General features: G+C 64.3%; 44 protein-coding genes and 3 tRNA genes (2 of these 47 running past the window's edge). 29 read left to right on the top strand and 18 right to left on the bottom strand.

All coding sequences use genetic code 11. The features are described 5' to 3' along the window. The 12 genes from F3J19_RS04720 to F3J19_RS04665 all read left to right on the top strand — a co-directional run. Positions 1-1,007 carry the 3' end of a hypothetical protein gene (locus F3J19_RS04720; RefSeq protein WP_167038043.1) on the top strand. The gene continues 2,023 nt to the left of window position 1, outside the view, so only the last 1,007 of its 3,030 coding nucleotides appear in the window; the start codon falls outside the window, past its left edge; its stop codon occupies positions 1,005-1,007. Beyond that, positions 1,007-1,471, top strand: coding sequence for a hypothetical protein (locus tag F3J19_RS04715; protein ID WP_167038305.1), 465 nt, complete (start codon positions 1,007-1,009; stop codon positions 1,469-1,471). The genes F3J19_RS04720 and F3J19_RS04715 overlap by 1 nt, the downstream gene beginning before the upstream one ends. Then, the gene (locus F3J19_RS04710) at positions 1,468-1,908 is read left to right on the top strand and encodes a hypothetical protein (RefSeq protein ID WP_167038303.1); all 441 of its coding nucleotides are present in this window, start codon (positions 1,468-1,470) and stop codon (positions 1,906-1,908) included. The genes F3J19_RS04715 and F3J19_RS04710 overlap by 4 nt, the downstream gene beginning before the upstream one ends. 3 nt (positions 1,909-1,911) lie before the next feature. Further along, positions 1,912-2,502, top strand: a complete 591-nt coding sequence (locus F3J19_RS04705) for a hypothetical protein (protein WP_167038301.1) — start codon at positions 1,912-1,914, stop codon at positions 2,500-2,502. Positions 2,503-2,510: 8 nt separating this feature from the next. After that, a complete protein-coding gene (locus tag F3J19_RS04700) occupies positions 2,511-4,799 on the top strand; it encodes a transglycosylase SLT domain-containing protein (RefSeq protein ID WP_167038299.1) in 2,289 nt (762 codons plus the stop codon). Beyond that, complete coding sequence (locus F3J19_RS04695; protein WP_167038297.1) at positions 4,800-11,060, top strand: hypothetical protein; 6,261 nt, start codon at positions 4,800-4,802, stop codon at positions 11,058-11,060. Between the two features lies 1 nt (position 11,061). After that, positions 11,062-13,437: a right-handed parallel beta-helix repeat-containing protein gene (locus F3J19_RS04690; RefSeq protein WP_167038295.1), complete on the top strand. Its 2,376-nt coding sequence runs from the start codon at positions 11,062-11,064 to the stop codon at positions 13,435-13,437. Positions 13,438-13,447: 10 nt separating this feature from the next. After that, positions 13,448-13,711 (top strand): hypothetical protein, encoded by a 264-nt coding sequence (locus F3J19_RS04685; protein WP_167038293.1) that lies wholly within the window; start codon positions 13,448-13,450, stop codon positions 13,709-13,711. A gap of 43 nt (positions 13,712-13,754) precedes the next feature. Further along, positions 13,755-13,949, top strand: a complete 195-nt coding sequence (locus F3J19_RS04680) for a hypothetical protein (RefSeq protein ID WP_167038291.1) — start codon at positions 13,755-13,757, stop codon at positions 13,947-13,949. Positions 13,950-14,151: 202 nt separating this feature from the next. Further along, entirely contained in the window at positions 14,152-14,658 is a 507-nt protein-coding gene (locus F3J19_RS04675; protein WP_167038289.1) for a lysozyme, read from the top strand. Next, a complete protein-coding gene (locus tag F3J19_RS04670) occupies positions 14,655-15,242 on the top strand; it encodes a lysis system i-spanin subunit Rz (protein WP_167038287.1) in 588 nt (195 codons plus the stop codon). Before F3J19_RS04675 ends, F3J19_RS04670 begins: the two co-directional genes overlap by 4 nt. Before the next feature lie 283 nt (positions 15,243-15,525). After that, positions 15,526-15,624, top strand: a tRNA-OTHER gene (locus tag F3J19_RS04665). Between the two features lie 173 nt (positions 15,625-15,797). On the opposite strand, the gene F3J19_RS04660 is transcribed toward F3J19_RS04665, so the two are convergent. The 3 genes from F3J19_RS04660 to F3J19_RS04650 form a co-directional block, all read right to left on the bottom strand. Then, on the bottom strand, positions 15,798-16,085 hold the full coding sequence (locus tag F3J19_RS04660; RefSeq protein ID WP_167038285.1) for a hypothetical protein: 288 nt from the start codon (positions 16,083-16,085) through the stop codon (positions 15,798-15,800). A gap of 134 nt (positions 16,086-16,219) precedes the next feature. Further along, the gene (locus tag F3J19_RS04655; RefSeq protein WP_167038283.1) at positions 16,220-16,669 is read right to left on the bottom strand and encodes a MarR family transcriptional regulator; all 450 of its coding nucleotides are present in this window, start codon (positions 16,667-16,669) and stop codon (positions 16,220-16,222) included. Between the two features lie 63 nt (positions 16,670-16,732). Beyond that, complete coding sequence (locus F3J19_RS04650) at positions 16,733-17,878, bottom strand: glycerate kinase (RefSeq protein WP_167038281.1); 1,146 nt, start codon at positions 17,876-17,878, stop codon at positions 16,733-16,735. A gap of 521 nt (positions 17,879-18,399) precedes the next feature. Here F3J19_RS04650 and tig point away from each other — a divergent pair. From tig to F3J19_RS04610, 8 genes are all read left to right on the top strand, one after another. Beyond that, positions 18,400-19,746 carry a trigger factor gene (gene tig / locus F3J19_RS04645; protein WP_167038279.1) on the top strand — a complete coding sequence of 449 codons (1,347 nt, stop codon included), beginning with the start codon at positions 18,400-18,402 and terminating at the stop codon, positions 19,744-19,746. A 191-nt stretch (positions 19,747-19,937) separates the two neighbouring features. Next, positions 19,938-20,591 (top strand): ATP-dependent Clp endopeptidase proteolytic subunit ClpP, encoded by a 654-nt coding sequence (clpP, locus tag F3J19_RS04640; protein ID WP_167038277.1) that lies wholly within the window; start codon positions 19,938-19,940, stop codon positions 20,589-20,591. Between the two features lie 197 nt (positions 20,592-20,788). Continuing rightward, entirely contained in the window at positions 20,789-22,060 is a 1,272-nt protein-coding gene (clpX, locus tag F3J19_RS04635; protein ID WP_085481416.1) for an ATP-dependent Clp protease ATP-binding subunit ClpX, read from the top strand. 200 nt (positions 22,061-22,260) lie between these two features. Continuing rightward, on the top strand, positions 22,261-24,681 hold the full coding sequence (gene lon / locus F3J19_RS04630; RefSeq protein WP_167038274.1) for an endopeptidase La: 2,421 nt from the start codon (positions 22,261-22,263) through the stop codon (positions 24,679-24,681). A 372-nt stretch (positions 24,682-25,053) separates the two neighbouring features. Next, entirely contained in the window at positions 25,054-25,326 is a 273-nt protein-coding gene (locus F3J19_RS04625; protein ID WP_167038272.1) for an HU family DNA-binding protein, read from the top strand. A gap of 114 nt (positions 25,327-25,440) precedes the next feature. Then, a tRNA-Val gene (locus F3J19_RS04620) sits at positions 25,441-25,516 on the top strand. A gap of 57 nt (positions 25,517-25,573) precedes the next feature. Further along, a tRNA-Asp gene (locus F3J19_RS04615) sits at positions 25,574-25,650 on the top strand. 86 nt (positions 25,651-25,736) lie between these two features. Further along, entirely contained in the window at positions 25,737-27,671 is a 1,935-nt protein-coding gene (locus F3J19_RS04610) for a SurA N-terminal domain-containing protein (protein WP_167038270.1), read from the top strand. A gap of 181 nt (positions 27,672-27,852) precedes the next feature. On the opposite strand, the gene F3J19_RS04605 is transcribed toward F3J19_RS04610, so the two are convergent. Both F3J19_RS04605 and F3J19_RS04600 read right to left on the bottom strand, forming a co-directional pair. Next, complete coding sequence (locus F3J19_RS04605) at positions 27,853-28,194, bottom strand: hypothetical protein (protein ID WP_167038268.1); 342 nt, start codon at positions 28,192-28,194, stop codon at positions 27,853-27,855. 117 nt (positions 28,195-28,311) lie between these two features. After that, entirely contained in the window at positions 28,312-29,016 is a 705-nt protein-coding gene (locus F3J19_RS04600) for an arylesterase (protein ID WP_167038266.1), read from the bottom strand. On the opposite strand from F3J19_RS04600, the gene F3J19_RS04595 reads away from it, so the two are divergent. Beyond that, positions 29,015-29,701 (top strand): ABC transporter ATP-binding protein, encoded by a 687-nt coding sequence (locus tag F3J19_RS04595; protein ID WP_167038264.1) that lies wholly within the window; start codon positions 29,015-29,017, stop codon positions 29,699-29,701. The two genes, F3J19_RS04600 and F3J19_RS04595, sit on opposite strands and share 2 nt — an antisense overlap. Positions 29,702-29,877: 176 nt before the next feature. On the opposite strand, the gene pgi is transcribed toward F3J19_RS04595, so the two are convergent. From pgi to F3J19_RS04580, 3 genes are all read right to left on the bottom strand, one after another. Continuing rightward, positions 29,878-31,500, bottom strand: a complete 1,623-nt coding sequence (gene pgi, locus F3J19_RS04590) for a glucose-6-phosphate isomerase (RefSeq protein WP_167038262.1) — start codon at positions 31,498-31,500, stop codon at positions 29,878-29,880. 521 nt (positions 31,501-32,021) lie between these two features. Further along, the gene (locus F3J19_RS04585; protein ID WP_167038260.1) at positions 32,022-33,839 is read right to left on the bottom strand and encodes an NAD(P)H-hydrate dehydratase; all 1,818 of its coding nucleotides are present in this window, start codon (positions 33,837-33,839) and stop codon (positions 32,022-32,024) included. 386 nt (positions 33,840-34,225) lie between these two features. Continuing rightward, positions 34,226-35,521 (bottom strand): FAD-dependent oxidoreductase, encoded by a 1,296-nt coding sequence (locus F3J19_RS04580; RefSeq protein WP_167038258.1) that lies wholly within the window; start codon positions 35,519-35,521, stop codon positions 34,226-34,228. Positions 35,522-35,810: 289 nt separating this feature from the next. Between F3J19_RS04580 and purL the strand changes: the two genes are divergently transcribed. Next, positions 35,811-39,893: a phosphoribosylformylglycinamidine synthase gene (gene purL, locus F3J19_RS04575; RefSeq protein ID WP_167038256.1), complete on the top strand. Its 4,083-nt coding sequence runs from the start codon at positions 35,811-35,813 to the stop codon at positions 39,891-39,893. A gap of 230 nt (positions 39,894-40,123) precedes the next feature. Here the strand turns inward: purL and F3J19_RS04570 are convergent, their stop codons facing one another. The 5 genes from F3J19_RS04570 to F3J19_RS04550 form a co-directional block, all read right to left on the bottom strand. Further along, positions 40,124-40,903 carry a peptidylprolyl isomerase gene (locus tag F3J19_RS04570; protein WP_167038254.1) on the bottom strand — a complete coding sequence of 260 codons (780 nt, stop codon included), beginning with the start codon at positions 40,901-40,903 and terminating at the stop codon, positions 40,124-40,126. 9 nt (positions 40,904-40,912) lie between these two features. Then, positions 40,913-41,224 carry a BolA family protein gene (locus F3J19_RS04565; RefSeq protein ID WP_167038252.1) on the bottom strand — a complete coding sequence of 104 codons (312 nt, stop codon included), beginning with the start codon at positions 41,222-41,224 and terminating at the stop codon, positions 40,913-40,915. A gap of 1 nt (position 41,225) precedes the next feature. After that, positions 41,226-41,756 (bottom strand): septation protein A, encoded by a 531-nt coding sequence (locus tag F3J19_RS04560; protein ID WP_167038250.1) that lies wholly within the window; start codon positions 41,754-41,756, stop codon positions 41,226-41,228. Between the two features lie 347 nt (positions 41,757-42,103). Then, on the bottom strand, positions 42,104-42,526 hold the full coding sequence (gene msrB / locus F3J19_RS04555; RefSeq protein WP_167038248.1) for a peptide-methionine (R)-S-oxide reductase MsrB: 423 nt from the start codon (positions 42,524-42,526) through the stop codon (positions 42,104-42,106). A 78-nt stretch (positions 42,527-42,604) separates the two neighbouring features. Continuing rightward, complete coding sequence (locus F3J19_RS04550) at positions 42,605-44,161, bottom strand: protein adenylyltransferase SelO (RefSeq protein ID WP_167038246.1); 1,557 nt, start codon at positions 44,159-44,161, stop codon at positions 42,605-42,607. Positions 44,162-44,464: 303 nt separating this feature from the next. Between F3J19_RS04550 and F3J19_RS04545 the strand changes: the two genes are divergently transcribed. From F3J19_RS04545 to F3J19_RS04535, 3 genes are all read left to right on the top strand, one after another. Then, complete coding sequence (locus tag F3J19_RS04545) at positions 44,465-46,159, top strand: 3-(methylthio)propionyl-CoA ligase (RefSeq protein ID WP_167038244.1); 1,695 nt, start codon at positions 44,465-44,467, stop codon at positions 46,157-46,159. A gap of 163 nt (positions 46,160-46,322) precedes the next feature. Further along, positions 46,323-48,428, top strand: a complete 2,106-nt coding sequence (locus F3J19_RS04540; protein WP_167038242.1) for a 3-hydroxyacyl-CoA dehydrogenase NAD-binding domain-containing protein — start codon at positions 46,323-46,325, stop codon at positions 48,426-48,428. Between the two features lie 218 nt (positions 48,429-48,646). Further along, on the top strand, positions 48,647-49,825 hold the full coding sequence (locus tag F3J19_RS04535) for an acetyl-CoA C-acyltransferase (protein ID WP_167038240.1): 1,179 nt from the start codon (positions 48,647-48,649) through the stop codon (positions 49,823-49,825). A gap of 292 nt (positions 49,826-50,117) precedes the next feature. On the opposite strand, the gene F3J19_RS04530 is transcribed toward F3J19_RS04535, so the two are convergent. Next, complete coding sequence (locus F3J19_RS04530; RefSeq protein ID WP_167038683.1) at positions 50,118-50,411, bottom strand: contact-dependent growth inhibition system immunity protein; 294 nt, start codon at positions 50,409-50,411, stop codon at positions 50,118-50,120. Positions 50,412-50,806: 395 nt separating this feature from the next. On the opposite strand from F3J19_RS04530, the gene F3J19_RS04525 reads away from it, so the two are divergent. The 4 genes from F3J19_RS04525 to F3J19_RS04510 all read left to right on the top strand — a co-directional run bounded on the left by F3J19_RS04525 (position 50,807) and on the right by F3J19_RS04510 (position 54,358). Further along, positions 50,807-51,292 (top strand): PaaI family thioesterase, encoded by a 486-nt coding sequence (locus F3J19_RS04525; RefSeq protein WP_167038238.1) that lies wholly within the window; start codon positions 50,807-50,809, stop codon positions 51,290-51,292. Positions 51,293-51,412: 120 nt separating this feature from the next. Beyond that, positions 51,413-52,411, top strand: coding sequence for an NADP-dependent oxidoreductase (locus tag F3J19_RS04520; protein WP_167038236.1), 999 nt, complete (start codon positions 51,413-51,415; stop codon positions 52,409-52,411). Positions 52,412-52,453: 42 nt separating this feature from the next. Next, on the top strand, positions 52,454-53,344 hold the full coding sequence (locus F3J19_RS04515) for an SDR family oxidoreductase (protein WP_167038234.1): 891 nt from the start codon (positions 52,454-52,456) through the stop codon (positions 53,342-53,344). A gap of 54 nt (positions 53,345-53,398) precedes the next feature. Further along, positions 53,399-54,358 (top strand): alpha/beta hydrolase, encoded by a 960-nt coding sequence (locus tag F3J19_RS04510; RefSeq protein WP_167038233.1) that lies wholly within the window; start codon positions 53,399-53,401, stop codon positions 54,356-54,358. A 12-nt stretch (positions 54,359-54,370) separates the two neighbouring features. On the opposite strand, the gene F3J19_RS04505 is transcribed toward F3J19_RS04510, so the two are convergent. The 4 genes from F3J19_RS04505 to F3J19_RS04490 all read right to left on the bottom strand — a co-directional run. Further along, positions 54,371-55,219 (bottom strand): NRDE family protein, encoded by an 849-nt coding sequence (locus tag F3J19_RS04505; protein ID WP_167038231.1) that lies wholly within the window; start codon positions 55,217-55,219, stop codon positions 54,371-54,373. Positions 55,220-55,450: 231 nt separating this feature from the next. Then, positions 55,451-56,524, bottom strand: a complete 1,074-nt coding sequence (locus tag F3J19_RS04500; protein ID WP_167038229.1) for a folate-binding protein YgfZ — start codon at positions 56,522-56,524, stop codon at positions 55,451-55,453. Positions 56,525-56,946: 422 nt separating this feature from the next. Continuing rightward, complete coding sequence (locus F3J19_RS04495) at positions 56,947-57,381, bottom strand: DUF2778 domain-containing protein (RefSeq protein ID WP_240158742.1); 435 nt, start codon at positions 57,379-57,381, stop codon at positions 56,947-56,949. Between the two features lie 4 nt (positions 57,382-57,385). Further along, on the bottom strand, positions 57,386-57,671 hold the 3' portion of the coding sequence (locus F3J19_RS04490) for a hypothetical protein (protein ID WP_167038225.1). The gene runs 20 nt beyond the window's last position; 286 of the gene's 306 nt are visible here — the last part of the coding sequence; its start codon lies beyond the right edge, outside the window — the gene reads right to left on this strand; its stop codon occupies positions 57,386-57,388.

The raw sequence follows: 57,671 nt of genomic DNA, 5'->3' as shown, positions 1-57,671 counted from the left end.
GGATCATGGGCGGCGACCCATCCGTCGGCGTGCCGGCCGACCTGAGCAAGGCATGGTTCGTGGATTGCGGGCGCCAATACCCGCTGACGTATCCCGCGGCCACGCTGTGGCCCACGGCTGTATCGGCGCCGCCGGGAATCTATGGCGTCAATCTGGTTAATGGCGGCCAGAACTACACGGCGCCGACCGTCGTCGATGCGAGCGGCAGCGGCGCCACATTTACCGCAACGGTCGCCGATGGCGTCATCACGACCATCACGCCGACCGCGCCGGGCGCCGTCGTCAACCGGCCGAATCTGGTGATCAGCGATGCGAGCGGCAGCGGCGCCGTCGCGACCGTGATCGTGCAGTCGCAAGTCGTCATGAATTCCGATGTACAGGTGTTCGGCGATCAGCATGTGGGCGCGATTCTTCGCGCCGCGAACGGCATGGGCACGGTTGTGGCGGTGCCGTCGACGACCCAGATCGTCGTCAACGTGACGACACCGCTCGGCTCGATGTGGCCGCTGTCGCCGGGCAACTGGTCGCTGACCATTCCCGTGAATGCGGTGGACGGTCTTGACCATCTCGAAGGGCAGACCGTCGCGATCCTGGCCGACGGCAACGTATTGCCGCAGCAGGTCGTCTCGAACGGGTCGATCTCGCTGCCGCGCGCCGCGACATCGGTCGTGGTCGGCCTGCCGTATCAGTCGCAGCTCAAGACGCTGTACCTCGATATTCAGGGCGGCGCCACGATCCAGAGCAAGCGCAAAAAGATCAGCGCGGTCACGGTGCGCATGCTCAACAGCCGCGGCATGAAGGTCGGGCAGACGTTCAGCAGCCTGCACGAATTCAAGGAGCGCAACACCCAGCCGATGGGGCAGCCCATTCAATTGATCACGGGCGACGAGCGGATTGTGCTCGATCCGCTGTACGACCTCACCGGTCAGGTATGCATCCAGCAGGACAACCCGCTTCCGGTAACGGTGCTGGGCGTCATGCCGGAAATCACGATCGGGGACAACTGATGGAATCGCGCGTCGTGCCGGCCACTCTCGAACACGCTGCCGCGATGGCGCCGCGCATGCGCGCGGCCGACTGTGCGGAGTGCTGGGCGCTCGCGCACGTCGAGCCGCTCGAAGCGCTGTGCATTTCGCTTGAGTGGTCGCTGTATGCGTGGACGTGGCTTGTCGACGATCAGCCGGCGTGCATGTTTGGCATCGGCACGACGTCGCTGATCGGCAATGTGGGCTCGCCGTGGCTGCTGTCGACTGATCTCGTCGCCGAGCATCGCATCACGTTCCTGCGTGGCTGCAAGCCGTATCTCGCCCACCTGCGCGGCAAGTTCCCGTATCTGCACAACGTCGTCGACGCGCGCTATGTGACCTGCGTGAAGTGGCTCAAGCGCTTGGGGTTCGTCGTGCATGACGCGGAGCCGATCGGGCCCGCTGGTGCGCTGTTTCATCGATTCGAAATCGGAGAGTGCAATTGACGGACGTAATGGATCGCGACATGGTCGCGTACGTGAACCGCCTCGAACAGGAGGTGAGCAAGCTGCCGCAGGCTCATTGTCCGGTGTGGCATCACTTCGCGCCGGGCCTGTACGCACGGCAGATGTTCATCCCGGCTGGCACCGTGCTGACCGGCGCAGTGCATAAGACAGAGCACCTGTGCATCGTGTCCGGCGACATCGACGTGACGACAGACGAAGGCGTGCGGCGCATCACCGCGTTGCAGTTGATCATCAGATCGAAGCCTGGAACGAAGCGCGCTGGCTATGCGCACGTCGATACGTTCTGGACGACCGTGCATGCCACGGACGAGACCGACCTTGACAGGCTCGCGCGCGATCTCACGGAAAGCGCGAATCAGCAGCTGCTCGGCGGTACCGAAAACGAGCAGTTCCGTAACAATTCGCTGAAGGGGTAACGAATGTCATTCGGCATTTCGGCAGCCACTCTCGCTGAAATCAGTCTCGCCGTGACTGCCGCAGGCGCCGCCGCGTCGGCGTACGGCGCGATCAAACAGGGGCAGGCCGCGAGTGCGGCCTCTGACTATCAGGCTCAGGTCGCCCGGAACAACCAGATCGTCTCCAACGCTTACGCCAAGCAGGCGCAGAGCGACGGCGAGAATCAGGTTGCAGCGAAGCAGGCGCAGACATCGCAGATGATCGGCGCCGAGCGCGCGGCGATGGCCGCGAACGGTGTCGATCTCGATAGCGGCAGCGCGCTGCGCATTCAGGGCGACACCGCGAAGCTTGGTGATGTAGATGCGATGACGATCCGCAACAACGCGGCCCGGCAAGCGTATGGCTATCAGCTGCAGGGCCTGAGCTACTCGCAGCAGGCGGGACTCGACGAGGCCTCGGCATCGAACGCCAAAACGGCCGGATACCTCGGCGCATTCTCGTCGATTGTTAGCGGTGCGTCGAGCGTCGCCGGCAAATGGGCAGGCTACAAAACGAACGGCATATTCGGCAGTAGCTACGACTCGTCGTTTGATAACCCCGCTGATTATGGTTGAGTGAGGCTATGCCACAAGTTCCCGTCCAAGCCACGCAGACGCAATTCGGCCAGGTCCATGCGGCGTACGACACCGTGCAGGCGTCGCCGGATGCTTTCGGTGCACAGATCGGTGTCGGCGCGCAGCGTGTCGGTGCTGCCGCTGATCAGGCGTCAAACACCCTGTCGCAAGCCGCTATTGCATTTCAGGGTCTGCAGAACGAGACCCTCGCGAAGACCGCCGATATCGGGCTTGCCTCGAAGCTGACCGACCTGCAATTCGATCCGCAGAGCGGTTACGGCACGAAGCTCGGCAAAGACGCTGTCGACGGCTATCAGGACTACCAGAGCTCGGTTCAGCAGGCCTATGCAGACGCGCGCGCGCAACTGCCGAACCCGGCCGCGCAACGCATGTTCGACGGCGCGGCAGTGAAGCGCGTCGAGTATGCGTTGTCGAGCGGAGCGCAGCACGCAGCCCAGCAGAACAAGATCTGGCAGGTCGGCACCGCCGACGCCCGCGCGAACCTCGAAATGAACGTCGCCGCGAACTACTACAACGACGATAACCGGTTCGGGCAGGCAATCTCGACGGTCAAGGACGAGGCGCTGCAGATGGGTGAACTGCAGGGCTGGTCGCCGGATCAGGTCGCCGCGAAGCAGGCTGACTACGTGAGCAAGGCGTGGCAGCAACGGATCATGCGTTACGCGCAGCAAGACCCGGTTGCCGCGCAAAACATGTACAGCGACAACCAGCAGCAGATCAGCGCTGCGGATCGCCCGAAACTGGAAAACTATCTAAAGACGAACGTTCAGCCGGTGCTCGCGCGCAACATCGTTTCGAACATCATGCAGGGCGGCGCGACGGTCGACGGCGCGACGCTGCCCGCACTGCACGATGCAGTCATGAAAGCCGAGTCGAGTGGCAATCCGTCGGCGGTCGGACCGTACGTCGCAGGACAGGGCACGGCCAAGGGCAGCATGCAGGTGATGGACGCGACGAACTGGGGTCCAGGTTTTGGCGTTCGTCCGGCAGCCGACAACAGCCCCGAGGAGCGCGCGCGGGTCGGCCATGACTACCTCAACGCGATGATCGCCCATTATGGTGGCGACCAGACGCTGGCGCTCGCAGCCTACAACTGGGGACCGGGCAACGTCGACAAGCTGGTGCAAAACGCCCAGTCGGCTGGTTTGCCGGCCAACGACGCCCAACTCGTGTCGAAGATGCCGGCGCAGACGCAGGCTTACGTCTCGAAGATCAACTCAGCTGTACCGCCGAAGGCCGGGACGCCTCCGACCAGCGACGATCCGCGCGCTCACCTGTCCGACTGGCAGTCGCAGGCGAGTACCCTTGCGACGAACCTGTATCCGAACGATCCGACCTTCCGCGACGCAGTCGTCGGCAACCTGTTCAATGAAACGGACAAGGTCGTGGCCGGCCAGCAGGGTCAGCAGATGGCGGCTCGCGACTCGCTGGTTGCGAGCGCGATCGGATCGAGCGGTGGCTCGAAGCCCACCACTCTGGCCGATCTGCTCTCGACGCCGGATGCGAAAAACGCGTGGGCGACGCTTCGACCTGAACAGCAGGTCGGAATCATGGATCTCGTCGACCATAACGCGAAGAACAGCGATCCGCCGGTCAACTATGCGGCGCTTGCGACGATATATCGCCTGAAAGGCGAGGCTGCGAATGACCCGACTGCTTTCGCGAACGAAGATCTGTCGAAGTATTTCGACACGTTGCCGCACAGCTTCACCGAACAACTGATCAACCTGCAGGCCTCCGCGACCGGCCGCGCGCAGCGCGACGAAACGAAGGCAATGAACCTTGAGCACGCCATGGCCATCGCGCGTGCGCCACTGATGGCAGCCGGTGTCCATATCCCGACGGCAAAGGATTCGCCGGACAAGGTGCAGGACTACAACACGTTCACGGGCCGCATGTCCCAGGCGCTCGACGATTTCTATTCCGCGAACAAGCGTGCGCCGAACGACAGCGAACTGCGCGACCTGACGAATGGGCTGCTACAGCAGGGCGTCGACACGAGCAAATCATCCGGCCATCTCTGGTGGTCCGGGCCCGCGCCGGCGCGCGCGTTCCAGGCTGACCCGGGGAATTTCCAGGTTCCGGCACCGTCGGCCGAGCGGGACAAGATCGTCGCGGCGTTCCAGCAGGCCCACCCCGGACAGACGCCTAGCGACACACTGATCAACCAGATCTATACGCAATCGCAACTTGTTGGCAAGAAGCCGCGCAACGCTCGCGCGGGCGCCGCGCCGGTCACGTCGACCGTTTCCAACCCGTTCCAGGCCAATCAATAAATGGCAGATTACGCCGACATCATTCAATCGATGGACGCCGCCGTGTCGCAGCCGGGGATGCCCGCAACCAACGCAACCCAGGATGCGCCAGCGGCCGGCCAGCAGAGCGACAACCCGTATACCGACATCATTCGGCAGATGGACATGGCGACGCAGCGCGCCGCGACCGACAACCTGCTGGCCGCGCAAACCTCGAAGCCTGACGCGGCCGCGCGCGCGATGCAGATCGCGCCGCAGGTCGGCGCGCCGGCACCGGCTGTCGAGGCCAGTTTACCGTCGTACGAGCAGCAGCTTCAGCTCCAGCAGAATCGCCAGATCATGCAGGCCAACCCTGTGCTGGCGCAGTGGGTTGCGGCGAACCCGCCGGCGGCGCGCGTCGCGCAGGACGACTTCGACAAGCTGGATATGGTGTCGAAGACGCTGGCGTCGATCAAAAGCGGCGTCGTGTCGGCGATCGGGCAGAACCAGCTCGGCCGTCTATACAACATGAAGCAGGCCGCTGGGGTGGCCGGCATGCCGACGCCCGATACCGACGAGCAGATCGCCCAGACCGAAAACACCCTCGCGCAGCAGCCGCACGCGCAAGGCCTGTACGGTACGGCGCAAAGCTTCAGCTCGTTCGCGGCAGGCCTCATCGACAACATCGTTTCGGGCGCGCCTGAGGCCGCCGGCGGCGCGGCAATCGGCGCGGGGGCGGCCGGCATTGGCGCGATCCCGGGCGCGATCGCCGGCGGCGTGATCGGCATGAAGGCGGACATGGCGCGTGTGAGCGCCGGCCTGACCTATCGCGCGCTGACGAACGTGCGCGGCGCCGGCGGCGCCGAACTGTCCGAGCCGTCGAAGCAGATCGGCGCGCTGCTCGCGGGTGCGCTGACCTATGGCGTGGCCGGGATCGGCGGCGGTGCAGCCGCGAAGGTCGGCAGTGACGCGATCGCGCCGTTTGTTTCTGAGGCCGTCAGCGAGGCGATGACGCGTCCGACGGTCGCGGCTGCACTACGCACGGCAGCGCTCGCGGCGGCGAAGGGTGGCGTTCAGGGCGCGGCATTGAATGCGGCGATGGACGGCGCCCAGATCATTGGCGAGGAGGCCGCGAAGCAGATCAGCCCGGGCGACTTCCAGACGGTGTTCAATGACCCGACGACGCGCCAGCAGGCAATCACGCGTCTCGCAGACGCTGCCGAGTCGGGCGCCCTGCTGTTCGGCGGTATGCACGGCGTCGGCGCCGGCATTCATTTCGCTGGCGACATGATGCGAGTGCGACAGGCCCAGAACGACGTCGCGATGTTCCAGCAACTGCAGGACGGAGCGGCCGCAAGCGTGACCCGAGGGCGTTCGCCGGAGGCATTCCAGAGCTTCATGCAGTCGCAGACCGACGGCACGCCGGTCGAGAATCTGTTCGTGCCGGCCGAGCGCATCGCGCAGCTGTACCAGTCGAAAGGTGTCGATCCGACGGGAGAATCAGACCCGCTATTCGGCTGGATGCCGGACATGCAGAAGCAGCTCGATGAAGCGCTGCCGCTCGGTGGCGACGTCGTGATCCCGACGGCAGGCTACCTGACGCACGTTGCCGGCACCGACGTGTCGCGCGAGCTGCTGCCCGACATCCGCGTGCGGCAGGACGGCATGTCGATGAACGACGCGAAGGCGTTCATGCAGTCGTCTCGCGAGGGCCTCGCGAACGACGCGCAGCAACTGGTCGGCGCCGAAGACCCGGTCCGGCAGATTTTCGACGACGTGCTGCGCCAGTCTCGCGACTCGGGTTTTACGGACGACGCTGCCCAACAGTATGCGTCCCTGTTCGCGGCTCGCTACGGCGCCCGCGCGGCGCGTCTCGGCGTCGACCCGATGGAGTTGTACAGGCAGTCCGGCGTCGAGATCAAGGCGGCCGACGGCCAGCCGACATCGGAGCTACGTCAGGACGCTAAAACGGGTCCGTTTGGCCCGATGTATGAGCAGTTCGCTGGTGACGCGAAAGGCGCGATCGACCATCTGAAGGAGCAGAAAACGGGCGAGGCGATCAGCGCGCTAAATCATCCGGAGATCGGCGACATCGACCTGCCTTGGGGTAAGGAGGGAACTGGTAACAGCGATGGCTATGGACTGGCCAAGTTGCTGAAGTGGCACCCGGAAGTGGTCGACGACTTACAGAACATTGTCTCGTCGATGAAAGTCGTAAAGCGCAGCGATAATCGCGCCAGGCTTGAATCGGCAGACCATGAGGGCGCCGTTCGACTTCAGTGGGATGGGATGGCCAAGAAGTGGCTTCTAACAGCCTACGAGAAGGAGAAAGGAGACGCCACTGGCCCGACGACGAACACGGCCGGCACGGAAGGTCAGGGTGACTCGCCTGACCGCGCCTCCGAGGACATTATAGACCAACGTCTGACCAAGTTCTATCAGGAGCAGGGCGACGCGGTGCCCGAGGACGCCCGCGGCTCAATCACGATGGGCAATGGCAAATCGCTGATCGAACTCTTTCGCGGCCGCGACCTCTCGACGCTGCTCCATGAAAGCGGACACCTCTGGCTCGAAGAGATGCGCGCGGACGCGGCGCGGCCCGATGCGCCGCAGTCGCTGAAGGATGACCTTGATACCATCACGAAGTGGATGGGCGTCGACGACGCGTCGAAGATCGAGGTCGAGCACCACGAGCAATTCGCGCGCGCGGCAGAAGCCTACTTCATGGAGGGCAAAGCGCCGAGCAGTGCGCTGGCCGGAGCATTCGCGAAGTTCAAGTCGTGGCTGACCACGATCTACAAATCGATCGCGAGTCTGAACACGCCGATCAACGACGATATCCGCGGTGTGCTTGACCGGCTCGTCGCGACCGATGAGGAAATCGACAGCGCGCGGCGTGCGCAGCACCTTCGCGCGGCGTTCACCGACCCAGCATCGGCCGGAATGACGGACCGCGAGTTCGCCGAGTATCAGAAGACGCTCGACGCTGCAGGCACTGCAGCCGACAGCGAGCTCCTGCCAAAGGTGATGGAACATGTGCGCAAGAAGCGCCAGTCTGACTACGATGCCTACCGAGCGAAAGTGAAGGCGCAAGTCACGCGCGAGGTCGACGCTCGGCCGGATATCGCCGCACTCGAAACGCTGCGCAACGGCCAGCTTGGGGAGGGTGCCGAGGGCGTCAAGATCGGCAAGCTGTCCGCGAAGGACGTCGACGCGGCATATGGCGCTGGCACCGCAGAAAAACTGCCGAAAGGCGTCTCTGTCAAGCGCGGCGGCTTTCATCCGGACAACCTCGCCGACGTGCTCGGATTCGGCTCGGGCGACGAACTTGTACGCGCACTGGCCGGCCTCGAGCAACAGGAGCGCGACATCCGCCAGACACCGGGCGAGCGCCGTACCGCGCGGCAATACATCATCGACCGTCGCACGGACTTTCGCATGTCCGAGGAGCGCCCTGACATCCTGACGGACGGTTCGATCCGCGACGAAGCGATCGACGCGATCCACAACCAGGAGATGCAGAAGGCTTTGCAGATCGAGCTGCGCACGCTCGGGCGCCGCATTCATCAGGAGGCATTCTCGGCAGACGACGCGCGGCAGTGGGCGAAAGAGCAGATCGCTGGCAAGACGGTTCGAGATGTGCAGCTGACGGGCAAGTACTCGCGCGCCGAGGCGATTGCAGCGCGCCGCGTCGAGCAGGCACTGGTCGACGGCGACCACGCTGGGGCGTATGTGGCGAAGCGCCAGCAGGTGCTCAACCATCATCTGTTTGTCGCGGCACGCAATGCGGCCGAGGAGATTCAGGCCGGCTCGAAGGAACTGAACCGGTACGCGGACCGCCGCACGATCAAGGGCATGTCGCAGGAATACCTCGACCAGATCCATGCGCTGCTTGATCGTTTCGACTTCGGCGACGCGTCGCAGAAGGAAGTCGCGCGCCGTCGCGGGCTGCGCGAGTGGGCCGACCGGCAGCGCGCCGACGGCGAGGAAATCTATGTTCCGACCGAGCTGCTCAACGAGGCGTACCGCAAGCACTTCAGCGAACTGACGGTCGATGAGTTCCGAGGCCTGCGCGACACGGTCGAGAACATCGCGCACATCGGCAAGCTGAAGCAGACGCTGCTCGATGGCGCCGATGAGCGCGACTTCGATTCGGTGGTCGGCGAGGCCGTCGCAGCCATCGACAGACTTCCCAGTCAGAGCATTCCGCTTGAGCGCAATCCCGGCGAAGGTGGTCGTGGCCTTGATCGCATTAATGCGAAGTGGCTGAACGCTAAAATCAGTCTGCGCTCGCTCGACGCGTCGATGCTCAAGGTGGAGCAGATGGTCGACTGGCTCGACGGTCATGATTCAAATGGCGTTTTCAATCGAGTTGTATTCCGACGCCTGGCAGATGCCGGCGTGCGCGAGAACGACCTTCGTTCGTATGTCGTCAGCCAGATGCGCGAGCTACATGACAAGTTGCCAGCGAGCGTGACGAAGGACTGGCTCAACCGCTACGAGCTGCCCGAGCTGAAGGACTCACGCACAGGCGAGTCGTCGCGCATGCTCAAGAAAGACATCATCGCAATGGCACTGAACGTCGGCAACGACAGCAACTTCGCGAAGCTGATGGAGGGCGAGGGCTGGAATCGCCAGTCGATCTGGGCAGTGCTCAATCGCCATATGACGAAGGCCGACTGGGACTTCGTGCAGGGCTCGTGGGATCTTATCGAAACGCTCTGGCCGGAAATCGAAGCAATGGAAAAGCGCCTGTCCGGCGTGGCACCCGACAAGGTGCGCGCGACCGAGGTGGCGACACCGTTCGGACGGTACCGCGGCGGCTACTACCCGGCGATATATGACCCGCTTCGAGCGTACGACGTTGAGCTAAACCGGCAGAAATCCAGCGACCGGATGTTCGAAAACAACTATATCCGAGCCACTACCGACAAGGGCCATACGATCGAGCGGATTCAGGACTATTCGAACCCCCTCTACCTGAACCTCGACGTGCTGCCGCGGCACCTGACCGGCGTGATTCATGACCTCGCGTACCGGGAGGCAGTGATGGATGCCGACCGGTTCCTGAGCGACGAGCGCGTGCGCGCGGCAATCGAAAGCAAGATGGGGCGCGAGATGTACAAGCAGTTCCGCCCGTGGTTGCAGGCTATCGCGAACGATAAGGTCTACGACCAGCGCGGTCTCGCGTGGTGGGATCGTGCCGCGCACTTCGCGCGCACGAACGCGACGATTGTTGGCCTGGGCTTCCGCTTCACCACGATGATGATTCACGGCGGTAGCGCGCTCTCAAACTCGGTTGGTGAGATCGGCCCGCGGTGGATGGCATCAGGCATTCGCGCATTCGACACGCCATCGAAGTGGGCGTCGACGCGCGACTTTGTGTTTGAGCGTTCCGGAGAAATGCGTAACCGCATGAACGAGGTTGATCGCGACGTGCGCGATGCACTGCGCGAAATGGAGACGCACGGCAATCAAAACCCGGCCCAGAAGGCTTACGACGGCGCCCGGCGGTTCGCGTACTACGGCATTTCGATGCTCGACATGGGTTCGGCGATGCCGACATGGGTCGGCGCATACAACAAGGCAATGCACGAAGGCATGTCGGAGCAGGACGCCGTCTATTCGGCTGACAAGGCGGTGCGCAATGCGCACGGCGGCGGCGGCACGAAAGACCTCGCGGCGATCCAGCGTGGCCCCGAATTCCAGAAGCTGTTCACCATGTTTTATAGCTTCTGGAATCACTTCTACAACCGTCAGCGCGACATTGCGCGGCGCGCCGGCGACGCGATCGATCTCGCGCGCCAAGGTGACTATCACGCGGCGGCGCGCGACTTTGCGATGGTGGCAGCGCGGTCGTGGTTTTACTTCGTCATCCCCCAACTGATCCACGCCGCATTCAAGCCGGCTGCGTCGACGCAGAACGATGACGGTCAATCATGGGCCTCGTGGGCCGCCGAGGAAATCGGTCTCGGTCTCGTGTCCGGCGTACCAGTGCTGCGCGATATCGCGAGCGCAGCTGCGAGCGGCCGCGACTACGAGGCGACGCCGGCAGCGCAGATGGTCAATAGCGTGCTCAAGTCGGGGAAGGACATCGCGGCAGCGACCGGGATGTCGGATCACGACGTGTCCGACAAATGGGTAAAGCACGCAGTGCAGAACGCCGGCTATGTATTCGGCCTGCCGACCGGGCAAGCGTCAGGCAGCGTCCAGTTTCTGTGGGACGTAATGCACGGCGATCAAGACCCGAAGGATGTTTCGGACTGGCTGCACGGGCTCGCCTACGGAAAAGTGAAGGAGTGACATGACCATTTCGAGTACCGCCAACAAGGCGATCTGCTACGGCAACGGCGTTGCGACCAGCTTCCCGTATGGGTTCCTGATTCCGAACCAGAGCCAGCTTTCCGTTTTGCTCACGGACCCGTCGGGCAACATCACAACGCTGTCGCCCTCGCAATATGCCGCATCAGGCATCGGAAACAAGTCCGGCGGCGCGATCACGTATCCGCTCAGCGGCGCGCCGCTTGCGTCGGGGTGGTCGATCACCGTCTTGCGCACGCTGCCTATCGTGCAGCAGACCGACATCGTCAATCAGGACGGCTTTTACCCTGACGTGATGGAGTCCGCGATGGACTACCAGACGATGACGCAGCAGCAGCTTGCCGAGGCTCAGAGCCGCGCTCTCTCGTTCCCTGTCGTTGACGACCAGACGGCTATTACGCCGCTCCTGCCGGCTGCCGCGGCTCGCGCGCTGAAGCCGCTGATATTTGACGGTTCCGGCGGCGTGACCACGGGCCAGCAGGCGTATATCGAACCGCAGACGCTGCTCGACCTGGCAAAAGCTGTTGCAGAGCTACTGGTGGCCGGCGTCTCGCCAGGGGCGGGAACCGGTACTTTTCTCGCCGATGGCGCTAGCGCCGTTGTGCGGACCTTTCAGGACAAGATGCGCGACGACCTGAGCGTCGACGACTTCACCACGTTTATCGCGGCTTGCAACGCATCGATTCAGAAAGGCCGATACGTTCGGTTGCCGGGCCGCAACTTCAATCTTCCAGCAGACACCGTTATTCCGCCCGGCGCGGATGTGCGCGGGGTGAGGGGGCAGACGACCATTACGATCTCGGGCGACAACACGAGCGATCTGCTCATCTGCGGCGGCGGCAATATTTCCCTGAGAAGCATTGGCCTGATCGGTGGTCGCTATGCGCTCAACCTCAACGGCAATAGCCGATGCGTTGTCGACCGATGCACCGTCACGGGCACGGCCCAGCACGGCATCTATTGCGATGGAGCGCAGAACAAGTTCTACGACAATGACCTGAGCGGCTGCGGCCTGACGGGCATTGCGCTGGTCGGCGCCGCCGCGCAATTCAATCGGGTGATCGATAACGATGGTGGCAGCAACGGCAGCTTTGTTGTCTGGGTATCGGGTGGCGCGAACCGGAACATCCTGCACGGCAACAAGACGTTCGGCGGGAACGCCGCAGAGCTGATAGGCGTCACCTATGACTCGCACGATAACCGCATCATCGCGAACCATGCGGAGGGCACGCTCGATAACGGCATTTCGGTGACCGGCTACCGGAATATCGTGAAAGGAAATTTTTGCATTGGGAACGCGAACCACGGCATTGGCATCTACGGCGAGCGCAACACCGTCACCGGCAACACCTGCACGAACAACGGTCAGGCGAATCTGACGGCCGGCAAGCTTCCGTACGCCGGCATTGCGATGACGCCGGCGTTCGGCGGCCTGGCGCGCAAGAACATTGTCTACAACAACGTGTGCGATGACAATCAGGCGGTCAAAACCCAGCAATACGGTATCAAGGTAACGACCAATTCGCATATCCAGTGGACCGCTGGCATGACCGTCGGCGCAGCCACCGCGTTTTGCTTCAATGGGCTGTTCATCTATCACACGACCGACGTAGAGACGGCCGGGACAATTCCACCCACCCACACCAGTGGGACCGCGAGCGATGGGAATATCAACTGGACTGTCGTGGCATCGAACCGATTTTCGCTCGCCGACACCCCAACCTATTGGTCGGCCGGTCTCGTGGTTGTGGCAAACACCTACGTTCGCTATCTCAACAACACATACGTCTCTGCCGCGGCGGGCACGACCGGCGGCGCGGGGCCGACCCACCTGAGTGGAACGGTCAGCGATGGCGGCGTGCAATGGACGTTCGTCGAGCAATACCCGAACAACCTTGACGGATGGGACAACGAGATCGGCGTCAATCAGGCGAACGGAAATGCGCTGGGCGAGTGGGTCGTTCTCACATCAAACGCACAGCGCATCAAGCAATCCGGGATTATCCGTAATAGCGTCGATGGTCGGCAGATTACGGCCGACATGCTGACGATCGCGCAGTACCCCGAGGGGGCGCTCACCGCCGCGACAGGCTCGATCGCTCAGCGCACCGATTCGTCTGTCGCGCCCGGCATTGCGCTGTTCTCGAAACAGAGCGGCTCCAGTAACACCGGATGGCTGCCGGTCGCGCTCCGACACCAGGGGCTATCCGCAAATCGCCCGGCCCTCGGTGCGCTCGGCCTTGGAGTGCGCGGATACCAGTATTTCGCCACCGATATTGGCACCCAGGGAACATGGATCACGTGGCAAGGCACGCAGTGGTTTGACCCAATCAGCGGCAATACCTACCCCGACGTTTAAAGGTGGACATATGGCAATTACAAAAACGCTTACCTATTGCGGCATTCAGATCCCGAACGCCTATATCCGGATCATGGCAGTCAGCGGGAAGCTGTCCGTAGGCATCTACGTGACGTTGCACGCGGACCGAGGACAGCAGGCCTACGACACGCGCGAGTACAACTTTACACCCAACCTGACCAGCCCGATCCTGACGCAAGCGTATGACTTTCTGAAGGTCCAACCGGAATTCGTCGGTGCGACGGACGTGCTCGAGTCTGGCCAAACTGCATAACAACAAAAAAACAAAAACTCGCTTCCAATCATCGGGGAACTATGTGGACGAAAAGCGAAACCTCACCGAAGCCGATGTGACGGCGATTGCCGAGCAGATCGAGCGTGGAATACTCAACCGGCTGCAACTCAATGTTGGGCGTGGGGTGTTAGGCCTCGCGTGGAAATGGCTGCTGACGGGCGTTCTGTTGCTTGCCGCGTATGGTGCCGGCGGCGGCTTCAAGAAGTGGGGGGCGTGATGCAGGTGCTACGAAAACTGCGAAGCGCGCACCGGCGCCGGTCCGTCCGAACCCTGTCGATCGGCGCCATCGTATCCGCGGTCGGCGGCGCGTGGGCGGCGGTCCCGGGTTCGTGCGTGGACAGGCTGCCGACATGGGTAGTTTTTCTGGTGCCTGCGTTGATCTTCGTTGCCGGCCTCGTCTGCGCCGGATCGGAGGACTAATGCCATTCCGACCACAGAGGCGAAGCCTTGCGGCGATTGTCGGCACAGCAGCGGCGGCCGGCCTGTTGACGGCGGTCCCGAAGTTCGAGGGCGTTTCCCTCGTCGCATATCGGGATCCAGTCGGCGTCATGACTGCATGCATCGGCGAAACGCGCGGCGTCCAGGCTGGCGAACGATTCACTCTGGCCGAATGCACCGCGAAGCTGGAACCGCGGCTGGCGGGGTTTGCCGAAGACGTCGATCACTGCACGCCGCTGGCCGATCGCACGCCAGCGCAGCGCGTCGCGATCATCGACTTTGCCTACAACGAAGGTTCGGGCACCTACTGCCGATCCTCGATCGCAGCGAATTTCCGTGCCGGCAACATCGCGGGCGCCTGCCGCTCGTTCAACGAGTCGCCGACCGGCAAACCGCAATACGTTACGGCGGCCGGCGAAGAACTGCCCGGCCTTGTCAAACGGCGCGCGAAGGAGCGCGCCTGGTGTGAAGGGAGAGAAGCGCCATGAACGGATATTTCCTCACCGGCATTGCGTCCGGGCTGCTCGGCATCGCGATCGGCGGGGGCAGTGCGTACACGTGGGAGAGCAGCGCGTTGCAGGCCGAGAAGGCCACGCATGCGCGCGACAACGAGCAGCACGCCAACGATCTCAACGCTATTTCCAAGGCTGCGCTGGACGCCGAGCAGCGTGCCATCCACGACCACACTGTGGCCGAGGGGAGGATCACCACACTCGGCGACCAACTGACGAAGGAGAAAGAAGCCCATGAAGCCGACAACGCTCGTAATCGCGCTGCTATTGCTGACGGCACTCGCCGGCTGCGCATCGCAGTCACCAACTTCCATCCAGCCGGTGGCGAACAAGCCGATACCACTGCCGGCTCCAGCGACGTGGGCGATGGAGCCGCCGGCACAGCAGAGCTTTCACGACCGTTTGGACTCGCTCTTTTCTCCATTGCCGACGACGCCGACGCCGATCGGCGGAAAGTGATTTACCTGCAAGGCTACGTCTGCGCCATTCGCCCCGAGACGGTCGGATGCACGACAACAGCCATTGGCGCCACCGATACAGGAGCAAACCATGAGCAATAGAACGCGCCGCGAGTTTGATTTCCCGAGTGGCCCCGCGATCGACATATTTCCGATCACGCCCAGCGATGCAATCCCACTCGCCGAGGTAATCACGCGGATAGTTTGCACTGGAGACGCCGGAAATATCTGCGTGCAGACGGCGGCCGGGAACCAGCAGACCGTTCCAATAGGGGCGGGCGCAGCTTACGATGTGGCGATCACACAGGTCTTTGCGACGGGCACCACAGCGACTGGGCTGGTCGGACTAGTATAGAGGCACCCAAACGGTTTTACGGGCGATGAGGCGAGGGGGTGGATTGAATGACAGCTTTTTGCCAGCATTGCCAATCCGGCCTAGCATTTACGGGAAGTTGAAGGGGTTCGAGTCCCCTCCCTCGCACCATTTATCTGTAGCGAAAAACCCCGTCAAGTCTTTGGACCGACGGGGTTTTTTGTTTTGCGTTCAGGCTTTTTGTGCCTGGCTTGTCACACGGCCTCTGCCCGCGGTTGCATGCATGCGGGCGCGGGCGCTGTGCCAGGTGGCCGCTGGCGCCGAGCGAGCGCTGCAGGCGCGATTCAGGCGTCCGGCGTTCCCGGCTGCTGCTGCGAGCCTGGCAACTCCGCCTGAGCGGCACCTTCGAGGAAACGGCGCGTCGATTCGAACGCCTGCAGCATCTGATCCGGCCACGGCGTTTGCAGCATGACTGCCTGATGGTTTTCGAATGCCGACGACAGCAGTTTCGCCAGTTCGGGCGAACGAAGATGACGCAGCACGACGCTGAGCGCGATCGCTGTCGCCTGGCTCGCGCCGGCGGTCTGGAGTTCTGACGCGGTGAGTGCCGCGAGCTGTTTGTTGATGTCCACTACAACTTCCCTGGATGAAAAAACGAATGAAGGCGCGCTGGCCAAGGCCGGATTCTGACATGCGTGGCCGGTTGTCGCGCGGTGGCGCGTTATGCCCGCGCTTGCACTTGCACTCGCCGCGCGTCGTGCAAGCGCTACTCGCGCGCTAGCATCGCATCGATGACCTTGTCGAGTGCGGTGCCGAACGCGGCTTTCTCGTCGTCGTCGAGACAGGCGAACATATCGCCGTTCCACCTGCGCGCGATCGGCATCACCTTGCGATACAGCGCGCGGCCCTCGGGCGTGAGCGACACCAGCACGACGCGGCCGTCGTCGGCGCTCGGCTGCCGTTGCACGAGCCCCTGGCGGATCAGCGCTTCGGCGGCGCGGCTCGCCTGGCTTTTGTCGAGATTGGCGTGCCGCGCCAGTTCCATGATCGAGAACGGCCCGAACGAGCCCACCGACGCAATCACGCGCGCCTCGGGCAGCGTCACGCCGAGCTTCGCCTGATAGCGCTCGCCGATGCCGCGCTCGGCCAGTTTGGTCAGCACATGCAGACGGTACGTGAGGAACTGCTCGAGCCCGGCTTTAACGGAGTCCTTCATGGTCGTCCCGTAGTGAGTGGAGCGGTCGTGGCGTCGTGATTGTTGCCGCAGCCGTTGCGCGGGTCAACGCACGCCGTATTTCAATCGGGTCAGCTGTTCAGCTTCGTTGGCGAGCAGGCGTGCAGCATCGCGAATCGCCACGTCGAGCGTGATCGGCCCCGGTGCCGGCGAAAAGCAGCCGCTGAAGTGTTCGGCAAGGCGCGGCAACGCGGCGGGATCGACGGCGCCCGAGAGCAGCGTGGCGGGCACACCCGCGGCACGTGCATGGGCGCAGGCGATGAAGGGCGCCTTGCCGTGCAGCGTTTGCACGTCCGAGCGGCCTTCGCCCGTAATTAGCCAGTCGGCGCCCGCGAGCGCGGCATCGAGCCCGAGTTGCCGCGCGACCGTTTCCGCGCCGGGCTCGAACTGCGCGCCGAGCATGTGCAGTGCGAAGCCCAGGCCGCCGGCCGCGCCCGCGCCCGGCTGATCGCGCGCGGTGCGCCCGAGCGCGGCTTCGAGCAGATCGGCAAAACGCGCGAGCGCGGCGTTGATCGGTGCGACCTGTTCCGGTTTGACGCCTTTCTGTGGGCCGAAGACGGCGGTTGCGCCGTGCTCGCCGGTCAGCGGATTGTCCACGTCCGACATGCCGACGAAGTTCGTGTCGGCGAGCCGCGCGTCGAGTTGCGAAACGTCGACGCGCGCCACATGGGCGAGCTGTTCGGGCGTACCTTCGAGCTCGTTGTCCTGCGCGTCGAACAGCTTCAGGCCGAGGCCGGTCAGGAGACCCGCGCCGCCGTCGTTCGTGCTGCTGCCGCCCAGCGCCACGAAAAAGCGCCGCACGCCGGCATCGAGCAGCGCGCGAATCGCTTCACCCATGCCGTAGGTGCTGCGCGCCTCGACGGGCACGCCCATTCCCACGGGGTCCGTAATGCCGACGATCTCGGCCGTTTCGACGATCGCGCTGCCGTCCGCGAGCAAGCCCGTAAGCGCTTCACGCAAGGGGCCCGCCGCGCCGCGCACACTCAGCGAGCGGCGTTCGCCGCCGCTCGCGAGCATGGCGTCGAGCGTGCCTTCGCCGCCGTCGGCCATCGGGCAGATGCGCACGCTGGCGTCGGCGCGCGCGCGCTGGATGCCGGATGCAATCGCCTGCGCGACCTGTTCTGCGCTGAGCGAGCCTTTGAATGAATCGGGAGCGATGACGATGACGGGCGAGGGCGACGAGTTCGGCATGGTGTCTCTGAAAAATTTGAGTCGTTGTGAGCAATGGCGCGGCGGGTGAAGCGAGTCGGCGATGGGCAGGCCCAACCGAGGTCGTTAGCTTAGCAGCATGGGCGCGTCGGCTGAATATGTCGAACGGCATAGGCGGAATCGGCCGGAAAGACACGGCAGTCGCATGCGCTCGAACGCAAGTTCGTCAAGCGCTCGCGCACGAGTACGAGGGGCTTGCTCGGCGACATCAGGAGGGCATTCGAAAAACGGCGCCATGCAGGCGAAAAACACCGCGAAATGGCCCACAAAGCGGCCTGAATGCGGGGAAAAATCGATGCAATCATCGAATCCCGGCTAAGCGCGCAAATAGTTTGCTAAAATATTCGGCTCTTTGGACTCAACCGTGCTGCCGGCGGCCTGCAGCCCGCGGCGCAGGCGCGAGATCGATGCAATCGCAGCGCAATCGGCGCGAAGCGACATCGAGCAGCGGCACGGAGAAGATATAACTGATTCGCTCGAATAATTTTAGGACGATTGAAGCCATGGCAAACGTTGTTGAAAACCTCGGCAAGCTCGAACGCCGCGTGACGATTTCCCTGCCGAAGGATGCCGTGCAGAAGGAAGTGGATTCGCGTATCCGTCAACTCGCGAAGAACGTGCGCATGCCGGGTTTCCGCCCGGGCAAGGTGCCGCTCAAAATGGTGACGCAACAGTATTCGGGTCAGGTGGAAGCCGAAGTGCTGAGCGACAAGGTCGGCAAGGAATTCTTCGACATCAGCCGCACGGAGAACCTGCGCGTCGCGGGCCAGCCGAGCTTCGCGCCGAAGGCCGAGGCCGTGGAAGGCAGCTACGCGTTCGACGCGACCTTCGAGGTGTATCCGGAAGTGAAGCTGGGCGACGTCGCCGAGGCTGAAATCGAGCGCACCACGACCACGATCAGCGAAGAAGAAATCGACCGCACGCTGGACATCCTGCGCAAGCAGCGCGTGCACTTCCACGCTCGCGGCGAAGCCGGCGAGCACGGCGACGGCGGCGCGGACACGGCGGCTAAAGACGGCGACCGCGTGACGGTCGACTTCGTCGGCAAGCTCGACGGCGAAGCATTCCAGGGCGGCAGCGCCGAAGACTTCGCATTCGTGCTCGGCGAAGGCCGCATGCTGCCGGAGTTCGAAACGGCGGCGCTCGGCCTGAAGGTCGGCGAGGCGAAGGAATTCGACCTGAAGTTCCCGGACGACTACCACGGCAAGGACGTGGCGGGCAAGACGGCGCAATTCACGGTCACGATGAAGAAGATCGAGTGGGCGCACCTGCCGGAAGTCGACGCTGAATTCGCGAAGTCGCTCGGCATCGAAGACGGCGATCTGACCAAGATGCGCACCGAAATCAAGGACAACCTCGAACGCGAAGCGAAGCGTCGCACGCAAGCCATCGTCAAGAACCAGGTGATGGACGCGCTGCTGAAGATCTCGGAACTCGACGTGCCGAACGCGCTGATCGAACAGGATCAGGAGCGCCTCGTGGCGATGGCTCGCCAGGATCTGGAGCAGCGCGGCGTGCCGAACGCGAAGGACGCGCCGATCCCGGCCGCGATGTTCAAGGAGCAGGCAGAGCGTCGCGTCAAGCTGGGCCTCGTGCTGGCCGAACTCGTGAAGGCTAACGAACTGCAGGCGAAGCCGGAGCAGATCCGCGCCGAAGTCGACGAATTCGCGAAAAGCTACGAAGACCCGAAGGAAGTCGTCCGCTGGTATTATTCCAACCAGCAACGTCTTGCTGAAATGGAAGCGTACGTCGTTGAAGCCAACGTCGTCGATTTCGTCCTCGGCAAGGCCAAGGTAACGGACAAGGTGGTGAGCTTCGAAGAACTGGCAAACGCAACGGCGCAAGCTTAAGCGTCGCTGCAACGCGGCGTGCCGGCTGTCGGAGCGACGGCCCGCACGCCGTTTTTTTGTGCTGTGAAGATGCGTAGTGCCGCATGCGATCGCGCGGCGCGCACGCACCGATCGTGCACTTGAATACGGGCTCGTCGCACCAACCTGTCTCGCATCTACATCCAGAATATTTCCAGACAAGGATCCATTGCATGACCTTTCGCGCCCAAATGCTGGACACGTTGACCTCCCAGTCGTCCCGGGATCTCGAAGCGCAGGCACTCGGTCTGGTGCCGATCGTCGTGGAAACGAGCGGCCGGGGCGAGCGCTCGTACGATATCTATTCGCGTCTGCTGAAGGAACGCATCGTGTTCCTCGTGGGCGAAGTGAACGACCAGACGGCCAATCTCGTCGTCGCGCAGATGCTGTTTCTCGAAAGCGAGAATCCGGACAAGGACATCTCGTTCTACATCAACAGCCCCGGCGGCTCCGTGTCGGCGGGTATGGCGATCTACGATACGATGCAATTCATCAAGCCCGACGTGTCGACGCTGTGCATGGGGCTCGCGGCGAGCATGGGCGCGTTCCTGCTGGCAGCCGGCGCGAAGGGTAAGCGCTTTGCGCTGCCGAATTCGCGCGTGATGATTCACCAGCCGCTCGGCGGTGCGCGCGGCCAGGCGTCGGACATCGAAATCCAGGCACGCGAGATTCTGTATTTGAAGGATCGGCTGAATCATCTGCTCGCACACCATACGGGTCAACCCGTGGAGCGCATCGCGCGCGACACGGATCGCGACAATTTCATGTCCGGCGATGATGCGCAAGCCTACGGCCTCGTCGATCAGGTCGCGCACAAGCGTCCTTGATCTGGTACGGTGTTGCCCCGCTGTTTTGTCCAGAATTGGGGCAAAAACGTCATCGGCTCGGTTGTGAAATGGTCAACATCCGTCCGGGCGTCTGCGGCAAACGCCGTTATCTTGCTCACTAGCCCTGTCTTGCCCGAACTGCGAGGCGGGGGCAAACGGCGTATCATGTAATCCGGTGTCCGGAGGCTCACACATCTATGGCGGACAAGAAAGGTTCTAACAGCGAAAAGCTGTTGTATTGCTCGTTTTGCGGCAAGAGCCAGCATGAGGTAAAGAAACTGATTGCTGGCCCGTCGGTGTTCATCTGCGATGAATGTATCGACCTGTGCAACGAGATCATTCGCGACGAAGCGGCGGGTGCGGGAATCGAGGCGGGCTTGTCGAAGTCCGACCTGCCGACTCCGCAGGAAATTCGCGAAATTCTCGATCAATACGTGATCGGCCAGGAGCGCGCGAAGAAGATTCTCGCCGTCGCGGTCTACAACCACTACAAGCGTCTCAAGCATCTCGACAAGAAAGACGAGATCGAACTCTCGAAGAGCAACATCTTGCTGATCGGCCCGACCGGCTCCGGCAAGACGCTGCTCGCGCAGACGCTGGCACGCCTTCTGAACGTCCCGTTCGTGATTGCCGACGCAACCACGCTGACGGAGGCCGGCTACGTCGGCGAAGACGTCGAGAACATCATTCAGAAGCTGCTGCAAAACTGCAATTACGAAGTGGACAAGGCGCAGCGCGGCATTGTCTACATCGACGAAATCGACAAGATCAGCCGCAAGTCCGACAACCCGTCCATCACGCGCGACGTGTCGGGCGAGGGCGTGCAGCAGGCTTTGCTGAAGCTGGTCGAAGGCACGATGGCGTCGGTGCCGCCGCAAGGTGGTCGTAAGCATCCGAATCAAGACTTCATCCAGGTCGACACGACGAACATTCTGTTCATCTGCGGCGGCGCGTTCGACGGCCTCGAAAAGGTTATCGTCGATCGCACCGAGAAAACCGGCATCGGCTTCGGCGCAAGCGTGAAGAGCAAGCAGGATCGCGACGCCGGCGAAGTGCTGCGTGAAGTGGAGCCGGAAGACCTGATCAAGTTCGGCCTGATTCCTGAACTGATTGGTCGTTTGCCGGTGGTTGCCACGCTCGGCAAGCTCGACGAAGCGGCGCTGATGAAAATTCTCGTCGAACCGAAGAACGCGCTGGTCAAGCAGTATCACAAGCTCTTCAACATGGAGCGTGTCGAACTCGAGATCCGGCCCGCCGCGCTGCAGGCCGTGGCGCGCAAGGCGATCCGCCGCAAGACGGGCGCGCGGGGTCTGCGCTCCATTCTGGAACAGGCGTTGCTCGACGTGATGTACGACCTGCCGCAAATGAAAGGCGTCAGCAAGGTCATCATCGACGACAACGTCATCGATGGCGACGGCAAACCGCTGCTGATCTACGAAGACGCGCCGAAGGTCGCGGGTTCGAACTGATCGGCTTTAGAGTTCTGCAAAAAGGCCGTTCATGGCGACGTGAACGGCTTTTTCGTTTATCGTGTGGTCAGGCTGATTGTTTTCACTATGGAGTCATTGAATCTTCGGAGTCTCTGAACTTTTCCCACACGCGAAGGCTTGCAATATTTTCTGCTGGCCTCACCTATCGAACGAACTGATTCCACTCATGGGGAAATGAAATGTCAGGAACCCAACTCCTCCCGCCGGAACGCATTACGCTGCCGCTGCTCCCGCTGCGCGACGTAGTCGTTTTCCCGCACATGGTGATTCCGCTCTTCGTAGGCCGCCCGAAGTCGATCAAGGCTCTCGAAGCAGCGATGGAAGGCGGCAAGCACATCATGCTCGTCGCCCAGAAAACGGCTGCGAAAGACGAGCCGACCGAAAAGGACATGTACGAAGTAGGGTGTGTTGCCAACATCCTGCAGATGCTGAAGCTGCCCGACGGCACCGTGAAGGTGCTCGTCGAAGGCTTGCAGCGCGCGAAGACGCTTTCCATCGAAGAGCAGGAAACGCAATTCTCGTGCGAAGTCATGCCGCTCGAACCCGACCACGCCGACAGCGCTGAAACCGAAGCGCTGCGCCGCGCGATCGTGTCGCAGTTCGACCAGTATGTGAAGCTGAACAAGAAGATCCCGCCGGAGATCCTGACCTCGCTGTCGGGCATCGACGAGGCCGGGCGTCTTGCCGACACGATCGCGGCGCATCTGCCGCTCAAGCTCGACCAGAAGCAGCACATCCTCGAGATGTTCCCGGTGATCGAGCGGCTCGAGCATCTGCTCGCGCAACTCGAAGCCGAGATCGACATCCTGCAGGTCGAAAAGCGCATCCGCGGGCGCGTGAAGCGTCAGATGGAGAAGAGCCAGCGCGAGTACTACCTGAACGAACAGGTCAAGGCGATCCAGAAGGAACTCGGCGAAGGCGAGGAAGGTGCGGACCTCGAAGAACTCGAGAAACGCATCACGGCCGCGCGTATGCCGAAGGAAGCGAAGAAGAAGGCCGACGCCGAGCTGAAGAAGCTCAAGCTGATGTCGCCGATGTCGGCGGAAGCGACCGTCGTGCGCAACTATATCGACACGCTGATCGGCTTGCCGTGGCGCAAGAAGAGCAAGGTCAACAACGACCTCTCGAATGCAGAACGCGTGCTCGACGAAGACCACTTCGGTCTCGAGAAGGTGAAGGAACGCATTCTCGAATATCTCGCGGTCCAGCAACGTGTCGACAAGGTCAAGGCGCCGATCCTGTGCCTCGTCGGGCCCCCGGGCGTGGGCAAGACTTCGCTCGGCCAGTCGATCGCGCGCGCGACGAACCGCAAGTTCGTGCGCATGGCGTTGGGCGGCGTGCGTGACGAAGCCGAGATTCGTGGCCATCGTCGTACGTACATCGGCTCGATGCCGGGCAAGATCCTGCAGAGCCTGACCAAGGTCGGCGTGCGCAATCCGCTCTTCCTGCTCGACGAAGTCGACAAGATGGGCCAGGATTTCCGCGGCGATCCGTCGTCGGCGCTGCTCGAAGTGCTCGATCCGGAACAGAACCACACGTTCGCCGATCACTACGTCGAGGTCGACTTCGATCTGTCGGACGTGATGTTCGTGGCGACGTCGAACTCGCTGAACATTCCGCCGCCGCTGCTCGACCGGATGGAAGTGATCCGTCTGTCGGGTTATACGGAAGACGAGAAAGTCAGCATCGCGCAGCGTTACCTGTTGCCGAAGCAGAAGAAGAACAACGGTCTCAAGGATGGGGAGATCGAAGTGACGGAAACCGCGATCCGCGACATCATTCGCTACTACACGCGTGAAGCGGGCGTGCGTTCGCTCGAGCGTGAAGTGTCGAAGATCTGCCGCAAGGTCGTGAAGATGCTTCTGCTGAAGAAGGCCGAAGGCGCGGTGAAGGTCGACGGCAGTAACCTCGACACCTTCCTCGGCGTGCGCAAGTACGACTTCGGTCTGGCCGCAAAGGAAAATCAGGTGGGCCAGGTCACGGGTCTCGCGTGGACGGAAGTGGGCGGCGATCTGTTGACCATCGAAGCCGCAGTGATGCCGGGCAAGGGCAATGTGATCCGCACGGGTTCGCTCGGCGACGTGATGAAGGAATCCGTCGAAGCGGCGCGCTCGGTCGTGCGTTCGCGTTCGCGTCGTCTTGGCATCAAGGACGAAGCGTTCGAGAAGCAGGACATTCACATCCACGTGCCGGAAGGCGCGACGCCGAAAGATGGTCCTTCGGCCGGTATCGCGATGACGACCGCGCTGGTGTCGGTGCTGACCGGTATTCCGGTGCGTGCCGATGTCGCGATGACGGGTGAAATCACGTTGCGTGGCGAAGTTCTGCCGATCGGCGGCCTGAAGGAGAAGCTGCTCGCGGCGCATCGCGGCGGCATCAAGCTCGTGCTGATTCCGGAGGAGAACGTCAAGGACTTGACCGAGATTCCGGACAACGTGAAGAACGCGATCGAAATCGTGCCGGTCCGCTGGATCGACAAGGTGCTCGAACTGGCGCTCGAACGTGTGCCGCAACCGTTGCCAGAAGAAGAGCCGAAGCCGGCAGCGCCTGTCGCGGCCGAGCCAGGCAAGGATTCCGCAACGGAAGTCGTGAAGCACTGACGCTCGCGAGAACACGCTAAAGCATTCGGTTGCGAAGTGCTCGGCTGAAGCAAAAAACCCGCGGTTACGGCCGCGGGTTTTTTATTGCCTGCGCGAAGTTCATAAAGTCCCGTGAGTGTCTTGCACGCTCACTTCAAAGAGACGCTGAAAGCGCGAACAGCGATTCATCGCAAACACGCACACCGTCGAGCCAGCCGTCGCAATATTGGCTGATCGAAAAGCGCTTCCAAAACAGCGCTCATCCGGCTCAACCCCGCTTGACACGAGGGTTTCGGCTAATTCTAATGAGCCGGCCCGGCATTGCCGCCGGTCGCGTGAAGCAGGCGCTGGAAAGCGCCATCACGATTCCATACACATTCTCGGGGGACAGGAATGAACAAGACGGAATTGATCGATCACATTGCGCAGCAGGCCGATATTTCGAAAGCTGCGGCAGGCCGTGCACTCGATGCCGTGATTACCGGCGTCAAAGGTACGTTGAAGAAGGGCGATTCGGTGACGCTGGTCGGTTTTGGCACGTTCGCAGTCGGCAGGCGTATTGCGCGCACCGGTCGGAATCCGCGCACTGGCGCCGAGATCAACATCAAGGCCGCGAAAGTTCCCAAATTTAGGCCTGGCAAAGCGCTGAAGGATGCGCTAAACTAACGGGCTTGCTGCTTGAGGAATCGCCTGAAATAGGTTGCTTGATCGGATCGCGGATCGGGCGCGTAAATCGGCATAAACATCGGCAGCAAGGAATGAAGCACTGAATCACGAAACGGGTGCTTAGCTCAGTTGGTAGAGCGGCGCCCTTACAAGGCGTAGGTCGGGAGTTCGAGCCTCTCAGCACCCACCAGTTTCATGATTCGGCAGCCGTATTTCAGGCAGCGAATGCAGCAAAAGCGCAGTATAAGGAGTGGTAGTTCAGTCGGTTAGAATACCGGCCTGTCACGCCGGGGGTCGCGGGTTCGAGTCCCGTCCACTCCGCCAGTATCCACGAAAGGCGAACTCCGGTTCGCCTTTTTTATTGCCCGCTGTTGTAAGATCGGGCGTTCTGTTTTTGGCACCCCTCACGCATGCTCGATTTCTTCCGCAACCACCAACGCCTGATGATGTTCATGCTCGTCCTCGTCATTCTGCCGGGGCTGGGTTTTGTGGGTATTCAGGGCTTCCGCGGCTTCTTTGACGAGAGCACGAACGTCGCAAGCGTCAACGGTCACAAGATCACTCGCGTGGAGTACGACGACGCGATGCGTCAGCAGCTCGACCGCGCGCGTCAGATGCTCGGCGCGCAGTTCGACATGAAGGCGTTCGATACGCCGGAGCGCCGTCGCGAGATGCTCGACGGCATGATCGAGCAGCGCGTGCTAGCCGACGAAACGCAGCGCCTGCACCTGACCGCATCGGATGAAGCCGTGCGCCGCGCGTTGCTGGCCGACCCGGTGATTTCGTCGCTGAAGAATCCCGACGGCTCGATCGACCTCGACCGCTACAAGCAACTGCTCGCGATGCAGGGCATGACCCCCGACCAGTACGACGAGCGCGTGCGCTACAGCCTGTCGATGCAGCAGCTGCCCGCGAGCATTCAGGCAAGCTCGTTCACCTCGAAGACGCTCGCGCAGCATCTGACCGAGCTGGCCGAGCAGCAGCGTGAAGTGCAGGGCATCGCGTTCCATCCGCGTGACTATGCCGCGCAGATCCAGCCGACCGACGCGCAACTGCAGGCGTATTACGACGCGCATCGTAACGATTTCGCGACGCCGGCCACCGCGACGATCCAGTACATCGTGATGTCGCCGGCCGCACTCAGCGCATCGGCACAACCGAGCGACGCGGACCTGAAGAAATACTACGACGACAACATCGCGCACTTCCGCACCGAAGGCGAAGTGCGCGCGAGCCATATCCTGATCGCGGCGCCGAAAGACGCGAGCGCGGCCGACAAGGCCAAGGCGAAGCAGAAGGCCGAAGAGTTGCTCGCGCAAGTCAAGGCGCATCCCGACCAGTTCGCGCAGATCGCCCAACAGAACTCGCAGGACCCGGGCTCGGCAGCGAAGGGCGGCGATCTCGGCTACTTCGGCCGCGGCATGATCGCGGGTGGCCAGGCGTTCGACGATGCGGTGTTCGCGCTGAAGAAAGACGAGATCAGCGGCATCGTGCAGACCGATTTCGGTTTCCACATCGTCAAGGTGACGGACGTGAAGCCGGCGGTCACGAAGCCGTTCGACGAAGTGAAGGACCAGATCGCCGGCGAGCTGAAGACGCAACTGGCGGCCAAGGCGTTCACCGACAACTCGGAAGGCTTCACGTCGCTCGTCTACGAAAAGGCGAAGAGCCTGCAGCCGGCCGCCGACAAGTACAAGCTGCAGGTACAGACCGCGACGGTCACGCCGCAGCCGGACCCGAAGCTGCCGCCCGACAGCCCGCTGAACAACGCGAAGTTCCTCGCAGCCGTGTTCGCGAGCGATTCGGTGTCCGCGCACAACAACACGCAGGCGATCGACGTCGGCGGCAACACGCTGATCGCCGCGCACGTCACCGACTACAAGCCCGCCGCGGTGCCGGCATTCGATGTCGTCAAGGATGCGGTGCGCCAGAAGGTGATCGCGGTCCAGTCGAACGAGGCCGCGCACAAGGACGGCGCCGCGAAGCTGGCCGAGTTCGAGAAGTCGAAGACGACGGCGGGTTTCTCCTCGCCGCTGAAGGTGTCGCGCAACGACTCGCAGGGCGTGCCGCCCGCCGCACTGAGTGCAATCTACAAGGCGGATGCGCAGAAATTGCCGGCCTACGTCGGTGTCGATCTCGGCGACGATGGCTATGCGATCTATCGCGTCAACCAGGTCGTGGCCGCCGCGCCGGCCGATCCGCAGCGTCTTGCCGCGGCGCAGCAGCAGATCGCGCAGATCGACGCGCAGTCGCAGTCGGAAGCCTTCGTGAAGGCGCTGCGCGAGCGCTCGAAGGTGAAGTACTACGGCTCGCTCGACAGCAGCGCGCAGACGGGCGACCAGTAAGCGGCGCTCGCCAGGGCAAAGCAAAACGAAGCACAGCAAAGCGCCCCGCAGCGTTTTGCACCTACGAAAAAGCCCCGCAATCGCGGGGCTTTTTCATTGGCCGATAGCGCGGGAAGCATGCACGGTGAGTCACGCAACGCGCGGCCTCATCCCCGTCATAGCGTCACCTTACAGCCTCACCTCACAAACATCCGCTGATCGCGCCGGTGGCCTCGCTGCCGGCCGCGCCATTGGAGCGGAAACCGACCCACGTGCCCTTGCCGCTGTACGACGGACGCACCACCGCGGCCGCGCCGTTAGGCGGCTGCTGGCCCGGCACGTAGACGTCCACGGCCTGGTCGTTGGCGAGGGTGTTTTGCGAGACCACCTGTTGTTGCGAAGCGTCCGCCCATTTCTGCGCGATGCAGCTGGCGACGGCGCCGGGCGGCTGCTGGCTTTGGCCGACGGATTGAACGTCGGCCGGCGGTTGGGCGGCACAGGCCGAAAGGGCAACGGTCAAAGCGATTAACGGTAGATATTTCACGTTATCTCCTCAGGAGTCGCTCGGGAAGCGAGCCGGGTCGCACGGGATTGCGGGAGTATCGGGACGACTCCGGCGATCCGTGTTCCCCAAGTTCCGGAAACAAGTCGTTGGCAGTTTTCAGTGCGGCGAACTTGTGCGAAGGAGTGGCTTGACAGCGGGCCACACGTTGTTGAGTAGCAGGGGCTGTGCCTGCACCGCCGGATGAATCTGGTCGGCCTGGAACATCTCCGGTTTGTCCGCGATGCCGGCGAGCAAAAACGGCACGAGCGGCACGTTAAACTCCTTCGACAGCTGGCCGTACAGACCATGGAACTTCTGCGTGTAGTCGGGGCCGTAATTGGGTGGGACGTACATGCCGATCAGCACGACCTTCGCGTGACCCTGCTGCGCCTGTTCGATGATCGTGCGCAGGTTGTCCGCGGTCGTGGAGAGCGGCACGCCGCGCAAGGCGTCGTTGGCGCCGAGCTCGACGATCACGATGCTCGGCTTCAGACGCAGCATCAGCTCGGGCATGCGCGCCCGTCCACCGCTCGTGGTGTCGCCGCTGATGCTTGCATTGGCAACGCTATAATCGATGCGCTTTTCGGCGAGACGCTGGCGCATCAACGCAACCCAGCCCGTGTCGCGAGGCAGGCCGTATTCGGCGGAGATGCTGTCGCCGAGCACGACGATCACGGGCTTCGCGGGTTCCGGTGCATTGGCCGCATGCACCGGCGAGGACATCGAAAACACGGCGGCAGCCATCAGGGTCGCGCCGAATGCCGCAGTCAGCGCCGCGGCGCGAGGGGCGATGGCGCGCACTTTCAACCTACGCTTCACCATGCCAAACAGAACTGATCCAGTCATTGAAGTGCGGGGTTTGTGCAAGAGGGTTAAGGATGCGACGGGCGAACTGACGATTCTCGACGACATCGATCTTGCCATCGACGCCGGCAGCAGCGTGGCGATCGTCGGTGCATCCGGCTCGGGCAAGTCTACGCTGCTCGGCTTGCTCGCGGGATTGGACAGCGCGAGTTCGGGCTCGGTTCGGCTGCTTGGCCGCGAACTCACCGAATTGAGCGAGGACGAGCGCGCCGCGCTGCGCAGCGGCTCGGTCGGTTTCGTGTTCCAGTCGTTCCAGTTGATGCCGCATCTGACCGCGCTCGAAAACGTCACGTTGCCGCTCGAACTGCAAGGCGGCATCGGCACGCGCGAGGCCGCGGCGCGTGCGCGTCATCTGCTCGAACAGGTAGGGCTCGGGCAGCGTACCGGTCATTATCCGAAGCTCCTGTCGGGCGGCGAGCAGCAGCGCGTCGCGCTCGCGCGCGCGTTCGTCACGCATCCGGCCATCCTGTTCGCCGACGAACCGACCGGCAGCCTCGACGCCGCCACCGGCCACGCGGTGATCGATCTGATGTTCGAGATGAATCGCGCGAACGGCGCGACGCTCGTGCTCGTCACGCACGATATCGAACTCGCGCGCCGTTGCGACACGACGGTGACGATCGAAGCGGGGCGGCTGGCGTGAGCCGCGCATCGGCGTAACCGGACCCGAAGGCGGTCGATGCAAAAACAAAGCGGGCTATAGCAGCCCGCTTTGTTATTCCGCTTCAGGACGTGTATCCGCTTCGCGGCGCGTGGCCCGAGCGCATGATGTTCGCACTCGCACTCGCACCGAACCCCACGCCATCCACGCCCGATACTTCAGCGCTTCAACGCCGCGCGCGCCCGTGCGATCAACGCCGACGTCGACGAATCATGCTGCTTCACGTCGGCGCTCGCCGCGCCCAGATCGGCCTCGACGACCTTGCCGAGAATCTTGCCCAGCTCGACGCCCCACTGATCGAACGGATTGATGTTCCACACCGAGGCCTGCACGAGCACCTTATGCTCGTAGAGCGCGATCAACGCGCCGAGCGTGCGCGCGGTGAGCGCATCGACGAGCAGCGTCGCGGTCGGACGGTTGCCGGGGAACGTGAGGTGCGGCGCGAGTTCGGGCTTGTCCGGGCCGGCCACCTTCTTCGCTTCGTCGAGCGTACGGCCGAGCATCAGCGCTTCGCTCTGCGCGAAGCAGTTCGCGAGCAGTTTCGGATGATGGCTCGCAAGCGGATGCTCGGGCGTCAACACCGCGATGAAATCGATCGGCACGATCGTCGGGCCCTGGTGCAGCATCTGGAAGAACGCGTGCTGACCGTTCGTGCCCGGTTCGCCCCACGTGACGGCCGAGGTCGGATAGTCGACCATCGCGCCGTCGAGCCGCGCGGACTTGCCGTTGCTTTCCATTTCGAGCTGCTGCAGATACGAGGGCAGGAAATGCAGCGCTTCCGAATACGGCGCAACGAGATAGCTTTGCGAGCCGAAGAAGTTGCGATACCAGATGCCGATCATGCCGAGCAGCACCGGCAGGTTCTTTTCGAGCGGCGCGCTGCGGAAATGCTGGTCCATCTCGTTGGCGCCGGCGAGCAGTTCGTCGAACTGCCGCGGGCCGACCGCGATCATGATCGACAGACCCACGGCCGACCACAGCGAATAGCGGCCGCCGACCCAGTCCCACATCGAGAACACGTTCTCTTTCGCAATGCCGAACCTGACCACTTCCGCCGTATTGGCCGACACGCCGACGAAATGCTTTGCGAGCGCGCTTTCCGGGCAGCCTTTCTCGACGAACCAGTCGCGCAGCGAGCGCGCGTTGGTCATCGTTTCGAGCGTCGTGAAGGTCTTGGAGACGATGATCGCGAGCGTTTCTTCGGGATCGATCTGCTGCATCACGTTGTAGAGATCGGCGCCGTCGACGTTCGACACGAAGTGCGTGTCGATCTCGGGCGTCGCGAGATGATGCAGCGCGTGCACGACCATCTTCGGTCCGAGGTCCGAGCCGCCGATGCCGATGTTCACGACGTGGCGAATCCGCTTGCCGGTATAGCCGGTCCACTGGCCGTTGCGCACCTGCTCGGCGAAGGCGGCCATTTTGGCGCGCTCGGCCTGTACCTCGGCGAAGAACGGCGCGTTCGGATCGGTGGCGCGCAAGGCGGTGTGCAGCGCGGCGCGGCCTTCGGTCGGGTTCACCGCCTCGCCGGCGAACATCGCGTCGCGGCGCTTTTCGACGCCGGCTTCGCGCGCGAGCTGCACGAGCAGTTTCAGGGTTTCGTCGGTGATGCGGTGTTTCGAGAAATCGGCCGCGAGACCGCCGCCGCCGAACGTGAAGCGCTCGGCGCGAGTGGGGGCGGGATCGTTCTCGGGGGCGAACCAGTCGCGCAGATGCGCATCGCGAATCTTCTCGTAATGCGTCTGCAGCGAGGACCAGGAGGGGAGCGAGTTCTGGGTCATAGCGTCCGTCTAACCAAGGGGCACGAGGAAAAGGCGCGCGCCTGAAGCGCGGCCGAGAGTGATGCGGCGATGCAGTCAGAGCGATGCCGCGCGGCCGGGTTCGTCGGGTGAGGGCGGCGGCCAGTGTGCGGTCAATGCCCGTCAGCCTTGCAAGCTCGCGAATTGCGTGGATTGCATGAATCTCGCGAAAGTGCGATGCATGCGAGCGCTGAATTTCGTCACCCTGTGCGATCGATCCGGCACGCGGCGCAGACAGCCAGTATAGCGGGGATGCGTGACGGGCTGCAGTGCCTTGAGCGCGAACGCAAAGGTTGGGATGAGTGGTGCGGGCGTTGGTGTAAAGGCTGGGGGCGAAAATGCTCAAAGCGAAGGCTCAAAGCGAAAACCGGTCGCCAGCGCTCGACGCGACAGACTTGCGATCGGTCAGCGCAATTCCGGCACACACGATCTCCGCATGAAGCGCACATCGCTCGCGCTTCATGCCCGATTCACGCCCGCTTTATGCCCGCCTCATGTCCCCATCATGCAACCGTCGGCGGATAGAACAACCGGTTGATCAATTCGCGCACCATCGGCGCGAGTTCGCCGGCCGTCAGACCCGCGGGGCCGCGGCCTTGCGCGGTCAGCATGTCGGCGGCGAGGCCGTGCAGATAGACGCCCGCGAGCGCCGCTTCATAGCGCGGCAGATGCTGTGCCAGCAAAGCGCCGATGATGCCGCCGAGCACGTCGCCGGTGCCGCCCGACGCGAGCGCGGCGTTGCCGCTCGGGTTGATCGCGAGGCGGCCGTCCGGCGCCGCGACGATCGTGCCGACGCCCTTCAGCACGACTACGCTCGCGAGGCGCGCGGCGAGCGCGCGTGCGGCGACAAGGCGGTCGCGCTGCACGGCGGGCGCGTCGCTGCCGAGAAGGCGTGCTGCTTCGAGCGGATGCGGCGTCAGGATGCAGGGATCGCCTTGCGCGCCGCGCGCGGCCACTGCGGCGGCAAGTGCGGGGTCTTGTGCGATCAGGTTCAGCGCGTCGGCATCGAGAAGCTTCGGCACGTCGAGTTGCAGCACGTCGCGCAGCACTTGCGTCGCGCGTTCGCGTTGCCCCATGCCGCAGCCGATCGCGAGCGCGTCCATTGTGTCGAGCGGCAGTGTGTCGGGTGCGTGCAGCATCAGTTCGGGATGCGGTGGATCGTAGGGCGGTGCGCCGTCGCCGAGCAGCGCGACGTGGACCTTGCCCGCGCCCGCGTAGAGCGCGGCGCGCGCCGCGAGGATCGCCGCGCCGCACATGCCGGTGTCGCCGCCGACCACTGCGAGGCTGCCGAACGTGCCCTTGTGGGTCGCGAAGTCGCGCGGCGGCATGAAGGTGCCGAAGAGGTCGGGCGCGTTCAGCCGGATGGCGGCGAGCGGGGTGCTGAGGGGGCGGCTGTTTGTGCTGTTGATGGCGTTGCCGTTGCTCGTATCGTTGCTTGTGTCGCTGCCCGTGCCGCTTTCCACACCGCCGCTTGCACCGTGATTCGTACTGCCGCTCGCCGCGTGTCCCATAGCGCGACTCGCAGCGTGGTCCGCATCACTGTTCGCGTCAGTGACAGCCCCACTCGCATCGCCATTGCCACCACCATCGACCCCTCTGCCCAAGCCGATCGGCGCGAGCATCAGATGGCCGGCGAGGTCGCGGCCTTGCGCGGTGAAAAGTCCCGGCTTCGCGCCGATGAACGTGATCGTGTGCGTCGCGCGGACAGTCGCTGCGCCGCTGCCGCCGACCACCGTACCGGTGTCGCCATCGAGGCCGCTCGGCACGTCGAGCGCAAGCACGATGCCGTGCGTCGGACGCGTCGCGCTGCGTTGCGACAGCAGACGCGCGACGCTCGCGAACACGCCATCGAGCGGCCGCGCGAGGCCGATGCCGAACATGCCGTCGACGAGCCAGCCATAGCCATCGAGCGAGGCGGGCGGCGCCGCGCTGATCGGCACGCCGGCGGCGCGCGCGAGGTCGAGCGCCCAGCGCGCGTCGGCCGGCTTCACCTCGACCGGCATGCAGAGCTCCACGGTGACGCCAGCCTTGTGCAACTCTGTTGCTACAACCAGCGCGTCGCCGCCGTTGTTGCCGGGGCCGGCGATCAACCAGACACGTTGCTGCGATTTCGTCACCGACGTGTCGGCGGCGATCCGTTCGAGCAGGAAGCGTGCGGCGGCGTGACCCGCGCGCGCCATCAGCGTGTGCTCGGGCAGCGCGGCGGCGGCCTGCGATTCGGCGATCCGCAGATCGTTCAGCGTGAGTAGTGGCAGCGCGCGATGGGGCGGGGCGGTCAACGGACCGAGAAACGTGGGTAGCGAGTTTTCTGCGTCTGTCATGGCGAATCCGGCGGTGCGCCCGCGGCGAGGCGGGCAGGCTTGGGAATCGCTATGGTAGTGCCGATGTCGTGTCGATGGGCGCGTGCTGTGTGGCGACGTCGCCGCGTGCGCGGCGGAACGCCCGGCATGCGAGCGGCGCAAGCGGTGCGGGCGTGCGCCAATGAGTCGGTGCGATGAGTCAGCGGATAAGCCCTCTGCCTTGATCGAGGTATCGCGACCGCATGGACCGTCACGCCTTGAGCGCGTCTTGTCGCGACATAGCCGGAGGGAGAAACCGGCCTGCCGGCGTTGGAACTCAAAACGCCGGAAGTCAAAACGCCAAGAACTAGCAAAACGCCAGAAACCGGCAAGAACCGCCGCCAGCCCCACGCGTCCTGGCACGAGCTTTACTGAAACCGCTCCGGCCGCAACGCCGCGAGCGTTTCCGGCGGAAGCGCCGACGCCTGCTCCGTCATCAGATCGGCGACGAGCCGGCCCGAGCCCCAGGCCAGCCCCCAGCCCGCCGGCCCATGTCCGGCGTTGACGAACAGACGCGGATGCAGCGCGTTGCCGATCACCGGCAAGCCATCCGGCGACAGCAGCTTCACGCCTTCCCACGGCAGTGCCGCCGAAATCCGTGCGGCGCCCGGAATCCAGTCGTGCGTCGCCTGGCCGAGCAGCGCGAGCGCCTCACTGGTCAGCGCCTCGCCGAGCGGCTTGTCGAGCTGGCTCGCGCCTTGCAGCACCGCGCCGCCGGCAACGCGCAGCCGATGGTTCATGCGGCTGATGCCGATGCGCTTGACCGCGTCGACGATCGCGACGTGCGGCGCGCATTCCTCGTGCGCGATCGGCGCGACGAGCGTATGGATGCGCAGCGCATGCAGCGGCAGCCGCAGGCCCGCGCGCTCGAGCAGCGCGAGGCTGCCGTGGCCGGCCGCGACCACGACCGCGTCGGCATGCACCACGTCGACTTCGCGCGCGCGCAGCGCGTCGTCGCGCGGCGTGAGTTCGACCGTCGCGCGCTGGCTTTCGAGGCGGATCGCCGAGACTTCGCGGCCCAGCATGAACTGCACGCTGCCCTCGATATCGAGAGTCTGTTTGACGAGCTTGGCGAAGAGCGGGCAGTTCGCGGTGCGCTCGTGCTCGAACAGCACGCCGCCCGCGAATGCCGGCTCGGTCGGCACCGCATGCTCGAAGGCCGCGCATTCGGCTGGTGTCAGCACGTGATGCGGCACCTCGAACCGGCGCAGCAGATCGAACGCGGTTGCGTTCTGCTCCCATTCGTGAGCGGCGCGCACGAGGTAAAGCAGTCCGCTTGCCTGTTCGAATTCGAGCCCGAAGCGCGCTTCCACGTCGGCCATCGATTCGCGCGAGGCTTCGATCAGCGGGCGCAGCAGCGCGTACTGGCGCGCGAACGCCTCGGGTTCCTGAAGCTCGGCGAGCCGCTTGACGAACTGCCGCGCGGGCCCGTTGAAGCCGGTCTTGCTGATCACGCCGTTTTTCGCGTTGTGGCGGCTGGCCATGAAGGTCGGGCCGAACCAGACGTCGAGCGGCGTGGGCAGCACGGTGCCGCCTTGTCCGTAAGTGGCGCCTTGCGCGACGGTCGCGTGCCGTTCGACGACGCAGACGCGGTGGCCGGCCGCGCGCAGGTGATAGGCGGTGGCGACGCCCGCTATCCCGCCGCCAATGACGATGACATCCATGCTCTGATTCGATGTGCCGACGGGCCGCTCGCGCGCCTTCCCGTTGGGCGTGACATGCGGCGCGCTACCGCGTGAGACCTCGTTCGCGCGCCGATCGGGTGAAAGGGCGAATGATAGCAGCCAAACCGCCGGCGCGGCGACGCGCACGGCACCGCGCGGCGCGCTTCGCGCGTGCGCCGAAGCCCGCTGGACGCCCGTTCCCGGGGTATAATCCCGGACTTCCTTTCCGCCTCACGTCGCCTGCATGCGCGACTCTCCGGCATCATTGAGCGACGCAACGTCAAGTCCCATGGCCCACTTCTCGTGTTTCCCCGGCGCTTCGGCCCTTTCCGATTTCCGTCAAACCCGCCTGCTCGAAACGCTGACGCGCATCGACGCGAATATCACCGGCGTGCGCGGCCAGTATCTGCACTTCGTCAACGCCCAGACCGAACTGTCCGCTGAAGACAGCGCGAAGGTCGAGGCGCTGATGCACTATGGCGATCCGTTCGAAGCCGGCAAGGAGCGGGGCGCCGTCGAGACCTTCCTCGTCGTGCCGCGCTTCGGCACCGTGTCGCCGTGGGCCAGCAAGGCAACCGACATCGCGCAGCTGTGCGGCCTCGCCCAGGTGCGCCGCATCGAGCGCGGCGTCGAGTACACGGTCACGCTGAAAAGCGGCCTGCTCGGCGGCAAGAAGGCGCTCTCCGACGAAGCGCGCGCGGCCGTCGCCGCGGCGCTGCACGACCGCATGACCGAGAGCGTCGCGCCGTCGCGCGAGCATGCGCTGCATCTGTTCGACGAACTGCCGGCCAAGCCGCTGCAAACCGTCGACGTGCTCGGCCGGGGCCGCGCCGCGCTCGAAAACGCCAACGCGGAACTGGGCCTCGCGCTCGCCGACGACGAAATCGACTACCTCGTCGACGCCTTCACGAAGCTCGGCCGCAACCCGACCGACGTCGAACTGATGATGTTCGCGCAGGCCAACAGCGAGCACTGCCGCCACAAGATCTTCAACGCGGACTGGACCATCGACGGCGAGAAGCAGGACATTTCGCTGTTCAACATGATCCGCAACACCGAGAAGCTGAATCCGCAGGGCACGATCGTCGCCTATTCGGACAACTCGGCGATCATGGCGGGCGGCATGGCCGAGCGCTGGTTCCCGCGCACGCCGGCCGAAGCCGGCGCGAACGGCTTGCCCGAGCACTACCGCCGCGGCGTCGAGCTCACGCACACGCTGATGAAGGTCGAAACGCACAATCACCCGACCGCGATCTCGCCGTTCCCGGGCGCCGCGACCGGCGCGGGCGGCGAAATCCGCGACGAAGGCGCGACCGGCCGTGGCGCGCGTCCGAAGGCGGGGCTCGCGGGCTTCACGGTGTCGAACCTCGAACTGCCGGACGCCGTCGAGTCGTGGGAAAACGCGCGCGATGCCGCGCAGCCGCTCGAACAGCGCAATCCGGCCGCGCAGCACGAAGCCTACGGCCGTCCGGACCGCATCGCCTCGCCGCTGCAGATCATGATCGACGGCCCGCTCGGCGGCGCCGCGTTCAACAACGAATTCGGCCGGCCGAACCTCGGCGGCTATTTCCGCGCTTACGAGCAGAACGTCAGGGGCCTCGTGCGCGGCTATCACAAGCCAATCATGATCGCCGGCGGCATCGGCAATATCTCCGACCAGCACACGCACAAGCACGATCTGCCGGAAGGGTCGCTGCTGATCCAGATCGGCGGCCCGGGCATGCGCATCGGCATGGGCGGCGGTGCTGCGAGTTCGATGGCGACCGGCACCAACACGGCCGAACTCGACTTCGACTCGGTGCAGCGCGGCAACCCCGAAATCGAGCGGCGCGCGCAGGAAGTCATCAACGCGTGCTGGCAGCTCGGCGAGAAGAACCCGATCCTCAGCATTCACGACGTCGGCGCGGGCGGTTTGTCGAACGCGTTCCCCGAAGTGGTGGACGGCGCGGGCAAGGGCGCGGTGTTCGAACTGCGCAAGATCCAGCTTGAAGAAAGCGGCCTGTCGCCGCGCGAAATCTGGTCGAACGAAGCGCAGGAGCGCTACGTGCTCGCCATCGCGCCGGCCGATCTGCCGGCGTTCGAAGCGATGTGCCGGCGCGAGCGCTGCCCGTTCGCGGTGATCGGCACGGCCACCGCCGAGCGTCAGCTGAAGCTGATCGATGCCGAGCAGAGCGAAGCCGCGCATCAGCCCGTCGATATGCCGATGGAAGTGTTGCTCGGCAAGCCGCCGCGCATGCATCGCGACGTCAGGCGCATCGAGCGCAAGCTCGAACCGGTCGAGGTGACCGGCCTCGCGCTGCAGGACGTCGCGCAGAGCGTGCTGCGTCATCCGACGGTGGCGAGCAAGTCGTTCCTGATTACGATCGGCGACCGCTCGGTCGGCGGCACGACCGCGCGCGACCAGATGGTCGGTCCGTGGCAGGTGCCGGTGGCCGACGTCGCGATCACGACGATGGACTACGCCGGTTTCCGCGGCGAAGCGATGACGATGTCCGAGCGCACGCCGCTCGCCGTGATCGATGCGCCGGCTTCGGGCCGCATGGCGGTCGGCGAGGCGATCACGAACATTGCCGCGGCGCCGATCGCGTCGCTCGACAAGCTCAAGCTGTCGGCCAACTGGATGGCCGCGTGCGGCGCACCGGGCGAAGACGCGGCGCTCTACGACACGGTCAAGGCGATCGGCATGGAACTGTGCCCGGCGCTCGGCATCAGCATTCCGGTCGGCAAGGATTCGCTGTCGATGCGCACGCGCTGGGAAGACCGCGGCGTCGCCAAGGAAGTGGTCGCGCCGGTCTCGCTGATTATCTCGGCGTTCGCGCCGGTCGAAGACGTGCGCCGCCATCTGACGCCGCAACTGCGCCGGGTCGCCGACGCCGGCGATTCGGTGCTGATCGCGATCGATCTCGGCCGCGGCAAGCATCGTCTCGGCGGCAGCATCCTCGCGCAGGTCACGCAGCAGGTCGGCGACACGGTGCCCGATGTCGACGATCCCGAAGACCTCAAGCGCTTCTTCAACGCGATCCAGTCGCTCAACCGCGACGGCAAGCTGCTCGCGTACCACGACCGCTCGGACGGCGGCCTGTGGGCGACGGTCTGCGAAATGGCGTTCGCGGGTCACGCGGGCGTGTCGCTGAACGTCGACATGCTCGTGCTCGACGCGAACCACGAATCCGATTACGGCGACGCGAAGGACTGGGCCAAGCAGACGAGCGGCCGCCGCGAAGACCGCACGATTCGCGCGCTCTTCAACGAAGAGCTCGGCGGCGTGATCCAGGTGCGCGCGGCCGATCGCGACGCCGTGCTCGGCGCGTTGCGCGAGCACGGCCTGTCGGCCTGCTCGCATGTGATCGGCAAGGTCAACGAGCGCGACGTGATCGAGGTCTATCGCGACGCGAAGAAGGTCTACGAAGCGCCGCGCGCCGAACTGCATCGCACGTGGAGCGAAGTGAGCTGGCGCATCGCGCGTCTGCGCGACAACCCCGCTTGCGCCGATGCCGAATACGACACGCTGCTCGACGCGGCCGACCCCGGCATCGCGCCGGCGCTGAGCTTCGATCCGGCGCAAGACGTGGCGGCGCCGTTCGTGGGCAAGGGCGCGCGTCCGCGCGTCGCGATCCTGCGCGAGCAGGGTGTGAACTCGCACCTCGAAACGGCCTATGCATTCGATCGCGCCGGTTTCGACGCGCACGACGTCCACATGAGCGATCTGCTGGCGGGCCGAGCGAATCTCGCCGACTTCGCCGGCGCGGTCGCCTGTGGCGGCTTCTCGTACGGCGACACGCTCGGCGCGGGCGAAGGCTGGGCGAAGACGATCCGCTTCAACGCGCAACTGGCCGATATGTTCGCGGCGTTCTTCGGCCGTGACGACACGTTCGCGCTCGGCATCTGCAACGGCTGCCAGATGATGAGCAGCCTCGCCTCGATGATTCCCGGCGCCGAAGCATGGCCGAAGTTCACGCGCAACAAGTCGGAGAAATTCGAGGCGCGCTTCTCGCTCGTCGAGGTGCAGGCATCGCCGTCGATCTTCTTCGCGGGCATGGAAGGCTCGCGCATTCCGGTCGCGGTTGCGCACGGCGAAGGCTTTGCAGACTTCTCGCAGCAGGGCGACAAGTCGAAGGTCGCGGTGGCGATGCGTTATATCGATCACCGTGGCGAGGCAACGGAGCAGTATCCGTTCAACCCGAACGGTTCGCCCGAGGGTATTACGTCGGTCACCACGGCCGATGGCCGCTTCACGGTGCTGATGCCGCACACCGAGCGCGTGCACCGCACGGTGCAGATGAGCTGGCATCCGCAGGGCTGGGGCGAGATCGGCACGGACGCGAGCCCGTGGCTGCGCGTGTTCCAGAACGCGCGCCGCTGGCTCGGTTAAGCGATGCGTTGATGTGGGCGAGGCGTGTCGCCTGGCGCGACGGCCTTGTCGGCTAGACCTTGCATCCCGGCAGGTTGTAGCGAACCGCCCACATAACGCGAAATTCGCAGCGTCGTGAAGTCCGCAGCAAACGTCTCGCAACGCGACAGCAACAAAAAAGCCGCCCTCGGGCGGCTTTTTTGCTTCTGGCTTCGGAAGAAGCGGGGCTTGCGCAACCCGCTTTCCGGCGCTTACTGAATCTTCGCGTTCTTGCGCAAACCTTCCTCGAACGCCTGCAGTTTTTCCTGCTGGATCTGCTGCACGATCTGCGCGCGCACCTGTTCGAGCGGCGGCGGCGTGATGGCGCGGATGTCGTCGACGCGGATGATGTGCCAGCCGAATTGCGTGTGCACCGGCGTGTCGGTCATCTGGCCTTTCTGCAGATGCGTGGCTGCGTCCGCGAATTCTGGCACGTAGGCCTTCGGGTCCGACCAGTCGAGGTCGCCGCCGTTCTTGCCCGAGCCCGGGTCCTTCGAGTACTGCCTGGCCAGGTCTTCGAAGCTCGCACCCGCCTTGATCTTCGCGATCAGGTCCTTCGCCTGCTGCTCGTTGTCGACGAGGATGTGGTGCAGGTGATATTCCTTGCCGCCCGCGTCCTTGATCAGCGCGTTGTAGCGCGCGGTGACTTCGGCGTCGGTCGGCTGGTTGTTCTTCACGAAATCTTCGATCAGCGCGCGCAGCACGACGGTTTGCTGCGCGACCGCGACTTGCGCCTTGACGTCGGGGCGGTTCGGCAGGCCACGACGCAGCGCTTCCTGCATCAGGATTTCGCGGTTCACCAGTTCTTCGCGCACGGCCTGCTGCAATTGCGGCGTGTTCTGCTGGCCTTGATGAACCAGTTGATCGATCAGCGCATCGGCGCGTGCCTTCGGAATCGGCGTGCCGTTCACGACGGCGATGTTCTGTGCGAATGCAGGTGCGGCCGCGAATGCAGCCAGCAACACCCAGAGGCGGGTTTTCTTCAAGGTCATCGAGAGTTCCTAGCGGGGCAACAAAGCAAATTCTTCGGGCGTATACGCCGTGATGGCAAGGGCATGGATGCCGCGCTGCATGGCATCGGCCAGCGCATCATACACCATGCGATGCCGCGCCACGCGGGCCTTGCCGGCAAATGCGGCGGCCACGATCGTGACACTGAAATGACCGCCGGCCGCGGCGCCGGCGTGGCCCGCGTGCTGCGCGCTGTCGTCGGTGATGCGGATCGACTCGACCGGCGCGAGTGCGGCCAAAAGGCGTGCTTCGATCAGCACGGCGCGCTCGGCGGTCGTGGCGTGCATGAACAGATCGCTCATGTCATTCTTCCTTCATGTACTTCGACAGCCACAGGCTCTGTCCGACGATGAACACGAGCAGGCAGCCGGTGGCGCCGAACAGCTTGAAATTGACCCACTGGTCGGTCGTGTAGTGATAGGCGACGAACAGGTTCAGGAGGCCGAGCAGCACGAAAAACACCGCCCAGACGAGGTTCAGCTTGCTCCAGATCGCGTGCGGCAGCGTGATCTGCTTGCCCATCATCGCTTCGATCAGGTTCTTGTTGAAGCCGAGTTGCGAGACGATCAGCGCGACGGAAAACGCCCAGTACAGCACGGTCGGTTTCCATTTGATGAAGGTGTCGTTGTGCAGCACGAGCGTCGCGCCGCCGAACACGACGACGACGCCGAGGCTCACCCACAGCATCGGGTCGACCTTGCGATGGCGGAACGCGACCCACGCGATCTGCACCAGGGTTGCGACGATCGCCACTGCCGTCGCCGTGAAAATGCCCCAGATCTTGAAGGCGACGAAGAACAGGATGATCGGGAACAGATCGAACAGGAATTTCATTATCTGGTCGGGAAGTCGGAGAGTGAGTGGAGCGGTAAATCAGGCAACGGGTTGAGTGACGCAGTGCGTGCGGCAATGGCTGATCGCTGCGCGCCCGCCGTTGCGCAAGCGGGCGGCCCGCGCGATAAGACCCGTGACGGCTTGCGGGCGCGGTGCCGCGAGCGGCACCGCCAGCCGGCGGCACGAGGCGCCCTCGCATGCTGCCCAGACACGACCACGTGACGAACACGCTACGGACAGGTCACGAACACGGCCCGAAAGCCGGCTGAAGGGCGCCGCGCGCGGCGCAACGCCCGAATCCCGGGGCCATGCCTGCCACCGGCCTTGCCCTTGGATTTCGCGCCGCGTTACTTGGGCTCGAATTGTAACGCAGCCGAATTGATGCAGTAACGCAGACCAGTCGGCGCCGGTCCGTCTTCGAATACGTGGCCGAGGTGCGCGCCGCACTTCTTGCATTGCACCTCGATACGCAGCATGCCGTGCGAACGGTCGGTCTTCTCGGCGATCACCTCGCCGTCGATCGGCCGGAAGTAGCTCGGCCAGCCGCAGCCCGCGTCGAACTTGGTGTCCGATTCGAACAGCGGGGTGCCGCAACAGACGCAGTCGTAAATGCCGCGCTCCCAGTGATCGTGATAGCGGCCCGTGAACGGGCGCTCGGTGGCCGCGTGGCGCGTCACCTGATATTCGATGTCGGAGAGCTGCTTGCGCCATTCGGTATCGCTTTTCTGGACCGCGGGGGCGTCGTGCTTGAGATCGTCGGGATTGTTCATGGTCGCTTCCTGTCTCGGGTCGGGCCTGGAAATGCCCGGTTTCAGTCTCGGTATGTTGAAGGCGGAGCCGCCCACGCGTCACGACGAACAGCTGACTTCGAGCGAGCTCGCCCAGTCGGGCGGCAGGCCCGCATACGCGGCGTATTCGGGCTGTTCGTCGAACGGGCGGCGCAGCACGGTCGCGAGCCGTTCCACTTCGGAAAAATCCTTTTCCTTCGCGCGCTGGATCGCGGTTTCCGCCAGATGGTTGCGAAGTACGAATTTGGGGTTCACGCGGTTCATTGCAATGGCGCGCGCGGCATCGTCGCGTGTTTCTTCGGACAGCCGCGCGCGATAGTCGTTCGCCCAGGCGTCGAAGGCGGCGCGGTCGAGGAACAGGTCGCGCACCGGCGCGTCGCTGCTCGCATCGTGTTTCGACAGGCTCGCGAGATGGCGGAACGTCAGCGTGAAATCGGCGCGGTTCGCATGCATCACTTCGAACAGGCGATTCACGAGCGCGTCGTCGCCTTCGCGCGCGTGTTCGAGTCCGAGCTTCGCGCGCATACGGTTGGCGAGCGCCGGCGCGAAGCGGTCCTTGAAGCCGCTGAGCACGCGTTGCGCGTCTTCGATCGCCTTGTCGCCGCGCACGCTTGCGTCGTGCCGTTCGCCGAGGATCGGCAGCAGCCCTTGCGCGAGGCAGAACAGGTTCCAGTAGGCGACCTGCGGCTGCCGCTGGTACGCGTAGCGGCCGTGCGTATCGGAGTGATTGCAGATGTGGTTCGCGTCGAAGCCGTCCAGGAAACCGAACGGGCCGTAGTCGATCGTGAGGCCGAGGATCGACATGTTGTCGGTATTCATCACGCCGTGACAGAAACCGACCGCCTGCCAGTCGACCATCAGATCGGCGGTGGAGCGCACCGCCTCGTCGAGCAGCGCGAGATACGGGTCGTCGGCTTCGCGGCAATGCGGATAGAAGCGTTCGATCACGTGATCGGCCAGCGTGCGCAACGCATCGACGCGATCGTTCGCATAGAAATGCTCGAAGTGACCGAAGCGCACGAAGCTCGGCGCGACGCGCGTGACCACCGCGGCGGTTTCGATCGTCTCGCGCCGCACCGGCTGATCGGAGCCGATCACGCACAACGCGCGCGTGGTCGGAATGCCGAGATGATGCATCGCCTCCGAGCACAGATATTCGCGGATCGACGAGCGCAGCACCGCGCGGCCGTCGGCCATGCGCGAATAGGGCGTGAGGCCCGCGCCCTTCAGTTGCAGTTCGAAGCGCTGGCCGTCGTGTGCGAGTTCGCCGAGGCCGAGCGCGCGGCCGTCGCCGAGCTGGCCGGCCCACACGCCGAACTGGTGCCCCGAGTACACCGACGCATACGGCAGCGCCTCAGCGGGCCAGTTGCGCGTCGCGTTGCCGCAGAACAGTTCGATGAAACCCGGATCATGCTCGATGCCTGGCGGCAAACCGAGCAGCGCGGCGGTCTCGGCGGAAAAGCCGACCCGGTACGGTGCGCTGAGCGGCGCGGCGGGCAGGCGCGTGAGAAACGTGCTGCCGAGCCGCGCGAAGGCGTTGTCGGGGGGAGTGGCGAGTGTGTTGGAAAGATCCGTCAAAGCTGCGGATAGCCCTGCAATGCTTGGGGAAAACGACATATTGAGCGCCTCTGGATTAACCGATATTGTAAGTCCGCGCCCGCGGCGCTGCTGGCTGGCCGCCTGAACGGTTCGGACGGAGTTGCTTCGTTCGGTGCCGCCTGGTTCAGCCTGGTTCCTTTGGGTCCGTTGGGTCCCATTCGGCCACGGTCGCCGCCGCAACGATTTTCCGCCTTGCGCGCCTCAACCGCTTGCCGATCCGAATCGAAGTAAATTACAGCCAGGCAGGGCGAATCGAAACGCCAGCCGACCACAACCCGAACGCAATCCGCCCCTATCGACAAGCCGAGGAGACTCCGCCTTATGACGACGCCGTTGCTGGGCCAGATGATGGACGTGCCGCTCACCGTGTCATCGCTGCTCGCGCACGCCGCGCGGCATTTCGGCAGCACCGAGATCGTGTCGCGCCGCATCGAAGGCGATCTGCATCGCTACACCTACCGCGATTGCGAGCAGCGCGCGAAGCAGCTCGCGCAGGCGCTGATCGCGCTCGGCGTCGAGGCGGGCGAGCGGGTCGCAACGCTCGCCTGGAACGGCTACCGGCATCTCGAAGCGTATTACGGCACGGCTGGCTTCGGCGCCGTATGCCACACGATCAACCCGCGGCTCTTTCCCGACCAGATCGCCTACATCGTCAATCACGCGGACGACGCCTACGTGCTGTTCGACACGACGTTCGCCGCGCTCGTCGATACGCTCGCGCCGCAGTGCCCGAAAGTGCGCGGCTGGATCGCGTTGTGCGACGAAGCGCATCTGCCGTCGATGCAAACGCCGGTGCTCTGCTACGAAACGCTGATGGCCGCGCAGGACGGCCACTTCGCGTGGCCCGCGCTCGACGAGCGCCAGGCCTCGTACCTCTGCTATACGTCGGGCACGACCGGCAATCCGAAGGGCGCGCTGTATTCGCATCGCTCGACGGTGCTGCATGCGCTCGGCGCCTCGCTGCCCGATGCGATGTGCCTGTCCGCGCGCGACAGCGTGCTGCCCGTGGTGCCGATGTTCCACGTCAATGCATGGGGCATTCCGCATGCGGCGCCGCTGACCGGCGCGAAGATCGTGCTGCCCGGCAAGGATCTCGACGGCAAGTCGCTCTACGAACTGATGGAGCGCGAGCGCGTCACGTATTCGGCCGGCGTGCCGACCGTCTGGCTCGGTCTGCTCAACTACCTGCGCGAGGCGGGCGTGAAGTTTTCCTCGCTGGAGCGCACGGTGATCGGCGGCTCCGCGTGTCCGCCCGCGATGCTGCGCACGTTCGAGGACGACTACGGCGTGCAGGTGATCCACGCATGGGGCATGACCGAGATGTCGCCGCTCGGCACCTTGTCGAAACTGACGTGGGAGCAGAGCCAGCGGCCGGTGGCGGAGCAGCGCAAGCTGCTCGAAAAGCAGGGCCATACGATCTATGGCGTCGACATGAAGATCGTCGGCGAGGACGGCCGCGAATTGCCGTGGGACGGCGTCGCGTTCGGCGATCTGCACGTGCGCGGACCGTGGGTGATCGACCGGTATTTCCGCAAGGACGACGCGCCGCTCGTCGACGGCTGGTTCCCGACCGGCGACGTCGCGACGATCGACCGCGACAGCTTCCTGCATATCACCGACCGCTCGAAGGACGTCATCAAGTCGGGCGGCGAATGGATCAGCTCGATCGACGTCGAGAACGTCGCGATCGCGCATCCGGGCGTGGCCGAAGCGGCCTGCATCGCGTGCGCGCATCCGAAGTGGACCGAGCGGCCGCTGCTCGTTGTTGTCAAGCGCGCGGGGCACGAGCCCACGCGCGAGGAACTGCTCGCGTTCTATGACGGCAAGGTCGCGAAGTGGTGGATTCCCGACGACGTCGTGTTCGTCGACGAACTGCCGCACACGGCGACCGGCAAGCTGCAGAAGCTCAAGCTGCGCGACCGGTTCCGCGACCATGTGCTGCCGTCCGCGCTCGACGACGCCCGGGATTGTCCGCTAACGCCGCTTGCGGCCGACGCCAGGGGAAACCCTGTCTGACTCTAAATTGAACGATCGTTCTTTTTTGTGTATTCTGCCTGCTGACCCCGGATTCATCGGTCGAAAAAAGTCCGACAATGAGCGGACCCGATCACGGACCCGGTGAGCCGGACGGGCGGCGCATCACGCGCCGCCTCATTGCATGGATCGCATGGAGGCAGGCATGGCGGTAAACGACGCAGTAGTGGACTACACGACTCATGACGGCGTGGCCGTCATCACGCTGAACAATCCCCCTGTGAATGGCCTTGGACTGTCGACGCGAGCGGGCATCGTCGAAGGGCTCGAGCGCGCGCAGAACGATCCGGCCATCAAGGCCGTCGTGCTGACGGGGGCGGGCAAGGCCTTTTCGGGCGGCGCCGACATCACCGAATTCAATACGCCGAAGGCGACCCAGGAGCCGACGCTCGCGACCGTCATCAAGGCCGTCGAAGGCAGCGCGAAGCCGGTCGTCGCGGCGATTCACAGCGTCGCGATGGGCGGCGGCCTCGAACTCGCGCTCGGCGCGCATTACCGCGTTGCCGCGGCCGGCGCGCAGATCGCGCTGCCCGAAGTGAAGCTCGGCATTTTGCCGGGCGCGGGCGGCACGCAGCGTCTGCCGCGCGCGATCGGTCTCGAAGCCGCGCTGAACATGATCGTCTCGGGCGCGCCGGTGCTCTCCGAAAAGCTCGCCGACTCGGGCCTGTTCGACGAAGTCGTCGCCAACCCGGCCGAACTCGCCGAAGCGGCGCTCGCCTTCGCGCGCAAGGTGGGCGCGAAGGCGGGCCCGCATCCGAAGGTGCGCGAGCGCAAGATCGAGCATCCGAACGCAGCCGGTTTCATCCAGTTCGCGCGCAACAGCGTCGCGGCAATCGCGAAGCATTTCCCGGCGCCGCACAAGTGCATCGACGCGGTGGAAGCCGGTGTGCAGAACGGCTTCGACAAGGGCCTCGCCTTCGAGCGCGAATGTTTTCTCGCGCTCGTGCAGACACCCGAGAGCCGCGCGTTGCGTCATGCGTTCTTCGGCGAACGCGCGGCGAGCAAGATTCCCGATGTGCCGTCCGATACGCCCGTGCGCGAGATCGGCCAGGTGGCCGTGATCGGCGCGGGCACGATGGGCGGCGGCATCGCGATGAACTTCATCAACGCGGGCATTCCGGTCACGCTGCTCGAAACGAAGCAGGAAGCGCTCGACCGCGGGCTCGCGACGATCCGCAAGAACTACGAGGCGACAGTCAGGAAGGGCAAGCTCAAGCCTGAGGTGATGGAACAGCGCCTCGCGCTGCTGAAGCCGACGCTTTCCTACGACGACCTGAAGAGCGCCGACCTGATCGTCGAAGCCGTGTTCGAAGAACTGGGCGTGAAGGAGCAGGTGTTCCGCCGCCTCGACGAAGTCGCGAAGCCCGGCGCGATTCTCGCCTCGAACACGTCGACGCTCGATGTCGACAAGATTGCCGCGTTCACGAAGCGTCCGCGGGACGTGGTCGGCATGCACTTCTTCAGCCCGGCCAACGTGATGAAGCTGCTCGAAGTCGTGCGCGGCAAGGAGACCGCGAAGGACGTGCTCGCCACCGTGATGAAGGTCGCGAAGAAGATCAAAAAGACCGCGGTCGTCTCGGGCGTATGCGACGGCTTTATCGGCAATCGCATGATCGAGCAGTACGTGCGCCAGGCGCTCTTCATGCTCGAAGAAGGTGCGCTGCCCGCGCAGGTCGACAAGGCGATCGAGAAGTTCGGCTTCGCAATGGGGCCGTTCCGCATGAGCGATCTCGCCGGCAACGACATCGGCTGGGCGATTCGCAAGCGCCGCTATCTCGAGTATCCCGAGATGCATTATTCGAAGATCGCTGACCGTCTGTGCGAAATGGGCCGCTTCGGCCAGAAGACCGGCGGCGGCTGGTACGACTACAAGGCAGGCGACCGCACCGCGTATCCGTCGAGCGTGGTCAACGAGATGATCGGCGCGTATTCGAAAGAGGCCAACGCCGAGCGCCGCAAGATCAGCGACGAGGAAATCGTCGAGCGGCTCGTGTTCGCGCTCGTCAACGAAGGCGCGAAGATTCTCGAAGAGGGCATTGCGTCGAAGGCGTCGGACATCGACATGGTCTATCTGACCGGCTACGGCTTTCCGCTTCATCGCGGCGGCCCGATGCTGTACGCGGACACGGTCGGGCTCTACAACGTCGAGCGCGCGATTCGCCGCTATGCGGCGCAGCCGAACGGCGACGCGTGGAAGCTCGCGGCCAGCATCGCGAAGCTGGCCGCCGAGGGGCGCGGCTTCAACGGCTGAGCGGACGACGGGGATCGGCGCGGCGGCTTCGCGCGGCGCCGATCCCACCCGAATCGAGTCTGGATCAGACTCGGACCAAACTCGAATCAGACTCGAATCAGACTCGGATCAAACGACAGAGGCGGCGCGCCCACGCGCATAAAACCGGCATGAAACCGGGATGAAGCGCACGGCATCGAGCCGGCGCGCCGCTCTCGACACTGCAATGGGAGACACGCATGACTGACGCCGTAATCGTATCCACCGCCCGCACGGGTCTCGCCAAATCGTGGCGCGGCGGTTTCAACATGACGCATGGCGCGACGCTCGGCGGCCACGTGACGCAGGCCGCGGTCGAGCGCGCGAAAATCGACCCGGCGCGCGTCGAGGACGTCATCATGGGCTGCGCGAATCCGGAAGGCGCGACCGGCGCCAATATCGCGCGGCAGATCGCGCTGCGCGCGGGCCTGCCGGTCAGCGTGCCGGGCATGACCGTGAACCGCTTCTGCTCGTCGGGCTTGCAGACGATCGCGCTGGCCGCGCAACGCGTGATCGCCGGTGAGGGCGACGTGTTCGTCGCCGGTGGCGTCGAGTCGATCTCGTGCGTGCAGAACGAGATGAACCGCCACATGATGACCGAAGGCTGGCTCAACGAGCACAAGCCGGAAATCTACTGGCCGATGCTGCAGACGGCCGAGAACGTCGCGAAGCGCTACGCGATTTCGAAGGAACGCCAGGACGAATACGGCGCGCGCTCGCAGCAGCGCGCGGCGGCCGCGCTCGAAGCCGGCCGGTTCAAGGACGAGATCGTGCCGCTGACGGTGCTCGCCGGTGTCGCCGATAAAGCGACCGGGCGGCTCTATACGAAGGAGGTGACGGTCAGCAGCGACGAAGGCATTCGCGCTGACACGACGCTCGAAGGCGTCGCGAAGATTCGCACGGCGGTGCCGGGCGGCGTGATCACCGCGGGCAACGCGAGCCAGTTCTCGGACGGCGCGTCGGCCAGCGTGGTGATGAACGCGACGCTCGCGGAGCGTGAAGGTTTGCAGCCGCTCGGTATTTTCCGCGGCTTCGCGGTGGCCGGTTGCGAGCCCGACGAAATGGGCATTGGCCCGGTGTTTGCGGTGCCGAAGCTGTTGAAGAAGGCCGGCCTCAAGGTCGAGGACATCGGCCTGTGGGAGCTGAACGAAGCGTTCGCGGTGCAGGTGCTCTATTGCGCGGATACGCTTGGCATTCCGCACGACCGCCTCAACGTGAACGGCGGCGCGATCGCGGTCGGCCACCCGTATGGCGTGTCGGGCGCGCGGCTCGTCGGCCATGCGCTGATCGAGGGCAAACGGCGCGGCGTGAAGTTCGTCGTGGTGACGATGTGCATCGGCGGCGGGCAGGGCGCGGCGGGCTTGTTCGAAGTGGTCTGAGGTGGCCTGAGGTGGTGGGTGCCGGGAGCGCATCTGTGAGCAAGCTCACGGTGATGCGATGCCCGGTAGCCTCGGTAGCGGCAGGCCAGGCGCGCCCTGGTCGACAAGGGGCATCGTGCGGGTCAGGTCCGCCGGAGAGCTTGTCGCGTGGCAGATAGTGAATCTGTGCGAACTGCGCGGCGCACGGGAAGGCGAGCGCGTGGCGCATGGAGGCGAATGCGGGCACGGCCAGCGGCATGTGTGCAAGAAGCACCGGGTGACATTGAGCCACCCGCGTGCGGAGACAAGGGAACTATGCACCCAGAATACGCTTCAATTCGTCGAAAAACGAAGCAGTTGTATAGCCCCATAGAACCGGGTTGAAATTGAATCCATAGGCTTCATAGAATTTTGTGTCGAGACTCTCACCTGCCTCTTTTTTGAATGTGTCTATTTCCGATAGCGCCTCTGCGATTTCTTCCGGAGAACTGTCTCGCTTGTAGCAAGAGACGACATCTTCCAGCGTATCGCCCCAAAGATCGCTATCCTGGTTGAGATATCCCCCGAACAGCACATAGAACTGGGGATAGGATTTTTCGTTCATCATTGCAGTAGATAAGACAACCTGAGCCGTACTCATATTGATATTCCGGGCGCAATCTCTCGCGCAATTGTGCCTCAGTCCGCCCGACACGCTTTTCGATTGTATGCCCGCCGACCCAGCTACCGTTTTCGCTTCATGCTTCGTCAGTCTGATACGCCAGGCTAAACAGATGATGAGCGAATGAAGCGCAACCCGTGAGCAACCGATAAGCACCCCATGAGCGAACGAAGAAGCACAGCGACGCGAATGCACCGAAGCGATAGCAGGTATCATTTTTCGCCACGCGCGTATGCGCTTGCGTCCGCGTTTGTGCCCGCGCGCGCCTTGCGCGGCGACCGTCCGCGTGATGCGACCGTTCCAGATGCAGACGCCGCTGACCACGAACTCCGAACACTGCAATGACCGACTCGACCTCATCCGCCCGCAGCGGCAACGCTTCGTTGCCCGAAAGCCCCTTCGTCGACCGCCTCGGCGCGCGCTTGCTCAGCGCCGCCGACGGCGTCAGCGAAGTCGTGCTGCCCTTGCAGCCCGATCACATGAACACCTGGGACGTCGCGCACGGCGGCGTTACGATGACGCTCGCCGACGTCGCGCTCGCGATGGCCGCGCGCAGTCTCGCCGGCGACGGCGTCGGCGTCGTCACGGTCGAGATGAAGGTCAACTTCATGCAGCCCGGCCGCGGCGAGTTGCGCGCGAGCGGCCGCGTGCTGCACCGCTCGACCACGATGGCCTATTGCGAAGGCGAGATCCGCGACAGCGAAGGCCACTTCGTCGCCAAGGCGCTCGGCACCTTCAAGTACATGCGCCGCCTCGCGGTGGGCCGCGACGTGACGCGCCAGCGTCTGCGCAGCGACCCGTCGGCAAAACCCGGTCCGAGCGACTGACCGCGCAACCTCACGGCGCGCGCGAGGCACGACGACGCGCGCGCTGGCCAACCGAACCATCGGCAACTTAATTTGCAACTTAATTTGCAACTCCATCGGCAAACCAGGGAGACGACCCTCATGACCCAGATCAACCGGCAGGTTCTGCTCGCTTCGCGTCCGCAAGGCGAAGTCACGCCCGATAACTTCAGGCTCGTCGAAACGCCGCTCGCCCCGCTCGCCGAAGGCGAGGTGCGCGTGCGCAACCACTTCCTGTCGCTCGATCCGTACATGCGCGGCCGCATGAACGACAGCAAGTCGTACGCGGCGCCGCAGCCGCTCGACGAAGTGATGATCGGCGGCACGGTCGGCGAAGTGGTCGAATCGAAGAACCCGAAGTTCGCGGTCGGCAACAAGGTCGTCGCGATGTTCGGCTGGCAGGAGTACGGCACCTCGAACGGCGCGGGCATGCAGAAGGTCGACGACACGCATGTGCCGCTCCCGGCCTATCTTGGCCCGGTCGGCATGCCGGGCGTCACCGCGTGGTACGGGCTCAACCGCATCATCGCACCGAAGGCGGGCGAGACGGTCGTCGTCAGCGCGGCGAGCGGGGCGGTGGGCAGCGTGGTCGGCCAGCTCGCGAAGGCGGCCGGGGCGCGCGCGGTCGGCATCGCGGGCGGCGCGGAGAAATGCCGCTACGTCGTCGAGACGCTCGGCTTCGACGCCTGCGTCGACTACAAGGCCGGCAATCTCTACCAGGACCTGAAGGCCGCGACGCCCGACGGTATCGACGGCTGCTTCGAGAACGTCGGCGGCGAGGGGCTCGATGCGACGCTCGCGCGCATGAACGCGTTCGGGCGCATCGCGTTGTGCGGTTTCATCGCCGGGTATGACGGCCAGCCGGTACCGCTCAAAAATCCCTCGCTGATGCTGACGCAGCGGCTGCTCGTGCAGGGCTTTATCGTCTCGGAGCATATGGAGGTGTGGCCCGAGGCGCTCGCGCAGCTCGGCACGCTCGTCGCGCAGAAGAATCTGCATTATCGCGAGACCATTGCGCAAGGGCTCGACGCCGCGCCCGAGGCGTTCATCGGTCTGCTCAAGGGCCGCAACTTCGGCAAGCAGCTGGTCAGGCTGATCTGATCCCGGCGCGGCGTCACCACTCAACCAGGGAGTAGTCCAACGATGTTCGAATTCGCAGGCAAGGTGGCGGTAATCACCGGCGCTGGCGGCGGCTTCGGCCGTGCGTTCGCGCAAAAGGGCGCGGCGCTCGGCATGAAGCTCGTGCTCGCCGACGTCAGCGCCGACGCGCTCGCGCAGACCGTCGACGCCTTGCGCGCGGCCGGCGCCGAGGCGATCGGCGTGCCGACCGACGTCGCCAACGCGGGCGAGGTCGAAGCGCTGGCCGAGGCCGCGCTCGCCGCGTTCGGCAAGGTGCATCTGCTCTTTAACAACGCGGGCGTGGGCTCGGGCGGCTTCCTGTGGGAAAGCAGCGCGAACGACTGGTCGTGGGTGTTCGGCGTCAACGTGATGGGCGTCGCGCACGGCGTGCGCGTCTTCACGCCGATCATGCTCGCGCAGAAGGAGCCCGCGCATATCGTCAACACGGCGTCGGTGGCGGGGCTGCTGTCGCCGCCCGCGATGGGTATCTACAACGCGTCGAAGCACGCGGTCGTGTCGCTGACCGAGACGCTTTATCACGACCTGCGGCTCGCGCAGGCGGGCACGGCTGGCGAGGTTGGCGAGGTTGGCTGTTCGTTGCTGTGTCCGGCCTTCGTGCCGACCGGCATCGCCGATGCCGAGCGCGCGCGCCCGGCCGGGCTGCGCAACGCGGGTCGGCCGACCCGCTCGCAGATCGCGGCGGGCAAGCAGTTGCAGCGCGCGGTGCAGTCGGGCAAGCTGTCCGCCGCCGATGTTGCCGACCTCGCGTTCGAGGCGATTGCCGCGCGGCGTTTCTATATCGTCACGCATCCCGGCATCATGGCGACCGTGAAGCTGCGTCACGAAGATATCGAACAATTGCGCGAGCCGTCCGATCCGATGTCGCTGAAGCCGGAAGTGAAGAACGCGGATTAACCTTTTGACGCATTTGCGCCGCCGGCGCTCGGCGCGCATCACGTTGCCCAAACCATGCCGTTGAATCCGAAGATCGAGCAGGTGCTCGACATGATCGCGCGGGCCAAGCGTCCGCATTATCACCAGATGAGCGCGCAGGCCGCGCGCGCGTCCTACGAGAAAAGCGCGCCGATTCTCGAGATCGCGAGCGCGCCGATGTTTTCGGTCGAGGACCTGCGCGTGCCGACGCGCGATGGCGCGACGATCCGCGCGCGTCTCTATTACCCGGTCGAGCCGGGCTGGGCCGAGCCGCTGCCCGCGTTCGTCTACTACCACGGCGGCGGCTTCACGGTCGGCAGCGTCGACACGCACGACGCGCTATGCCGGATGTTCGCGCGCGACGGCCGCTGCGCGGTGCTGTCGGTCGACTACCGGCTCGCGCCCGAGCATCGATTCCCCACGGCGGTCGAAGACGCGTTCGACGCGCTGCGCTGGCTGCACGCCCACGCCGGCGAATTCGCGCTCGATGCGGATCGGCTCGCGGTCGGCGGCGATAGCGCGGGCGGCACGCTCGCGGCGGTCTGCGCGGTGCTTGCTCGCGACGCGGGCATGGCGCTCGCGCTGCAATTGCTGATCTATCCGGGCACGACCGGCCATCAGCAGACCGACTCGCATGCGCGTCTTGCCGATGGCTTTCTGCTGTCGGGCGAGACGATTCAATGGTTCTTCGAGCAGTATCTGCGCGACGCCGGCGATCGCGACGACTGGCGTTTCGCACCGCTAGACGGTACGCGCGGCGCACCCGATTTTCGGCGCGTCGCGCCCGCGTGGATCGCGACCGCCGAATACGATCCGCTCAGCGACGAGGGCGACGCATACGCGGAGAAACTGCGCGCGCTCGGCAATCCGGTCACGCTCAGGCGCTACGCGGGCATGATCCACGAGTTCTTCAAGATGGGCGGCTTTGTGCCCGAGGTCGCGCAGGCGCACGCGGATGCCGCGGCGGCACTGCGCGCGGCGTTTGGCGTCGGGTGAGGGCGCGGTCTTCTAGCTCGCCCGCTCGACGTTGAACGCGAAGCTGCGTTCGAAATCGCCGGGCCGCACGATGCGGTGCGAACCGTTGTCGTCGCTGCGCTCGGCCACCGCCACGCCGATCACCTCGCCATAGGCGGCGACGCGCAGCGCGGTCGTGCCGCGCGTGCCGTATTCGGGCGATTCGATAAACGCCGCCGACAGCGCCCGCTCGCGTTCGAGCGGAATGCCGGTGGACGGCAGTTCGTCGTCGCGGGCGAGACGCGGATCGCGCATCAGATCGATCAGACGTTCAAGCGGCGGCGCTGCCTCGCGCGCGAGCAATGCGCCGAGCTCCGCGCGCTTTCTGACGAGCTTCGGCCACGCGGTATCGAGCACGGCGTTCGAGATGCCGTGCGTGCCCGGCGCGAGCAGCGCGGGGCCGCTGTGAGCGCCGCCGCGGTTGCAGTACCAGGCGAGCTCGCGGCGCGTCCAGTCGCCGACGAGCAGGTTGAAGCCGTTGTAGATGTCGCCGTCTTGTGCGACGTGGCGGAGATAGTCGAGCGGCGTTTCATGCGGATCGCCGCTGCGGTCTCGCGCGGCGCCGCTCACCCAGTCGCTGACGAGCGTGCCGCGCGTGGGCGCGTCGGCGCGCATCTCGGCCGGCGCGCGGTAATTGGTCAGCGCGGCGAAGCGGCCGTCGCGCGACATGCCGAGCCACGTGCCACCACCCACCAGATCGCGGCCCGCCAGCACGCCCGGCGCGTCATGCCACCAGCCGAGCGGCTCGGCCGTGCGGCGGAAGAACTCGTCGCGATTTGCCGCGAGCGTGAAGAGCGGGCCATCGACCGCGTCGGGTCGCCAGTCGAAAACGATCAGGCACATCGGGGGCGTCTCCCGGTGAGAGCAGGGGCGGCGGGTTTGCCGCAGGCGAGCGGCCGCGCAGGGCGGACGAGGTCAGGCAAGTCGGGTGAAGCGCTGTCGGGTGAAGTGGGCGAGTCGGGCGGCTAGAACAGCCGATCACGGTAACCGGTGAGGCCTGGCGGACAAACCAGCCGACGGCCGATAAAAGACGGCGCTCCATCGAGCGCCGCTTTTCATCGCACCCGCCGCCGCTCACACCTCGGTCGGCAAACCGTACGGCAGCGCGATAAAGCGCAGCGCCGGGCCATCGGCCGAGCCGAGATGCACGGTGCCGTTGTCGAGCGCCGCGAGCTTGATCTCGACGAGCAGATCGACGCCGCCTTCCCGCGCCGCCGCCGCGTTCACGATCATCCCGCATGGCTGGCCCGGATCGTCCGAATGGAACAGTTCCGCGCCGGGGCGCACCGTTTCCAGTTCGCCGTCCACGTGCGCGAGCGACGTGCGCCGCTTGATCGTGCCGCGATACTGGCTGCGCGCGACCACTTCCTGGCCCGGATAGCAGCCTTTGCGGAAATTGACCGCGCCGAGCACGTCGAAGTTAACCATTTGTGGCACAAACTGCTCGACGACCGGCTGCGTGATGCGCGGCTCGCCCGCGCGGATATCGAGCCAGTCCCACACCGCCGGCGAGACGCGCTGGAGCGTGCCGTCGAGCGCGGGCAGCAACGCCTCGACCTGCGCCTTCGGGCCGATCCACAGATAGCGCAGGCGTTCCAGCGCATCCGGCACGCGGATCAGCGAACCCGCCGTGCCGTCGACCTGCACGTGCACGCCGTCGGGCAGCGCGTCGAACACACCGGAGAGCGCGCCGCGCACGTCGCCCGCGAGGCCGACCACCGCGAGTTCGCCGCTCGCGTCGGCGAGCTTCGCCTTCGCGCGCAGCACGAACATCGACAGACGCTTCTGCACGGCCGCCTGCACGTCCTTCGACACCAGCAGGCGGATCGTGTCGCCGCTGCGCCAGTTGAGGAACGACGCGAGCAGGCGCCCCTTCGCCGAACAGTAGCCGGCGAGGCGCGCGTGAGCGGCATCGAGATGCTGGACGTCGTTGGTGAGCTGGCCGTGCAGGAAGCTGGCCGCGTCGTCGCCGGTGACGTCGATCACGCCGAACTGCGTGAGCGGCATATAGGCGCCGTGTTCGAGCACGGCGGCGAACTCGTCGGCGGAGGGGCGCGGCGGCAGCGGCAGGGTGATGGATGCGGCCGGGTTCGGCGTGGTTGGAACAGTCGAGGAAGTACCTGCGGCGTTACCGAGCGATGTGTTCATGGATTCCGAGCTAAGTCAGTTGTGACTTATTATATTCGGTCCAACCTTGCCACGTTTCGCGTATCCGCTACACCCATGCTCATGGCGCTTGCCGCACTTCCTGCATGGCAGCCTGCACCGACTCCGCCAACTTCTTTACTGGTGCGAAAGGAACGAGTTTCAACGTCTTTTCTCAGCATCCCTGCGCCGTCGGAAAATCAGTATAGCCGCAGCGAACCCGAGTACGATTCCAGCCGACGAAACCAGAAAGGCCAGATCGGATTTCTGATAAGCCGTTTTAACGCCGTATACGGAAACCAGCCAGTTCCATACCGGATTTGAAAAATTCAAAGGCGTATCCGGATGCATGATTCACCATATTGCATTGGCAAAGATGGCCAGCGCGAGGCATGGGCCGACGGCGAGAAAAATCAGAATCCTTTTCATGCCACAATCAATTCGTCATATACTTTAAGCCGCGACCCGGCAATGGGTATTTTCGGCGTGTCGGTAAATATAGAGCGGATACGATTCCAGTCAGTCAGCCGTTCAATCGTTACGCAACCCTCGCTTCTCCCCAGTCTTCCTTTCGGGTGCAGTCTGAACTGGCCGCGAACGATGCCATTGCAGATAACCTCGTCGTCGATATTCCCGTCGATGGCATAGAGCGAATACCATTCGCCCTTTTTATTGCCATTCAGGTCAAGCCGCTCCTTTAGCGGACCGAGGAGGCCGCCCGACTGCCGATCAAAAATGTAGTAGCGGGCGATGGGAATGGCACCATATCCCGGCGTACACATGAGAGCAGGTTGATTGATGTCATTTTCCTGGCCGGAAAAAGCCGGAAACGATAAAGCACCGATTTTTAATTCGCTCATCGGCTTACCATTCAATTTGAATGAGCATTGAAGCATCGGTTCCCCGGATTGACCATTCGGTGCCAAATTCCGAATAGTCAGATGTGATAGGCGGACGCATTGTATCGGCGTATTTTTTTGAGAAGGAAACTGTTTCAGGTTGGATTCGTTGCGCTGGTATTCTCGCGGTCTCGAAACGCGTCAACCCGGGAAACGCGGGGCAATGCATCGGTTTTGAGCCGGCTCTGTCGGCTGGATCGGCAGGCAGAGCCGCCTTGCGCTCGCGCTTCCAGGCGTCGGCTTCGCGTGAT

Source organism: Burkholderia sp. Ax-1724 (assembly GCF_011752995.1).
Taxonomy (GTDB): domain Bacteria; phylum Pseudomonadota; class Gammaproteobacteria; order Burkholderiales; family Burkholderiaceae; genus Paraburkholderia.
Note: the sequence above shows the minus strand (reverse complement) of the source record. Positions and strands in the feature narration are given on the sequence as shown.

What these genes read in the sequence shown, in the direction of transcription:
- F3J19_RS04715 (WP_167038305.1), top strand. Translation starts at nt 1,007, where the DNA reads ATGGAATCGCGCGTCGTGCCGGCCACTCTCGAACACGCTGCCGCGATG.
- F3J19_RS04705 (WP_167038301.1), top strand. Translation starts at nt 1,912, where the DNA reads ATGTCATTCGGCATTTCGGCAGCCACTCTCGCTGAAATCAGTCTCGCC.
- F3J19_RS04700 (WP_167038299.1), top strand. Translation starts at nt 2,511, where the DNA reads ATGCCACAAGTTCCCGTCCAAGCCACGCAGACGCAATTCGGCCAGGTC.
- F3J19_RS04695 (WP_167038297.1), top strand. Translation starts at nt 4,800, where the DNA reads ATGGCAGATTACGCCGACATCATTCAATCGATGGACGCCGCCGTGTCG.
- F3J19_RS04690 (WP_167038295.1), top strand. Translation starts at nt 11,062, where the DNA reads ATGACCATTTCGAGTACCGCCAACAAGGCGATCTGCTACGGCAACGGC.
- F3J19_RS04685 (WP_167038293.1), top strand. Translation starts at nt 13,448, where the DNA reads ATGGCAATTACAAAAACGCTTACCTATTGCGGCATTCAGATCCCGAAC.
- F3J19_RS04675 (WP_167038289.1), top strand. Translation starts at nt 14,152, where the DNA reads ATGCCATTCCGACCACAGAGGCGAAGCCTTGCGGCGATTGTCGGCACA.
- F3J19_RS04670 (WP_167038287.1), top strand. Translation starts at nt 14,655, where the DNA reads ATGAACGGATATTTCCTCACCGGCATTGCGTCCGGGCTGCTCGGCATC.
- F3J19_RS04655 (WP_167038283.1), bottom strand. Translation starts at nt 16,669, where the DNA reads ATGAAGGACTCCGTTAAAGCCGGGCTCGAGCAGTTCCTCACGTACCGT.
- F3J19_RS04650 (WP_167038281.1), bottom strand. Translation starts at nt 17,878, where the DNA reads ATGCCGAACTCGTCGCCCTCGCCCGTCATCGTCATCGCTCCCGATTCA.
- tig (WP_167038279.1), top strand. Translation starts at nt 18,400, where the DNA reads ATGGCAAACGTTGTTGAAAACCTCGGCAAGCTCGAACGCCGCGTGACG.
- clpP (WP_167038277.1), top strand. Translation starts at nt 19,938, where the DNA reads ATGACCTTTCGCGCCCAAATGCTGGACACGTTGACCTCCCAGTCGTCC.
- clpX (WP_085481416.1), top strand. Translation starts at nt 20,789, where the DNA reads ATGGCGGACAAGAAAGGTTCTAACAGCGAAAAGCTGTTGTATTGCTCG.
- lon (WP_167038274.1), top strand. Translation starts at nt 22,261, where the DNA reads ATGTCAGGAACCCAACTCCTCCCGCCGGAACGCATTACGCTGCCGCTG.
- F3J19_RS04625 (WP_167038272.1), top strand. Translation starts at nt 25,054, where the DNA reads ATGAACAAGACGGAATTGATCGATCACATTGCGCAGCAGGCCGATATT.
- F3J19_RS04610 (WP_167038270.1), top strand. Translation starts at nt 25,737, where the DNA reads ATGCTCGATTTCTTCCGCAACCACCAACGCCTGATGATGTTCATGCTC.
- F3J19_RS04595 (WP_167038264.1), top strand. Translation starts at nt 29,015, where the DNA reads ATGCCAAACAGAACTGATCCAGTCATTGAAGTGCGGGGTTTGTGCAAG.
- F3J19_RS04600 (WP_167038266.1), bottom strand. Translation starts at nt 29,016, where the DNA reads ATGGTGAAGCGTAGGTTGAAAGTGCGCGCCATCGCCCCTCGCGCCGCG.
- pgi (WP_167038262.1), bottom strand. Translation starts at nt 31,500, where the DNA reads ATGACCCAGAACTCGCTCCCCTCCTGGTCCTCGCTGCAGACGCATTAC.
- F3J19_RS04585 (WP_167038260.1), bottom strand. Translation starts at nt 33,839, where the DNA reads ATGACAGACGCAGAAAACTCGCTACCCACGTTTCTCGGTCCGTTGACC.
- F3J19_RS04580 (WP_167038258.1), bottom strand. Translation starts at nt 35,521, where the DNA reads ATGGATGTCATCGTCATTGGCGGCGGGATAGCGGGCGTCGCCACCGCC.
- purL (WP_167038256.1), top strand. Translation starts at nt 35,811, where the DNA reads ATGGCCCACTTCTCGTGTTTCCCCGGCGCTTCGGCCCTTTCCGATTTC.
- F3J19_RS04570 (WP_167038254.1), bottom strand. Translation starts at nt 40,903, where the DNA reads ATGACCTTGAAGAAAACCCGCCTCTGGGTGTTGCTGGCTGCATTCGCG.
- F3J19_RS04565 (WP_167038252.1), bottom strand. Translation starts at nt 41,224, where the DNA reads ATGAGCGATCTGTTCATGCACGCCACGACCGCCGAGCGCGCCGTGCTG.
- F3J19_RS04560 (WP_167038250.1), bottom strand. Translation starts at nt 41,756, where the DNA reads ATGAAATTCCTGTTCGATCTGTTCCCGATCATCCTGTTCTTCGTCGCC.
- msrB (WP_167038248.1), bottom strand. Translation starts at nt 42,526, where the DNA reads ATGAACAATCCCGACGATCTCAAGCACGACGCCCCCGCGGTCCAGAAA.
- F3J19_RS04550 (WP_167038246.1), bottom strand. Translation starts at nt 44,161, where the DNA reads ATGTCGTTTTCCCCAAGCATTGCAGGGCTATCCGCAGCTTTGACGGAT.
- F3J19_RS04545 (WP_167038244.1), top strand. Translation starts at nt 44,465, where the DNA reads ATGACGACGCCGTTGCTGGGCCAGATGATGGACGTGCCGCTCACCGTG.
- F3J19_RS04540 (WP_167038242.1), top strand. Translation starts at nt 46,323, where the DNA reads ATGGCGGTAAACGACGCAGTAGTGGACTACACGACTCATGACGGCGTG.
- F3J19_RS04535 (WP_167038240.1), top strand. Translation starts at nt 48,647, where the DNA reads ATGACTGACGCCGTAATCGTATCCACCGCCCGCACGGGTCTCGCCAAA.
- F3J19_RS04530 (WP_167038683.1), bottom strand. Translation starts at nt 50,411, where the DNA reads ATGATGAACGAAAAATCCTATCCCCAGTTCTATGTGCTGTTCGGGGGA.
- F3J19_RS04525 (WP_167038238.1), top strand. Translation starts at nt 50,807, where the DNA reads ATGACCGACTCGACCTCATCCGCCCGCAGCGGCAACGCTTCGTTGCCC.
- F3J19_RS04520 (WP_167038236.1), top strand. Translation starts at nt 51,413, where the DNA reads ATGACCCAGATCAACCGGCAGGTTCTGCTCGCTTCGCGTCCGCAAGGC.
- F3J19_RS04515 (WP_167038234.1), top strand. Translation starts at nt 52,454, where the DNA reads ATGTTCGAATTCGCAGGCAAGGTGGCGGTAATCACCGGCGCTGGCGGC.
- F3J19_RS04510 (WP_167038233.1), top strand. Translation starts at nt 53,399, where the DNA reads ATGCCGTTGAATCCGAAGATCGAGCAGGTGCTCGACATGATCGCGCGG.
- F3J19_RS04505 (WP_167038231.1), bottom strand. Translation starts at nt 55,219, where the DNA reads ATGTGCCTGATCGTTTTCGACTGGCGACCCGACGCGGTCGATGGCCCG.
- F3J19_RS04500 (WP_167038229.1), bottom strand. Translation starts at nt 56,524, where the DNA reads ATGAACACATCGCTCGGTAACGCCGCAGGTACTTCCTCGACTGTTCCA.
- F3J19_RS04495 (WP_240158742.1), bottom strand. Translation starts at nt 57,381, where the DNA reads ATGAGCGAATTAAAAATCGGTGCTTTATCGTTTCCGGCTTTTTCCGGC.